Below are 57480 nucleotides of genomic sequence, written 5' to 3' on the forward strand. Positions count from 1 at the left end.
GGCCCACGGCACCAATGACCAGGTGCTCGCCGCGCCGGTACGGCCAGGTGTCGGGCGCTGCCGTCGCCGGCGCAAAGCGCTGCGTGTCGACGCCGTTGCAGATGCGCAGCACGCGTTCGCGGGCAAAGCCCACAGGTCCGGTCAGGTAGGTCTCGATGGCCTTGGACAAGGCCATGAAGCGGTGTGTGCCCACGCCGTAGACGCGGCGCAGACGCTGGTTGGTGACGCTGACGCCGCCCAGATCGTTCGTGTCCCAGCCATGCTCGCTGTGCACCCGCAGCGGCACGCGTGCGGCCCACGCGGGCAGCTGGAACTCCATCGCGCCCAGATTGCGCGTGTGCACGACGGCCGGGCACAGTTCACGCAGCAGCCTGTAGACGCGCGGGTAGAGCCAGAAGCCCTGCCCCGGCGGCTTGTTCAACGCAAAGAACTGCGTACCCGGCGCCTTCACGCGCTCCTTGAACGCGGTGATCTCCGTCACCGCCACCACGGCATGCCGGAAGTCCGGCAGGTGGTTGATGACGTTGACGACGCCGTTTTCCAGCCCGCCGGTGTCGAAGCGGTGCAGCAGATGCACGACCAGCGGTCGTGCATCGCCCGTCGGGTTCAGAGGCGCCAGACGCGGAAGCCCGCGTCCTGCAGCGAAGCCGCATTGAACGCCGCCTTCACGTCGATGAAGGCTCCTCCCTTGACGAGCTTCTTGCCGATGTCTGCGGCGCTCAGCCCCGCGTACTCGCGGTGCGACACGGCAGCCACGATGGCGTCGGCCTGCGGCAGGTCTTCGAACGGCATCAGGCGCACGCCGTACTCGTGCATGGCCTCTTCGGCCTCGGCCTGCGCATCGGTCACGAAGATCTCGACACCGTAGGTCTTCAGTTCGTTGATGATGTCGATGACCTTGGAGTTGCGCAGGTCGCCGCAGTTCTCCTTGAAGGTCAGACCCAGCACGTTGATGCGCGCGCCCTTGACGGGACTGCCGCTGGCGATCATCTGTTTGATGGTCTGCTCGGCGATGAACTTGCCCATGCCGTCGTTGATGCGGCGGCCCGCCAGGATGACCTGCGGGTGGTAGCCCAGCATGTCGGCCTTGTGCGTCAGGTAGTACGGGTCCACGCCGATGCAGTGGCCGCCCACGAGGCCCGGCTTGAACTTCAGGAAGTTCCACTTCGTGCCGGCCGCTTCCAGCACCTCGGAGGTGTCGATGCCGATCTTGTCGAAGATGATGGCCAGTTCGTTCATCAGCGCGATGTTCAGGTCGCGCTGCGTGTTCTCGATGACCTTGGCGGCTTCGGCGGCCTTGATGCTGGATGCGCGGTGCACGCCCGGGACGATGATCTTCTCGTAGACCTTGGCAACCGTGTCCAACGTCTCGGGCGTGTCGCCGGAGACGATCTTCAGGATCTTGGTCAGCGTGTGTTCCTTGTCGCCCGGGTTGATGCGCTCGGGGCTGTAGCCGACGAAGAAGTCCTGCTTCCACTTCAGGCCGGACTCCTTCTCCAGCACGGGGATGCAGACCTCTTCAGTGGCGCCGGGGTACACCGTGCTTTCATAGACGACGATGGCGCCCTTCTTCATGTGGCGGCCGACGCTTGTGCTGGAGCCGATCAGCGGGCGGAAGTCGGGGATGTGGGCCTCGTCCACCGGCGTGGGCACGGCGACGATGATGACGTCGGCCTCGGCCAGCATCTTGGGGTCGTCCGTGTAGACGGCATGGGTGGCGGCTTGCACCTCTTCATCGCTCAGCTCGCGGCTGGGGTCGGTGCCGCGCTGGCAGGCCTCGACCTTGTTCTTGGCGATGTCGAAACCGATGGTGCGGATCTGCTTGCCGAACTCCACCACCAGGGGCAGGCCCACGTAACCGAGGCCGATGACTGCGAGCGTGTTCATGGGTCGTTTCTCGTCGATGTGATTTTTAAAAAGCGCGTGATTGTCACTGCTGGCGCGCCGCATCGCGGTCGCGCACCCCACGCAAAGCGGTGTCCAGCGTGGCCCAGTTGGCGGTGAGGAATTCACGCAACCGCGCGTCGTCGGGGCCGGCTGACGCCTTGTCGGCATAGACCAGCACGACCGCGGCGTCGTCGCCGCGGCCCATCAAGGTCTGCGCGACGCCTGACAGCTTGGCCTGCCAGTCGCTGGTGTGGAGTTGCCCGTTGATCCAGTAGACCTGCCAGACACGCATGCGCGGCGCGTTGTCGCCGCCACCGGTCACCGCGGACAGCGCCTGCCCGCGCAACTCGGCCCGTCGCCAGCGCTGTTCACCCAACGCCGTCAGGTCATAGGCCGTGCGCGACCATGCCTCCCCGGTCGTCAGCTCATTGACCGACGTGACCAGCTGGCGACCGTAGCGCTGGTCGCGGTAGTAACCCACGTACAGGCCCACGGACTCGCCGCTGCCCGACTGGTAGTGGCCGTGCAGCACCGCAGCAGGGTTCTGGAAAACAGGCGCCCAGCTGCTGATGGGCTCGCTGTTCCACGTCCATCCCGGCAGCGCCGGCGCCGCCAGCTGCGGTTGCCCATGGGCACCGATGTTGGTCACATGCATGCGAACGCCGATGGGCAGGAAGGCCAGCAGCATGGCGACGACCAGCGCCGTCGTCAGGCGTCCAGCGGAAACCGCGGCACCCGCGACTTGCGGAGATGCCGGCTCGTGTTCAGGGTCGGGCTCGGACCAGCGCGCCCCGATCCAGAACATGGCCAGCATGATGATGCCGAAGAACACCCAGCCGTAGATGATGTGATCGACCCCGACGGCCAGCTTGTTGCCGGACAGATGGCCCAGCATGACGATCATGTAGGCGCGCAGCCAGTTGGCCACCAGCGGCGTCACGATGGCCACGCCCACGAAGGCCCAGCGCTTGGCGTACGAGCGGTAGTTCAGATACGCGAACAGCGCACCCACCATGACCGACGCCATCAGGTAACGGATGCCGCTGCAGGCCTGCACGACCGACCAGGAGCCGCTCGGGATGACGAACTCCAGCGCCTCGCGGAACACCGGAATGCCGGTCGCCCGCAGCGCGATGACGGTGAAATCGGCCGTGCGCTCCATCAGCCAGGGCGTCAGGAAGTCGCCGAAGGGCACGGCAAAGAACAGGAAGCCCAGCGGGAAGGCGATGCGGCGCGCCACCTCGGTGCCCAGCAATGCCGGCACGGCCAGCACGATCATGCCCACCAGGGCGAACTGCGTCGCGGCATTGGCCGAGCCCAGGTCGCCCAGCAGCCACAGCAGGCCCAGCGGCGGCATCAGCCACAACCAGCGCAGCGCGGGCCGCGGCGTCACGACCGCCAGGTCGGCGCGCAGGCGCCAGACCAGCCAGGCGGAGATGGGCGGCACCACCCAGGCGTGCGCAAAAGTCTCGGAGCGGTTCCAGATGACCACCATGGCCGCGCCGGTGTCGTAGTACAGCACCACGAGCAGCGCCCAGGCCAGCGCGAGGCCGACGAGGGGCAGCCGCCAGGGCTTGGGCAGATCGATCATGCAGCCTCCAGGTGGCGGTCCAAGCCGGCCAGATGGGCGTCCCAACTGTAGGCACCCAGCACAAACTCGCGCGCGGCGCGGCCCGCCGCGTTGGCGGCAGCGGCATCCGCCAGCAACGCCGTGATGCGGTCGACATAGCCGCTGGCATCGTCGGCAGCGATCAACCCGGGCTGGGTGTCGGTCGCGATGGCCCGCACACAAGTGCCGGCGGCCACGACCGGGCGTGCCATGGCCATCGCCTCCAGCACCTTGTTCTGGATGCCGCGCGCCAACCGCAGCGGCGCGACGACCGCGGCCGCATGCTGCAGGTAGGGACGCACGTCGGGCACGGTGCCGGTCACATTGACGAAATCGCCGGCCAGCGCCTGCACGGCCGGCGCCGGGCTGCGGCCGACGATGTGGAAGCGCAGCGCCGGGAAGCGCTCGCGCAGCGCCGGCAGCATGTCGTGCACGAACCAGGTCACGGCGTCGACATTGGGCCAGTAGTCCATCGCACCGGTGAAGACCAGCGGCAGTTCACCGGCCGCAAACGGGCTGGCGCGCACCGGGTCCGGTGCGAAGAATTCGGCATCGACGCCGTTGCCCAAAGCGGCCAGCCGCAGGTCGCGACCGGGGCTCAGTTCGCGGAACAAGGCCACCTCGTTGTCCGTCACGAAGAAGCTGCATTGCGCGCCGGCGGCCACGGCCTGTTCGAAGGCCAGCAGCTTGCTGAACTCGCGCCGGTACAGCCAGGACATGGGCCAGGCGTGCTCGGGCGCGTAGTCGCGCCACTTGGCGGAGTCGACGTCGACAAAATCCACCAGCTTGCGCAACGCGGGCGGCACGTACTGCGCCATGACGCCGCTGAAGACGACAACGGCGTCGAAGCCGCCACGCGCAGCACCCTCGTCCACCCAGGCCTGCAGGCTGGCGTCGCGGTAGTACGGCAGGCTCAGCGCCTCGCCGGTCAGCAGGCCGCGCAGGCTCAGCAACTTGGCGGTACGCGGGTTCAGCCGCGCGACATGCAGGTCGGTGCACAGCTCGCGAACGCGGGGCAGGTGCTGCTCGTCGTCAGGATCGTCGACGAAGGTGCCCAGGTGCACCTCGTGCCGCGCCGCCAGATGCTTCAGCAAGTGGTACGAGCGCACCTTGTCGCCCTTGTTGGGCGGGTAAGGCAGGCGGTGGACGAGGTAGAGGATCTTCAAGGGCCCCGCCTCAACCGAGGTTCTTCACGATGAACGGCCCCAACCAGTTCGCGACGCCGATCGGCAGCTTGCGCCACGTCTTGATCATCAGCTGGTACTTGGGGTTGTTCGGGTTGTTCTGCGGAATCGCGTCGCGCTTGAACAGGCGGTACTCGTAGCTCAGCGGCTGCGGCTCGAAGCCCCAGTTCTTCTTGAACGCGTAGGGGCCGGTGCCCTGCTTGCTGCGGCCGTAGTCGAACACCTTGAGCCCGCGCGCGCAGGCGCGGCGCATCAGCTCCCAGTACTTGAAGTCGTTGGCCGCGAGGTCGCGCGCGGCCTCGTCGTCGCCGGCGTAGTAGGGCAGGACCTCGTCGCGGAAGTAGAAGCTCAGCACCGAGGACAGCGGCTTGCCATCGGGCGCGATGACGGTCAGCACCTCGGCGTCGGCGCCGAACTCGTCCAGCAGCGCCTGGAAGTACTTCTTCGGCATGGCCGGCGTCCCGTGGCGCAGCACGTTGTCGGCATACAGGTCAAAGAAGCGATCGGCGTTGGCATCGATCTCGGCCTTCAACTCGTTCTTGATGCCCTTGCGCACCATCGCCCGCTGCTTGCGCGGGATGGCCAGCATGTTGGCCTCCTCGTCGGGCAGGATCTCCTTGCGGAAGGTGACGTAGAGGTCTTGCCGCGGCCAGTCGGCGTGGCGCGTCTCGCCGAGGTAGCGGTACTCCAGGTGCTCGGCGCCCTGCCCTCTGGCGATCTTCTCGGCCTCAGCCTCCAGCGCCGCCGCGGCCTCGTCGTTCAGCGCGGCGACGCCGCCATAGACGGCGAACGGCAGGCTGGCGACCGAGTGGCCGAACAGCCGGCTCTTGATCTCGGCCAGCGGCAGCACGCCCTCGATGGCGCCATCACGCTCGGCATAGAGGAAGAAGCAGCGATGGCCGAAGGCCGATTCGATGACGCGCAGCCAGCCGCTGCGGTGGAAGAACGTCGCCTGCGCGCAGGCCTGCACGAAGGCATCCCAACGCGCGGACAAGGCTGTGTCCTGCGCGGTCAGCCGCGCAATGCGTAGCGGCGAATTCATTCAGGCGGGGCTCAGCGCGGGCGCTGTCGCAGCGGCGGTCTCGCGGCCCAGGAAGATCTCGTCCATGCGGCCCCAGCGGAAGTCTTCCAGCAGGCGGGCGATGCGACCTTCGGTGCGCGTGATGTTGACGTAGTGACGGAAGCGCGACTTGGCATCGACGCCGGCCACGCGCGGCTGCTCGGGGTCGATCTCCCACGGGTGGAAGTAGAAGACGGCCGATTCACCATCGACCTCGTTGACGCGCCGGATCATCCAGCGCGACAGCGCATAGGGCAGCAGCCGGAAGTAGCCGCCGCCGCTACTGGGCAGGTTCTTGGACCCCATTCGCAGCGTGGTCACGGGGATCTCCAGCAGACCCTCGCGCACCGGGTAGGCGAAGCGTGGCGAATCGGGCATGCCGTAGTGGTCGTGGGCGATGGGGTAGACGCTGCTGGAGTAGCGGTAGCCCGCGTCGCGCAGCACGTCGAAAGCCCACAGGTTGCCCTTGCCGATGGAGAAGCTGGGCGCGCGGTAGCCGACGACCGGCACACCGCCCAGGTCTTCCAGCAGCTTCTTGGCACCGGCGATGTCTTCCAGGAAGGCCGCGGGGCTCAAGTCGCTGGCGCGCTCGTGGCCATAGCCGTGGCTGGCCAGCTCATGGCCGCCGGCCACGATGGCCTTGACGACCTGCGGATAGCGCTCGGCGATCCAGCCCAGCGTGAAGAAGGTGGCCTTGACGTCCTTCTCGGCCAGCAGCGCCAGGATGCGGGTGATGTTGCGCTCGACGCGGCACTCCAGCCCGTTCCAGTCTTCGCGACGGATGTAAGGCGCGAAGGCGGAGACCTGGAAGTAGTCTTCCACGTCGATGCTCATCGCATTGCGCGGGGCGGGGTGCTTGTTGGGCATCAGCATGGCAACCTCAATGCTGTTTGACCGCGTCGACGAGCTTCTGCAGAAGCGCCAGCGTCTGCAGGTTGATGCGCTCCAGGCGCATCATGCTGCGCTCCAGGCGCTGGAGACGGTCCGTGTGATGGTCGGCGCTGAGCGCAGCGATCTCGGTGGACAGGCCCTCCACCTCGGCCACGCTCATCTTCAGTTTGGTGACGTCCAGCGCGCCAGGGGCGCTGTCGAGAGCGCCGGGGCGGCTGTCCGGCAGCTTGGCGGGCACGCTGTCCAGCGGGCTCACGTCGCTGTGGCGGGGCGTCTCGCTTTCCTGTGCGATGTCGCGCAGCACTTCCTTCACGTCGGCCAACGTCAGGTGGCTGCGCCCCTGCATGAAGCCCAGCAGCAGCAGGCGGTCGCAGAGGCGGTTGATGCGGCGCGGGATGCCGTTGCTGGCCTTGTGGATGGCCGGGAAGGCGTCGTGGTCGAAGGTGGGTTTGCCGGTGGAACCCGCGCATTTCAGGCGGTGTTCCATGTAGCGCTGGGTCTCGTCTTCATCCAACGGACCGATGTGGCAGGTGGCCGCGACGCGCTGGCGGAACTGCTCCATCTCGGGCTTCTGCAGGATGCCGCGGAACTCGGGCTGGCCGACGAGGAAGGTCTGCAGCAACGACTGGTTGGCGAACTGGAAGTTGGACAGCATGCGCAGCTCTTCCACCGCGCGCGGCGTGAGGTTCTGCGCCTCGTCGACGATGAGCAGGCAGCGCTTGCCCTGCGTGACCTGGTTGACGAAGAAGGCCTCCAGCGTCATCAGCAGCTCGGACTTGGGCGCGTCCTTCACTCGCACGCCGAAGGCGGCGCCGACCATGCGCAGCGTGTCCTCGGCGTCGAGCTGGGTCGTCACGACGTTGCCGATGACGACGTTGCTGCGATTCAGGCTGTCCAGCAGGCCGCGCAGCAGCGTGGTCTTGCCGGCACCGATCTCGCCGGTGATGACGATGAAGCCGTCATTGCGCAGCACGCCGTAGTCCAGATAGGCCTTGGCCCGGCGGTGCTGCTTGCTGCCGTAATAGAAGTTCGGATCCGGGCTGAGCTGGAAAGGCTTGCTGCTCAGGCCGTAGAAGGCTTCGTACATGTCAGTGGCTCCCTGCCGCCCGCAGCCACTGGCACCCACCCATCGAGGGAGGCGAGCAGCGCGAGCGTGAGGGCTGTTTCATTGTCAGAACTGTTGGGTCAGGTTGCCGTAGACGGCATTCTCGGTGTACGGCATGAGACCCTGGAAGCGGCTATGGCGTGCACCCAGCTGAGCGCTGAGCCGCGGCCCCAAGCGCGCATTCCAGTTGGCCATCAGGCTGGTGAGAATCATGGCCTGGCTGCTTAAATCACCCGCGGAATCCTGCCTCGACAGCGTCAGGGAGATGCCTGACAGAGGGCTGAGTTGATGGCTGGCCGACATTGAGAAAGAGCGCTGCTCGATCTGCGATGAATTCGCCAAGTCGCCCTGATTCAGGTTGTCCCCAAGGCGCCTCGTGAGCGTGCGGCTGGCCAGCACTGTGACGCTGTTGCGCACACCTTGCAGCGTGACGGCCAGTTGTTGATTGCGCAGCCGGCTCGGTCCGGTCGACAGAAACCCATTGGCCACCGGCGCGTCCGGCGACAAGCCTTGCGACTGCAGATAGGCGCGCACCAGCACGTCTCGCTTGATGGGATCGGGCTCCTGCGAAGCGAACAGCAGGAAGAACATGTCGTAGTAGCTGCGTGCACCGCCGCTGGCGCCCGTGTTGCCCAGGGTGGTCGTCTGCGAGTCGGCCAGTCGCCAAACCATGCGCGCAAAGCGATGCTCGAAGCTCAGGCCATGGCTGTCGCCATATTCGTGACTCTGCCAATTGGCGCCGACGCGGGTGCGTGGCGTTGGCGTCCAATCAGCCGTCACGCCACCCGTGGCACCGTTGCGATTGCCCCCGCCCAGGTAGTCACTGCGTTCTTGCCCCACATTCGCAGAGAACGCCCAATCCGGATCGGGACGGTAGTTGACACCGACCCTCAGGCTGCTCGTGCCATTGGATGGCGCCGTCTTGGCCTTCACACGCTGCGTGTTTGCCTGCAGCCACCAGCCCAACAAGCCGGCATTCAGTTCGGTGACGTTCAGCGAGAGCCCTCCACCCCGACTATCACCCAGACTGGTGCCACGCGCCTCGGTGTACGTGATGTCGCCACGCAAGTCATAGGACGCAATGCCGCCCAGCACGCCGCGTAGCGACGGTGAGATCCCCAACGTACCCGTCTCATGCTGGTTCGTGTTGGCGAGATTGCTTACCCCCCCTTGCGAACCCAGGGTAGGCACCGTCTGCGCAGCAAAGGCCGAAGCGCTCTGCTGGCCGATGCTGGCCCGCATGTCCACGTAAAGCGTACGACTGATCAGCTCGGCCTGGCCGGCGGCGGACAGGGAGTTCTGCACGCGACCGGGCTGGTTGGACTTGATGTAGGCGATGCCATTCAGCGAATAGTCCAACGTGCCACGCAGCGTGCCACTGTTGCTGACGACGCTGACGCCAGGCGACAACGTCGTGATCAGCGCCGCATCCTTGTCCTGGGACAGGTTGAGGTTGTCCGTCCAGGTCTGCATCACCGTCAACCGCGGCCTGATGCTCATCCCCCCGGACGGGGCTGCCCCCTCCTGGGCATGCGCCGCGATTGCCCACGCGGCGAGTGCATAGGCAAGGCAGCGCGGCTCAGCTCTGCGCCGAGTCATTGCTGCCATATCCATAGCCGTAGCCGTATCCGTAACCGTAGCCATAGCCGTAGCCATAGCCACCCGCGGCATTGGGGCTGGCCTGGTTGAGCAGCATCATCTTGACCGGGCAGGTCTCGATGGTGGCCAGAGCTTGCTGGACAGCGCTCTGCGCCGTCTTCTCGGCGTGGACGACCACGATGATCTGACCCATGTGAGATGCCAGCACGCGGGACTCCGTCGTCAACAGCAGCGGCGGGGAGTCAAAAATGATGATGCGGTCCGGGTAGCGCTTGGCCATGTCGTCCAGCAACTGGCTCATCGCATCGCTGGCCAGCAACTCCGTAGCTCGCGGATGCGGCGTGCCGCTGGGCAGGATGGTCAGCTTCTCGACATTGGTCCGCAGTAGCACTTCGGACATGTCGACGCGCTCTTCCAGCACATCCAGCAGCCCCTGGCCCTGAGGCAGACCCAGCATGCGCAGCACCGACGGGCGCGCCACGTCCGCGTCCACCAGCATGACGGTGTTGTCCAGCTCAGCGGCAATGCTCAACGCCAAGTTGATGGAGGTGAAGCTCTTGCCCTCGCCCGCCAATGCACTGGTCACCATCAGCAGGTTGGCATGGTTGATGGTGGCGGCACCGCGCCCCATCGCGTTCTTGATCAGCGGCCGCTTGATGACCCGGTACTGGTCGCCGGTCTGCGAGCGCGGCATGTGCGGCATCAGGAACCCCTGGGCCGCCAGCGCCACTACGTCGAGTTCGACACGCTTGGATGCCGGATGGAAGCCGTTGTCCTGCAAGGAAATGCCCACCGCCGATGCCGCCGGCTCCGATGCGATCACCGGCACTGGTGCCATGGGAGCAGAAGCGGGCGCCGCTTCGCCAGCAGGTGCAGCCACCTGCTCGTCGCCCGGCAGCACCACGCCTGCCTGACGCAGTTGCTCCAGCCGCTGGGCGGCCTGTTCGATCAAGCTCGTCATGTCAAACCACCTGCCGGCTCAGTTGTACCGCCAACACCGTCAGCGCGACGGCAAACATCACCAACAAGCCACCGGCGCCAGCCGAGAAGCGGATGAGATCGATGCGGAAGCGAGCCCTATCCGCATCGGTCACCAGGCGCGTAACGACGCCCAGGATGGGTAGTTCGACCCGCGTACGCAGATCGTCTGCATCGTGGAAGACCGGGCGCAGTTGCGTGGCGGCAAAAGTCGTGAACAGGCCCAGCCCCAACGCGGCCACCATGGCGCCAGCGAGCAGCAGCAGGCGGTTGGGCGCCACCGGCTTGGGGTTCGCGCGCGGTGGGTCGATGACGCGGAAGTCTGCAACGCCGGATGCCACATCCAGTTCGCCCGACAGAGACGCCTGCTCGCGACGCTGCACCAGGTCCTCGTAATTCCTCTTCTGGATCGCATAGTCGCGATTCAATTGAGCGGCTTCGGCCTCGATCTGCGGCGCCGTCTTCAACGCCGCAACCGCCTGCGCGTAGCGTGAAGAGTACTCATCGACCCGGGCTCGCAGCGATGCAACCTGCACTTCAGTCATCGCAAGCAGGCGCACCATCTCCTGCATGGCCGGCGTTCCGCCGGCGGGGCCTGCCGATGGCACGCTCATGGCCGCCTTGCGCAGTTCCGCCATTTCACGCTTGCGCTGCTCCTCAAGATCCTTGATCAGCTTGCGCGTCGTGATGATGTCGGGATGCTGGTCCGTGTAACGCTGCAGCAATGCATCGAGATTGCGACGCAGGTCGGCAAGACGGGCATCGAGCTCGGGGGTACTGACGCTGACCGCAGACTCCTGCATCAGGCTTTGCATGGTGGTCTGCGCCCCTCCACGGGCCTTCTCCGCCTCAAGTTGCGCCTTCGCCGCATCACGAGCGTTCACCGCTTCCCGGTACTCGAGCCGGGCGCGCTCCAGTTGTCCGCTCAGCTCCGACATCGCGGCCGCTGAATCCTTGCCGTCCCCAGCGATGTTGGCAATGTTCTTCAGCCGGAATTCCTTCAGCCGTGTTTCAGCCTCTTCCAGCTTGGTTTCATAGGCCTTGATCTGCTCGTTGATGAACGTCGTCGCCGTCGACGTGTCCTTGCGGGTCGCCCCAAGGCTGGACTCGACGAAGATGGACACCAGCGACTGCACGACGCGCTTGGCGGTCTCGGGGTCGCTGTCCCGATAGCCGAGGATGTAGAGGTTGTCGCGACCGCTGCTCTGGATGGACAGATTGCTGGTCACCGTTTCAATCGTGGCTTCCTGCTGAGCCTTGGACTGGTTCTTCAAGTCGAGATCGGCCATGCGCACCAGCTTCTCGACATTGGGTCGGCTGATCAGCGTGCGGCTCAGCATCGTCACCTGCTGCTCAACGTTGGGCTGCACAGCAAGTCCAGCCATCAGCGGCTTCAGGATGGACTGCGTGTCGACATAGATGCGGGCGTTAGCCTCGTAGCGGTCAGGCAGGACAAACACGACGACAGCGCCAATAAGCCCCGTCACCCACGCCATGACCAATCCGAGCCAGCGGTATTTCCACATCCGCCGGACGATGATCAACAGCTGACCAATCAGCAATTCCATTGAAAACAGTCTCGGTTAAGTCGATCGGCGAAAGCGTTCAAATACAAAACCAGCTTCAGAACAGGCTTTGTGGAATGATCAAAATATCACCCGGCCGCATTTCCACATTTGCAGAAACATCGCCACGCTTGATCAAATCCTTCAACCGAACCGAATATTGCTTATTGCCATCACCGGTCCGCAAAATTGTTGCATCATTACCTGCGGCAAAATCGGTCAATCCACCCACGGCAATCATCACGTCGAGCAACGTCATCTTTTGCTTGAAAGGCAGGAACTGGGGCCTGGCCGCCTCGCCAACCACACGAATCTGTTCGCTGTACGGGCCAACAAACGACGTCACGATCACCGTCACCACGGGATCACGAACATACTTGCTCAACTGCTTTTCAACCTCGCGCGCCACCTGCACGGAAGTCATGCCCTGCACCAGAATCTCATCGACCAGCGGCGCAGCGATCTTGCCGTCAGGCCGCACCGGCACCGACATCGACAACTCGGGGTTGCGCCACACCATGATGTTCAGGCTGTCACCCGCACCGATGACATAGCTGTAATCGCTGACCCCAGCGGTGGCCGGGGCCGGCGGGACATCACGGGAAGACAGCGAAGCGCAGCCGGTCAACAGCAGTGTCGCCCCCAGCAGAAGCAGGCCGCGGCGCATCGAAGCATGAGCGGTGGACCAGGTTAGGGATTTCACAAGCGACTCCATAGTGCTCTTTCCGTTCTGACGACGACTTCGACCATACGCCGCTACACACCAGCGCTGCTCAACTGAGTCGAGCATGATGCCACAGGCATGCTTGGCGCCACGCCCCGCCCCCCTCGACTCAATGACAATGTTGACCCATACAACCAGCGCCATGCGCCCGACGGAGTTGGAGAACGACAGTTATGTCACCGAATCACCAGATTGCTGCTGATCAATGGCGCCTCCTGCTCGGAGCAGATCGCGTGCTGCAAGGCGACGCCATCCCGTCTCGCTATCGGCATGACACCCTCGCCAACGACGCCGATGTGCCGCTGGTACTGCGCATTGCCAGCGCCGACCAATTGCCGGACGTGATGCGCATAGCGCAGCAGCACGGCATCACAGTCCATCCGATCAGCACCGGCCACAACTGGGGTTACGGCACCACGCTTCCTGCAATCTCCGGCGTAGCACTTATCGACCTGGGTGACTTGCGCGCCATTCTGGATTTTGATCCGGAACTCGGAGTAGTGACCCTGGAGCCAGGCGTCACCCAGGGCATGCTGGCCGACTACCTGGACCAGCATGGCCATAACCATATGGTGCCGGTTACCGGCGCCGGCCCAAATTGCAGCCTCTTGGCCAACGCCCTGGAACGCGGGTTTGGCATCACGCCTCACGCTGACCATTTTGGCGCATTGACAGACCTTGAGGCCGTACTCGCCGACGGGAGTATTTACCAAAGCGCTCTGCGCGAGGCCGGCAGCGCCGAATTGGCCCGCCTATTCAAATGGGGAATTGGCCCCTACGTCAACGGACTCTTCTCGCAAAGCGGGTTTGGAATCATTACTCGCGCCAGCATTGCACTGGCACCACGCCCCGAGTGCGTCAAAGTATGCTTGTTCAATCTTGCAGACGACAACCTGCTCGAGGAGGCCGTGCATCGGGTTCAACAACTGCTGACTCAACTGCCCGGCGTTCTGGGTGGCGTCAACCTGATGAACCAGCATCGCGTACTCGCCATGACGGCCCCCTACCCTCCTGCGGAGGAGTTGGACGCCAACGGCTTGATGACCGCCGCGCAAGTCAAACAACTGGGCCGAACCTACCAAATCGCACCCTGGACAGGATTCGCCACTTTGTATGGCCGAAAACGCATGGTCCAGGCAGCCCAGAAAGAGATAAAGCTCGCCTTGAAGGGTGTTGCGAGCCGGCTGCTGTTCTTGTCGCCCACGCAAGCAGCGTGGCTGGCAGGCATCGCCGATCGGATCCCTGGCCCGATGGGCAAGAAACTGGGTAAAACAGCGGCGACCCTGAAGGCCTCATTGCAGCTGGTTCAAGGTCGCCCCAACGAAACGGCGCTGCCGCTGACCTACTGGCGAGGCCGCCTTCCGCAACCTGATCAAAACCGCGACCCGGCGCGCGATGGTTGCGGCCTTCTCTGGTACGCGCCGCTCATTCCCATGCGGCCCGCCGACGTCCGGCGCTTCGTTGATTTCGTGCATCGGGAACTGCCACCCAGGGGGCTCGAGCCCCTGATCACGCTGACCAGTCAGGGCGACCGCCTCTTCGACAGCACCGTTCCGCTGCTGTTCGACAAAAGTGTGCAGGCCAATTCCGATGCAGCGAGCGCCAGCCTTGAGCACTTGATCGAGGAGGGGCGCACACTGGGCTTCTACCCGTACCGACTCCACATCCAAAGCCAGGCAGCTCATCTGGCCCGCCAGTCTTCCAGTGCCCAACTGGTCGCCAGGCTCCGCCACGCCATCGATCCTCTCGACCTGCTGGCGCCGGGCCGCTACGCGCCCCATATCCATGAGCGGCAGGACCCTACAGCCCCACCGAGCTCCTTTTAGGATTTCAGCCGCGCCACATCAACGGCAGCACAAGGCGGCGGAAGAACAACCCGATACCGCCCCACATGGTCACAAACCAGGGCGGCACACCGCCCGGAATGTCGAGAGGGTAAGACCATTGGCCCGAATGCACGCCGACGTACTCGACACAGGCGCCTAGCAGCACCATGTGCCCGGCGTAGGCAAGGTCCAACCGGTCGTGAAAGAAAGCGAACGCCGCCAGCAAAACAACGACGGTGACCACAAAGAGTTGCGTTTGGTCGGTGATCACCGCAAAGGCCGCCGCGAACACCAACCCCAAGATCCACGCAGTCACGGTCTGTCGCCTGCCAGCCGGAGCAACGCCGCCCCAGAAGCGGTACACATGCAGCAGGTAAAAGCCCCACATGAAGAGCTCCCACACCGGCATCCCCAGCAGATCTGGCTCGCGGAACTGAAAAATTCCCTGCTTCAGGGCTGAAGCGTTCATACCCGTGAAGAACACGCAGACGGCCGCTGACATCAACCATTCGGCCCGACTCAGCGGCCAGAACAACAGGCCCCACAAACCCAGCAACACCAGCGTCTTCGTCAAAGTACCGGGCACCCAAGCGAGCACCACCAGCGTCACCCCCACCTGAAGCAGAGCTCGCTGCACACGTTCACTTGGCGCCGTGATGGCCTCCAGGGAGGAATGCGTATTCATGTCAAAGAATCGTAGGGCGCCGGCGTCGACTCAAAAAGACTTGCCAATGAAAAAAGCGACCTCGAAGAGGTCGCTTTCCACATCAGTGGGATCGAGATCAGGCCGACTTGCGACGACGGATCAGACCCAGGCCCAGCAGGGCGCCACCGACCAGAGCCAGGGAAGCCGGCTCAGGCAGCTTGACGGAGCCGACGACCGGATCGTCGATCTTCAGTTGCCAGCCACCCGAAGCCGGGGTGCCGCCAGCTTGCGCGAACGTGGCGCAAGCAGGGGTGCCAACCGTGCAGAACGTGTTGTTGGCGTTCAGGTCAGCGGTACCACCAATGAAGCCGTTGGTGTCGAAAATGTCGGCAGCGGAGCCACCGGTCACAGCCAGATAGCCTTGAGCAGAGCCGCGCAGCGGATTGGCAGCAGACAGCAGGCCAACGACGGTATTCACCAAGGGGTCGTCAGTGACGTCGGCACCAGGAACATAGTCGGCAGACAGCAGCAAACCACCAGCGCCGACGTCAGACACGCCGTGATAGCAGTTCTGGTTGAGCGCGCAACCGCCGCCGGCAGCTGCATAACCGCCAAGGCCCTGCGAGAAACCACCGGCCGCAACCAGGGAACCCACCGGGTTGATGAACAGATCAACAGATCCGCCCGTGGCATACAGGAAGCCGCCAGGGCCTGCGGCGTCAAAGTTGGCGACAGTGATGCCGCTGAATGCGCCGGTGATCTCAGCGCCGTTCTGGCCGTCAGCCCAGATCGTGACTTCACCAAAACCGATGGTCTGGATGGACGTGACCTTCAGAACGCCATAGTTTTGGCTGCCGTTGTTCAGGCCGTTCGAGAAATTCTCGAAGCCGGTCAGCTTGATACTGAAGGCGCCGTCCCAACCAGCGGGAACGTTGCTGAAGCTGAAGCTCGGGGCTGCTTGAGCCACGCAGGCTGCCAGACCGAGAGCGATAGCGAGAAGCTTGGTTTTCATGAAGCACTCCTTGCGAGGTATTGAATTGGCCTGCGGCTGCCTGCCAGTCGCAACAATCTAAGCAGGCACCGTGCCAGGTTCGGAAAAATATCGCAAGTCATTGATATGAAAAGAGATTTTTTTCGAAATCGCCGACGTTTCGAATGAGCGTATCGCGACTGTAAGGAATTCCGACACCGTCATTCGGTGGCCTCGGCGGCCAGGAGCGCAACCGCATCGCTCGCCTTGATGGCGTAGCTGATGCCGCTGGGGGCGGAAAGAGCAGCCTCACGAGTCCCCTTCACCAGAACCATGCTGACCACACCGACGACTTCACCGCTGGCCAGATCGAAAACCGGTCCCCCGCTGTTGCCGGGATAGGCCGTCGCATCGAGTTGCAGGACCTCGAAGCTGCCGCGGCGAAGCTGCTGCAACGCGCGCGGCTGAAGGGTTTGGGCATTCATGGCCTGCGGTGCGATGGCCGTCAGCGCCGCCACCATGCCGCGATGACTGACGTGAGAGAACCCGAGCGCACCGCCGAGGGGGAAGCCGATCAGCACGATGTCGCTGCCTTCCGAGACATCTTTCGCAGCCAGCTTGACTGCGGGCAGCGCAGGGCCGTCGATGGTCAACAAGGCCAGGTCGCGGGGTCCATCGGTTCGCTTGACGCTGGCACCTCGCATGACCCATCCCGATTCAGCCGTCCAATGCTGGATCGCCACGCGCCGATCAACGCGGCCAGGTGGCAACGGCGGCAGCACGTGCGCAGCGGTGATCACATGCCTTCCGTCTGAAACAACGAAACCCGTGCCGCTGAATCCGAAACGCGGGCTGTCGAGCAGCCCATAGCTGCCGACCAGCACGACCGAGGGCTTGACCCGGGCAATCAGCGCTGCCGCAGTCTCAGCCGCATTCGCAGCCGGGCCGACGACCAAGAGCAGGGTCAGCAATCCCAGGGTGCGACGGATCAAAGGTCGTCCCCGACGTGTCGGGTCTCAAGTGCCGCGACGCAGCGACGCCAAGCATCGTCCTCATCGCTGACTCGGAAGCCATAGAAGCTTGCGCCGTCAGCTTGATGCTCGCGCACCACCTCAACGCGCAGGCGGGATCGCTCGTCCACACCCAGTTCAACCAGCGCGTCCCCCTTGGCACCGATTTCCAGCGGCAGCTTGGAGCGCGCCTGAAAACCAGTCAGGGACAGTTCAATGATCGTCATCACCACGGTGTGCTCTCGGTCACCCGAGACCAATCTGACCTCCGCCGGGCAACGCATCGAGAAGCGCTGATGGCGCCGCATGGCTGCAAAGGAGACGTAGTCCTCCCGCAGCATCGGCAGCACCGGGCGGAACTCTGGTTGGTCGTAGATGGACCACAACAAAACACGGCGCCGGTCGTCGAGCTCCTCGAACACGGCAGTCTGGCGATTGAAGAAGTAGTCCAGCATCTCCGGCGTCAGGACCGGATCGTTGGTGAGGTGGTAGCGGCGACGCGGTAGCTTGATGTGGGGCAGGCGAAGCTCGACGAAATAGCGGTAGAGGTTTTTGCGCTGAGCCTTGCTCGAATAGGCCTTGCGAAACACCTCCCGCGCACGCACGAGATCGAGCGTTGCCCCCACTGCAGGCGCGCCATTGGCGAAGTCGTAGTGGTCCACCGTGTTCTCTTGCAGACGCTCGAAGAACAGCAGCGACTCGTACATCTCGATGCGGTCCGGATTGACCGCGATGACGAGGTGGCGCGTGTCGAAATACTGCGTGCAGTACTCGTACATGAACTTCATCAACGGGAACAGGATGGCTCCGCCCGTCTTGCGGAAGTCCGGGTGCACGGCCAATGCCGAGATCTCCGCGATCTGCCCTTCCTCAGCTCGCACAGGGCTGAGGTCGAAAGCGGCCTGCATCGGGAACCCGAACACTCCTTCGCGGATCATCGAGATCGTGCCGACGACGCGGCCATCGTACTTGGCGCAAAGGGTCGTCGTGGTCGGCAACGCGTGGTAGGGCGTCACGCGCATGCCAGAGGCCGCAGGCTTCATGAAGCCCGCGGCGACGTAGGCATCGTGCAGGATGCGGAAGCAAGCTTCCAGCTCCTCGCGGGTGTTGGCAACCTTCAGTTCAAGGCGAGCATCAGGGGCCGGATCACAGTCGATCATGCGCCGGTACAGCGCGAAACGAGTCTCCCGCGGCAGCCGAGCCAAAACCGCCCGCAGCCCGCGGTGCCAGGCTTTGCGGAAGGTGGCTTGCTTGATCAACATGCGGCCAACTCGGAAGTGTGGGTCAGGGGTGGATGACGAGCGCTCAGAGCTGACCCATCAACCGCTTGACTTCATCCTGCTTGGGGAACTTTGCACCCAACCCCGCCAGCACTTCAAGCTCCTTGCGTGCGGCAGGCAATTGCTTGTCTTTCAGCAGGTACTGCGCGAGGCGCAGGCGCATCATGGGTTGGTTGGGCGCAAGATCAGCCGCCTGCCGCTGCGCGGCGACTGCCTTGTCCAGACGTCCCGCGCGCGAGTGGATTTCCGCGAGCGTATCAAACGCCGGCGCCGACTTGGGCGCGGCGGACAGCGCCCGTTCAGCGGTCTCCAAGGCTTCGGGCTTGCCCTGCTGGGACAAGATCCAGGCGAGATTGTTCAAGCTGGCCGGATCCTTGGGCACGACCTTCAACACGGTGCGATATAGCTCTGCCGACGTATCGAGCTCGCCCAACGCAAGATAGCGGTCGCCAAGGTAGTAGTTGAAGACGGGGTCCTGCGGACGCTCGGTCCGCCATTCCTTCTCGAACTGCTGCGCTTCCTTGAGTCGCGCCGCATCCTCCAGCGCGCGATGGAGCTTCACCGCGCTGGCGCCCACACGGGCCTTCGCCAGCCCTTTGCGGTAGGCCGCCACAGCGCCGACGAAGTCACGCTTGCCGTTGAGGAGGTCACCCTCCAACATCCAGCCCGCCGGGCTGGCCGGCACTGCCGTCTGCGCCGTGCGCGCCTGAGCCAACGCACGGTCGTAGCGCCCCATCTTGGCAAGCAACGACACCATCTGGAAGTGCACTTCCACGTTGCCGGGCTGCAGCGTCAACGCCTTGGTCAGTTGTGCCAAAGCTCCGGTCGCGTCCTTGTTGGCCAAGTGCACCTGCGAGAGCCGGAGCAACGGTCCAGCATCCTTCGGTTGCAAGGCGGCCAGCTGCGAGAAGGTCTGGCGGGCCTGGTTGTGGTTGCCTGCGACCAACTCCACCAAACCAGCCGCATCCAGCGCTGCCGGGCTGGCAGGGAACGCGGTCTGGACCTCCTTGCCTACCACCTGGGCACGCTTGACATCACCGCCTTCCAACAATGCCCGGACCAAGGCCACGCGCGGGAACTCGCTGTCCGGGTACTTCTTGACCAGGGTCTCCAGATCGGCAGCGATCTTGGACGGCGGTTGGCCCTGAGCCTTGGCCAGCGAAATCACCGCCAGGTCGGCATTCAACGACCGCGGGTTCTTCTCGAGATAGGACTTGTACCGGGCCACGGCGGCCTCGGGCTTGCCGGCTCGCTGATCCAGCGCCGCCAGCGCGGCAACGGCGGAGAAGTCCTTGCTGTCCTTCTTGCTGGCCGCTTCGTACTGGCGCGTTGCTTCGCTCACATCGCCCTGCGCAAGCGCCAGCTCTCCACGCAGGTAAGGGCCGGCGGCGCTGTCGGGTCGCTTCTTCTCAAGATCGTCGATCGCCGCGCGCGCGCGTTCAAACTGACGGCTCTCGATGTAGGTGCTGGCCACCAGGATGTCAGCCTGCAGGTCGTTGGAGGTGCGCCCAACTTCCTTGAGCACACGGACGCCCTGGTCGATGCGCCCTTCCGAGATGTCGACAACGGCCAGCGCGCTGCGGGCGCGCTCGTTCTGCGGGTTGACGGTGAGAGCGCGCTGGTACAGCTGCTTGGCCACCTCGGGTTCGCCCAGGCGGACTTGCGCGTCCGCCGCCAGCGTGAACGCCTCGGCCGGCACACCGCTGCGTTCATTGATGAGCGGCTGCAAGGTACTCAGGGCCATCTTGTTGTCCCCTGCCCTCAGCAGCGAACGGGCCAGCAACAGTCGCACCTGGGTGGTCTGCGTCGTGCGTGGCAGGGCTTTGCCCAGATGCGCCGCAGCCTGAGCGTAGTTGCCGGCCTCGAAGGCGATGCGCCCAGCCAACTGCAGCCCCGCGACGTTGTCCGGCGCAAACTTCAGCATCAGCTGGATCGCCTCGACGGCAGCCGGCAGCTCTCGCCGCTCCAGCGCCAGCAATGCAATGAAGTACTGTGTCGGCGCGCCGCTGGGATAGACCTTGCGCAACTGATCCAGCTGCGCCTTGGCCGCCGCCTCGTCCTTCTGTGTCAACGCGAGGTGAATCAGCCCGGCGTGGGCCTGGATGCTCTTTGGGTCCAGCGCCAAGCCTTCGCGATAGGTCTGCGCGATGGCGGAGGCATCGAACCGCCCCTGCATCATCCCCATCAGCTCAGCCTTGAAGATCTTCGGGCGAGCAGACTTCGGATGCGTTCGCTCTGCATTTTCAACGTCGGCCATGGCCCCGGCCGGGTCGTCGCGCAGCGTCTTGATTTGCGCCATCACGAGCCGCCCATTGAGGCCTTCAGGATCGTCCTTCAGGGACGCTTCCGCGCTCGCCAGCGCGAGGTCGAACTTGCCTCGAATGCCATAGGCACTTGCCAACGTAGCGGCAAGAGCGGCTTGCGCCTTCGGCGTGCCGAGCTTCTTGCCGGCGAACTCCGCGATCACCTTGTCCAGTTCGCCATGCACCAGCATCACTTCAGCCAAACGCGGCTGAAGGCGGTCGGGGTCGAACCCTGATGTGTTCAGCTTGTTGAACTCCACCAAGGCCCCGGAGCTGTCACCGCTGTCCATCAGCGCAACGCCCAGCAGGAATCGCGCCTCGTCCGATGCCGGATCCCTCTGCAGGGCATTCTTGAACTCGATCACCGCGGCCCGGTAATCCTTCTTCTCAAGATGGTTGCGCCCGCTGGCGATCAACTCCGTTGCATCGTGCGACGAGCACGCGGCCAGCGTACTCAGAGCAATGGCGGCCAGCAGCGCGCCCTTGCGCTGCCATGGAGTCTTGAGGGAGTTGCTCATTGAATGTGCAATCGATTCATCAGATCGTAGAGGGTCGGACGGCTGATGCCGAGCAGCTCGGCGGCGCGAACGATATTGCCATCGGTGCGCGCCAGCGCCGTGATGACGGCCTGCCGCTCCGCGTTCTCACGCACAGTGCGCAGGTCTAGTATGACTTCGGCCTCCTCAGGCAGGGGCGCGGCACGTAGCCCCAGGTCCAGTGCGGTGATCCGGTCTTCCTCGGCCATGATGACGGCGCGCTTGAGCATGTTCTGCAGTTCGCGGACATTGCCGGGCCAGCGGTGTGTCTCCAGGGCCCGCACGGCATCGTCGGACAGGCTGGGCACCGGACGCCGCATCTCGGTCGCGAAACGTCGTGCAAACGCGTGAGAAAGCAGCACCGGATCGCCAACACGGTCGCGCAACGGCGGGATGTCCACGACGATCTCGGCCAGGCGGTAGTAGAGGTCTTCGCGGAAGCGTCCATCGGTGATGCGGGCACGCAGATCCTGGTGCGTCGCACCGACCACGCGCACATCGATCGGGATTTCCTGGCGCCCACCCACGCGTTCGATGACGCGCTCCTGCAGGAAGCGCAGCAGCTTGGCCTGCAACGGCATCGGCAGGTCGCCGATCTCGTCCAGCATCAGCGTGCCGCCGTTCGCCGTCTCGATCTTGCCGATGGTGGCCTTGTTGGCACCGGTGAACGCGCCCTTCTCGTAGCCAAAGAGTTCGCTTTCCAGCAGCGTCTCCGGGATGGCGGCGCAATTGATCGCGACAAAACGCCCCTTGCGCTTGGACGCATCGTGCAGGCCTTGCGCGAGCACCTCCTTGCCGGTGCCGCTCTCACCGAGCAGCAGCACGGTCGCATCGCTGCGCGCCACCTTCTCGATCATGCGACAGACCCGCTGCATGCCCGGGTCGCGGGTCACGAGCCCCGAGAACACGTCACTGCCCTGCTGCATCTGCAAGCGGCGGTTCTCCTGCTGCAATTCGTACAGGCGGTAGGCGCGCTCGACGGTGAGACTCAGCACATCGGGATCGACCGGCTTGGCCAGGAAGTCGTAGGCGCCCATGCGGATGGCGCGCAACGCGTTCTCCTGGTCGTTCTGACCTGTCAGCACGATGACCTTGACCGAAGGATCCAGCTCCAAAAGCTTCTCCAGACACTTGAAGCCCTCGGAGACCGAGTCACGGTCCGGTGGCAGGCCCAGGTCCATCGTGACGACCGCCGGGTTGTGTCGACGGAACTGCAGCACCGCACTGGCGACGTCGTCGGCCGTTGCCGACTCGAAGCGATCCAGCGACCACTTGAGCTGCTTTTGCAGCGCAAGGTCGTCCTCGACGATCAGCAGCGGCGCGTGGCGAGGGGTACTCATCGGACCTCGAGCGCGGCCAACGGCGCCTCTGCCTGGGCGTGGAACAAGGGCAGCAGCAGGGTCACCGTGGTGCCCTGGTTCAGTTCACTCTGCACGCTGATCTTGCCTCCCAGTTCCTGCACGTATTGATGACTCTCGTGAGCGCCTATGCCCATGCCACTGGCCTTGGTGGTCTGGAAGGGCTTGAAGAGGCGATTCTGAATGAATTCCTCGCTCATGCCGCAGCCGTTGTCGTCCACGCGAACGCGGGCCTGGCTACCTTCCGAATCCAGTGTCAGGCAAACCCGGCCAGTGAGCGGCGTGGCATCGAAGGCGTTCTGCACCACATGGCCCAGCACGCGCTCGACACGCTCCGGATGCCCGCGCGTGCTGACCCCGGGTTGCAGGTCCAACTCCAGCACCCTGCCCTTGCTGGATGCTGCCGCGGCGAGTCGCTTGGCAATCTGCTCCAGGTCGACGCCGCTGGTGACGCCATGCGGCTTGTCGCCTTCGCGCAGCTGCAGCATCAGCTGACGCATCTTCTCCAGTGAATTCTCGACCGTGTCCAGCATGTCCTGCTGGAACTCCGGGTTGTCGCGCAGGCGTTTGGCGTTCTTCATCATCAACGACAACTGCGTGACGATGTTCTTCAAGTCATGGACGACGAACGCCGACATGCGGTTGAAAGCGTCGAACTTGCGCGCCTCGAGCAGCGCCTCGGTGGCCTGCGCCTGGGCCAGGTAGCCCGAAGCCTGGCTGGCAGCGGTGCGCAGCAGATCACGCACCTCCCAGTTGAGCTCCACCTCGGCACGCGGGCGCCCCAGCACCGCAAAGCCGATCAGGGACTCACGCACCAACAATGGCACCACCAGCCAGCAGCGCGGCTCGTCCACCAGCCAGCCAGGCAGCTCCAGCCCAGGATAGGCCTCGCGATTCGCACGCCATTCATCCACATCGATGATCCATGCTCGCTCCTGCCAGAAGCGCCCCAGGGCCCCCTGGCGGGCCTCCACACCCGCCTGTTGCGGCAGGTTCCAGCGCGCCACCTGCAGGAAATCCGAATCGGTCGAACGCTGCATCCACAGCATGCCGCTGGGGCTCTCGACGAGATTGGCCAACGCGCGCACCACTGTCTCGCCGGTGTATTGCGGCTCCACACTGCTGGCGAGCAACTGCGTGAAGCGCAGCCACTCCTCGCGGTAGTCGTAGCGGTAGCTGAAGAAATTCTTGCTGATGTAGACGCGCAGGCGCGCCCGCATCGCCCCCGACGCCACCAGCAGCGCCAGACCGACCAGCGCCACGAAGACCAGCGCCACCGACAACGCACGCGCCCAGTGTCCGCCTGTGTAGCGAACGTAGTAGCCCACGGCCGCAACCATCAGCAGATAGCCCCCCACCAGCAGCAAGGCCGCCGAATGGAAGACCGCCGACCGCGAGACATGCAGCTTGCCCAACCAGTCGCCATGCCGACGCGACGCGACGTAGAGCAGCGGCACCGCAGCAGCATGCACCAGCGCACGCACACTGACCGCATCGCCATCGAAGCGCTGGAACAAGGCCGCCTGCGAGCCGATGAACAGATCGAAGACGAAGATGGCCCCCAGCCCCAGCGCCACCGGCTTGGCATTCCAGCGCGCATCAGCGCTGGCGTTGCGCAGCATCTGCTCCACCAGCACCAGTCCAAGCACCGCCAGCACCAGCGCCGCCAGCGCTTGTGGACGCGCGAACTCGCCGGGCGGCCGTGATTCGGCGGCCACGATCAATGCCATCTGCAACAGCACCGCAGCGGCGGCAAAGGGCCGCGCCCACCTCAGCCCCGCGCCACGGTGGCCGGATGGCATCAGCATCAACAGGAAGCTGAACCACAGACCGTAGCGCAGCAGGTCCAGCGTCGGCACCAGCCACACGGGCAGGCGATCGGACCAATGCCGCTGCATGTCCACCACGGCCACACCAGCCCAGATCGAACTGGCGGCCAATGCCGCCAGAAAGACGAGCGCCACGGCTGTCACCGGCAGGCGGCCGCGCAGCAGTCGCTGCGCGAAATAAAGGCTGAACACCCCGTACGCCGCGCAGCAGATCAGGCTGCTGACGCCGCTCATGGAGCCGAAGGCCGTCAAGACTTCGGCAACCGTCCCGGTGGTGGAGTCCAAGTCTGTCTGGGGCATGCGGGATTCAACCACGCCCCGATCGGCCACGGGATCGACGCCGAACGCCGGCGCGATCAGCGTGCGCCCTTGCCGGTCAGCACCACGGCCACCGTCTCCAGCATGATCAGCAGATCAAGGAACAGCGAATGGTTCTTGACGTAGTACAGGTCGTACTGCAGCTTCTCGACCGAGTCCTCGATCGTCGAACCGTACTCGTAGCGGACCTGCGCCCAGCCGGTCACGCCAGGCTTCACGCTGTGACGGACTGCGTAGTAGGGAATCTTGCTGATCAGCTCGTCGACGAAGAACTGACGCTCGGGGCGCGGACCCACCATGCTCATCTCGCCCACCAGCACATTGAACAGCTGCGGCAGTTCATCAATGCGGACCTTGCGGATGAATCGACCCACACGGGTGACGCGGTCATCGTTCTTGGTGGCCCAGCGCGGCTTGCCATCCTTCTCGGCGTCCGTGCGCATGCTGCGGAACTTGATGACCTTGAACGGCACGCCATTCAGGCCCACGCGCTCCTGGCGATACAGCACCGGGCCGCGCGACTCGGCGCGGATGACGATGGCGGTGATCAGCATCACCGGCCAGGACACGGCCAGGATCAGCGTCGCGAAGATCACGTCGCAGACCCGCTTGATGGCCGCGCGGAACATGCCCTGGCTAAAGCCATCGCCGAACACCAGCCAACCGGCGTTCACGTGCTTAATGTTGATCTGGGCCAGCGTCTTCTCGAAATGCGTGGCGATATCGACCACGCGCACGCCGGACAGCTTGCAGTCCAGCAACTGGCGCAGCGGCATGCTGCCGCCCCGGCGCTCGCTCAGCGCGACGACAATCTCGTCGACGTTGTGCTTCAGCGCCGCCTCGGTCAGGTTGGCGCCGTCATTGATGATTTCGGTGCGCGGCACTTCGTGCTGCTCTTCGTTCGGGCCAGCGTAATAGCCCACGATCTGCGCATGCGGATCGGAAGCGCGCAAGGTGTTGCCGACGGCACGCGCCGCGGGGCCGGTACCGAAGATCAGGATGCGGCTGCGCAGGCGGGCCTGCGTTCCCGAATGGGCCGCGTAGACGCGGTGGATCATGACGGCGGCCACGGCGGCCATCGCCACCAGGGTCAACAGGTCACGGCTGGTGTCTGAAGGCACCAGGCTGAAGATGGCATAGGCCAGCGGCAGACCGAAGAGCAGGCCGAACAGCGCCCGGGCACAGGATTCCGTGATCGAACGGTTGTGCACATGCTGATAGAAGCCCGTGGCCGAATTGATCACGAACATGCAGCCTGCCAACGACAGACCGTGGGAAGCCGCGAACGGGAGGACAGTCTGGGCGGACTCGCCCTGGCTCAGCACGACGGCGATGACCGCGAACACGATCAGCCCCAGGTCGAAGAAGACCTGCAGCAGCGTCTGGCGGTGCAGGTAGTGGTTGAATATTCGAATCATTCGCATCCCCGATCACTCTTGCGTGGCACCCTTTGCATCTGCATTTCGATCAACGAAATTCGAATCAATATCGATATTCCATTCATCCCGCAGCCAAAGCCGCCTTTTGCATCACCTGTCAACCGTCTGCCCTTCGAGCGGAGCAACTGTCGGAGACGGTTACAGATTCGGGGCGTTCCGGGCTTGACGCCGCGACGAACACCGGTCACCCGCCCTGGATCGCGCCGGCATCATGCCTCCGGCCCCAGGCGTTGAAAGCCCCCCGTTTAGAGGGTGCGTGCCCCTTGAATCTGCCTCTCACGACAGCGACGCCGCAGCGGTCGCGATGGTCGTATTCACAACGGGCGGCAGTAGACCCGAAAGCCGGCGACAGCACCATGACGACACCGGACCGCCGCAGGCAAAGCGTGCGAAACGGCACGGCCGTTCCTTTGAATTTCGACGAAGGCTGTTTTCAACACACAACCACCGTGCCGGACATGGCAAATTTTCCCGAACGGCAAATATTCCTTTCGGCATTCCATTCCGCAAACACAGTCGGGTAGGCGTTGAATAGATCACGCCCGGTTTGTCGCAACGCGGGCACTTTCATCGTCTAACTACTAACCATTTACCTGATTTGAATGCGCCAAAAGAAAAACGCCCACCAGCCGGTGGGCGTTTGCTTTCAGGTGCGAAGGATCAGCGCACGACGGAGATCTGCTCCTTCTTCTGTTCCTTCTTCGCGTCCGACTTGTAGGTGTACAGCGTCAGGGCGCCGTTCTTGATGTCACCCTTCTCGTCGAACGTGATGCTGCCGGTCACGCCCTTGTAGTCGGTCGTCTTGGCCAGCACCGGCAGGTACTTGGCCGGATCGGACGAACCGGCCTTGACCATGGCGGCGACCAGAACGTTGACCGCGTCGTACACGTACGGTGCATAGATCTGCACCTCGGTGTTGAACTTGGTCTTGAACTTGGCGCGGAAGTCATCCATGCCCTTCTTGGCCTGACCCTCAACGCCACCCGCCTCGGCGCACACCACCTGGCCGTCGGCCATGGTGCCGGCAGCCAGCTTGGGCAGTTCGCCCGTGCAGATGCCGTCGCCACCCAGGAACTTGGCGTTGATGCCCAGTTGCTTCATCTGGCGCAGCATCGGGCCGGCCACGGCGTCCATGCCGCCGAAGAACACGACGTCGGGCTTCTTGCCCTTCAGGGAGGTCAGGATGGCGGTGAAGTCCGTGGCCTTGTCGTTCGTGAACTCGCGGCCGATGACCTTGCCGCCAGCGCCCTTGACGCCCTTTTCGAACTCGTCGGCAACGCCCTGGCCGTAGGCCGTGCGGTCATCGATGACGGCGATGGACTGACCCTTCAGGTCCTTGGCGGCGTAGCGGCCCAGCGTGCCGCCCAGATGCACGTCGTCAGCAACGACGCGGAAGGTGGTCTTGTAGCCGTTGCGCGTGAACTTGGGGTTGGTGGCCGACGGCGAGATCTGCGGGATGCCCGCGTCGCTGTAGACCTTGGAGGCGGGGATGGAGGTGCCCGAGTTCAGGTGACCCACCACGCCATTGACCTTGGCGTCGACCAGCTTCTGCGCGGCGGCCGTGCCTTGCTTCGGGTCGCCGGCATCGTCTTCGGCCAGCAGTTCCAGCTTGACCTTCTTGCCGCCGATGGTGACGCCCTTGGCGTTCAGCTCTTCGATGGCCATGCGCGCGCCCATCTCATTGTCCTTGCCCAGGTGGGCAATCTGGCCGCTGGTCGGGCCGACGTGGCCGATCTTGACGACCTCCTGCGACATCGCCGTGCCACAGAGCAGAGCAGCCACTGCACCCACTACCACATTCAACTTGACTTGCATGGATGAACTCCGGTTTGGAAGAGAGGAAAGACAAAAAACCGTTGATGTTTTCAACCGGGTGAACATACCCCAATTCCGGGGGGCGGGCTCATTCGGGAAAGCGTGGACGAAACACTGTCAACCGCTGGCGGTGAAATGGTCCAGCGAGGCACCTGACTGCTTGTAGGCACGGTAGCGAACCCGGCCGGCCTGCACCTCATCGGGCGACTGCCCCACCACCTCCAGCACACGCTCGAACTCGAAGGCAGCCGCCGGCAGCGCTTCGCCCAGGTTCAACAGCAGCCCCCGGTGGGGCAGCTGCGCCGCGTCCTGCACCAGCAAGACCTCGCCCGGCAACGGCGGCGCGACGCCGTCCCAGCGCCGATGCGGGATGAACTCGCTGGCGTCAAAGCCCCACAGCAAAGCGTCCAGCGCTGCCGCCTGTCCGGGCGGCACGCAGATGCCCAGCGGCTTGCCGGACGCCAGCGCGCGGCGCACCAGCCGGCAGGCGAAACGCAGCGGCTCAGCCGCCTCGCTGTAGAAGCTGACCTGCTGAGGCACCGAGTTACTTCGCGTGGCTCAGCACGAAGTGCGTCAGCAGGCCCACGGGCCGGCCGGTCGCGCCCTTGGCGGCGCCGCCCTTCCAGGCGGTGCCGGCGATGTCCAGGTGTCCCCAGCGGTACTTCGTGGCGAAACGCTGCAGGAACTTGGCCGCCGTGATGGAGCCGCCCGCGCGGCCGGCGATGTTGGGCACGTCGGCGAAGTTGCTCTTCAGGCCCTCGGCGTACTCGTCGTCCAGCGGCATGCGCCAGCACGGGTCCAGCGCGGCGTCGCCCGCAGCCGTCAACGCCGCGGCCAGCTCGTCGTCGCTGGCATACATGCCGCTGCGCACGCCGCCGAGCGCGATGACGCAGGCGCCGGTCAGCGTGGCCACGTCCACCACCACGGCCGGCTTGAAGCGTTCGGCGTAGGTCAGCGCGTCGCACAGGATCAGGCGGCCTTCCGCGTCGGTGTTCAGGATCTCGATGGTCTGGCCCGACATGGAGGTGACCACGTCGCCCGGCTTGACCGCACGGCCGCTGGGCATGTTTTCGCAGGCGGCGACGATCATGACGAGGTTCAGCTTGGGCTTGAGCTCGGCCACCGCGCGCAGCGCGCCGATGACGCTGGCCGCGCCGCCCATGTCGAACTTCATCTCGTCCATCTCGGCGCCCGGCTTCAGCGAGATGCCGCCGGTGTCGAACGTGATGCCCTTGCCGACCAGCACCACCGGCGCCACCGTCTTGGCCGCACCGTCGTAACGGGCCACGATGAAGCGCAGCGGCTCGTCGGAACCCTGGGCCACCGACAGGAAGCTACCCATGCCCAGCTTCTCGACGGCCTTCTTGTCCATGACCTCGACCTTCAGGCCATGGGTCTTGCCGATCTGCTGCACGACCTGGCCCAGATAGGTGGGCGTCGCGTAGTTGGCCGGGCGGTTGGCGCATTCGCGCGCCAGCTCGATGCCAGCTGCGATGGCCTCGCCTCGCACCAGACCCGCCTTGGCGGCCTTCAGGTCGGCCTTGGTCGTCAGCAGCGCCAGCTTGGCCAGCTTGGAAGCGGCCGGCGCACTGGGTTTGGTGTGGCGGTACACGTAGACCGCATCGGTCGCGGCCACGGCCGTCTGCTCGGCCAGCGCCTCGGCCAGGCCGGCATCGAAGCCCACGAACGCCACCGCAGCGCTCGCCACGCCGCGCGACTTGATCTGCGCCAGTCCGGCGCCCAGTGCCGCACGTGCGGCGGCCAGCGTCGTCTTGCCGCTGGCGACCAGCACCAGTCGCGCCGCCTTGATGTCTTCGGCCTGCGTCAGCGTGACGGCCTGGCCGGCCTTGATCGCGAAGTCACCCAGCTTGATCGCGGCCTGCGCATGTTTGGCGACGGCAGCATCCAGCCCCTGAGGCAGCGAGTCGCCGCCAAGCACCACGATGAGAGCGTCGGCACCCACGGTAGCGAGTGCGTTCACCTCGGTGGCTTGAACCTTGAAGTCCATAATGACTGAAAGTAGATAGAAGTGCGTTTGATGTTATTCGATTCATCCACGCGATCCGAGTTGGCCAAGAGCTTCGGCGTCACGCTGGTGGTCATCCTGACCATCGTGCTCACCTCCACGTTGATCCGCACGCTGGGGCAGGCCGCCGGCGGCAATGTCTCGCCGCAGGACGTGGTGCTGCTGATGGGCTACGCAACCATCGCCTACCTCGCACCCATGCTGACGCTGTCGCTGTTCGTGGCCGTCGTCATTACGCTGGGCCGCCTGTACCGCGAGTCGGAGATGACGATCTGGTTCGCCAGCGGCATCCCGCTGTCGCGCTTCGTGCGCCCGGTGCTGCGCACGGCCTGGCCGGTGCTGCTGGCCATCGTCGTGCTGCAACTGGTGGTCTGGCCCTGGAGCAACCAGAACAGCGCCGAGCTGAAGGACCGCTACCAGAAGCGCAGCGACCTGTCGCGCGTCACGCCGGGCCAGTTCCAGAGCTCGCGCGACGGCAGCCGCGTGTTCTTCATCGAGCGCGACGGCGACGACCCCGCCACGGGCCGCAACGTCTTCATCCTGGGCAGCGAGCATGAGCGCGAGTCGGTGACGACCGCGTCGCGCGGCCGGCTGCAGATGGAAGGCGATGACCGCTTCCTGGTGCTGGACCACGGCCAACGCAACGAGACCGACAGCAGCAGCGGCGAGAAGAGCCTGGCGCGCTTCGAGCAGTACAAGGTGATGACCGACACGCAGGTGTTGTCCAGCGCCAACCAGTTGCCGCCCAAGGCGCTGCCCACGCTGGACCTGCTGCGCACGCCCACGCCCAAGAACCACGGGGAGCTGGCCTGGCGCTTCGGCATGATCCTGGGCGGCATCAACATGGCCATCCTGGGCATCGGCCTGTCGGCCTCCAACCCGCGCCGCGCGAACAACTGGAACCTGCTGTTCGCGCTGCTGGCCTTCATCGTCTATTTCAACCTGATCAACCTGTCGCAGTCCTGGGTCGGCAATGGCCGCGTCGCCCTGCCCCGGGCGCTGGTCACGCTGCATGGCAGCGCGCTGCTGCTGTCGCTGGCCGTCATCTGGCTGCGCGACAACGGCAACCGCTTCTGCCTGCGTCGCCGGGCGTCGGGAGCCGCTGCATGAGGACGGTCCGCAGCCTGCTCTACAAGGACATCGTCGGCTCCGTGCTGCTGGTGGCCGCGGCCTTCCTGGCACTGTTCTTCTTCTTCGACTTCGTCGATGAACTGGAGCGCATGAACCGCATCGGCGCCGGCTCGGGCAAGGCGGCGCTGCTGGCGCTGATGGAGCTGCCGGGCCACTTCTACGAGCTGTTCCCCATCGCCGTGCTGATCGGCTCCATCCTGGCGCTGGCCCGGCTGGCGCAGAGCAGCGAGTTCACCATCCTGCGCACCGGGGGCCTGGGGCCGGCGCGCGCCCTCGGCCTGCTGGCCGGGCTGGCCACCGTGTTCGCGGTGCTGACCTTCGTCATCGGCGACTACGTGGCCCCGCGCTTCGAGAAGGAGCGCGACTCGCTGAGCGCGAGCTTCGGCCGCGACCCTGGAGCGGGCAAGCGCGGCGCGTGGCTGAAGGACCATCTCAAGGTCGACGGCGAAGACCGCAGCTACTCGGTCAAGGTCGGCCGCGTCGGCACCGGTGGCGAGCTGGAAGACGTGCACATCTACGAGTTCGATGCGCAGGGCCGGCTGATGTCGCGCACACAGGCCGACAGGGCGGATGTCGACGGCCAGGGCGTGTGGCATCTGCAGCAGCTCAAGCGCACCGTCTGGAGCCCCGGCGCCGCCAGCGGCGGCGTGGGCGACGTGGTCATCAGCGAGCAGCAGATCGACAAGCTGGACTGGCAAAGCTCGCTGCATGCCGGCGTCATTGCGGCAGCGGTGCTGCCGGCCATGTCCATGTCGACGCTAGAGCTGTACCGCTACACCGAGCACCTGTCCGCGCAGGAACAATCGGCACAGGCGCACAACATCCAGTTCTGGCGCAAGGCCTTCTACCCGTTCGCCTGCTTCGTCATGGTGGCGCTGGCCCTGCCCTTCGCCTACCTGCACGGCCGCTCCGGCGGCATCAGCATCAAGGTGTTCGGCGGCATCATGCTGGGCATCAGCTTCGTGCTGCTGAACAACGTCGCCGGCCACCTCGGCCTGCTGAAGAACTGGACGCCCTGGGCCGTGGCAGCCACGCCCAGCCTGATCTACATGGGCTTGTCGATGGCTGCCTTCACCTGGCTGGTCAGGTATCGCTGATGGACGGCCTGCTGCTCTTCGCCCACGGTGCGCGCGACCCCGCCTGGGCGCGGCCGTTCGAGATCGTCACCGAGCGCCTGCGCGCCGCGCGGCCCGGCACGCCGCTCGTCATGGCCTATCTCGAGTTCATGGCGCCCGACATCGAGGCCGCCGCCCGCCAGCTGGCCGACGCCGGCTGCACCCGGGTGCACGTGCTGCCGCTGTTCCTGGGCACCGGCGGCCATGTGCGGCGCGACGTGCCGCTGCTGCTGGATCGCCTACGTCAGCAGCATGGCGACACCATCGAATGGCTGCTGCACGCACCGCTGGGCGAGCAAGACGCCGTGCTCCAAGCGATCAGCCAGGCCTGCTTGGCCGTTCTTGAATGAACCTCCATCAATTCCGCTTCGTCCAGGAAGCCGCCCGCCGCAACCTCAACCTGACCGAGACGGCCAAGGCGCTGTTCACGTCGCAGCCGGGCGTGTCCAAGGCCATCCTGGAGCTGGAGGAGGAGCTGGGCATCGACATCTTCTCGCGCCACGGCAAGCGGCTGCGCAGCATCACCGAGCCCGGCCAGCAGGTGCTGGCCTGCATCGAGATCATCATGCGCGAGGTGGGCAACCTGAAGCGCATCGGCGAGGAGTACTCGCGCCAGGACAGCGGCACCTTCTCCATCGCCACCACCCACACGCAGGCGCGCTACGTGCTGCCCACGCCGGTGGCCCTGCTGCGCAAGCAGCTGCCCAACCTGCGCATCAGCCTGCACCAGGGCAGCCCCGACCAGGTCGCCCGCATGCTCATCGACGAAACCGCCGATCTGGGCCTGGCCACCGAGTCGCTGGCACAGTACCCCGAGCTGGTCACCCTGCCCTGCTACGAATGGCAGCACGTGATGGTGGTGCCGCGCGACCACCCGCTGGCGGCCAGCGAGCGCATCCACCTGGAGCAGCTCGCCACCGAGCCGCTGGTGTCCTACCACCCCAGCTTCACGGGCCGCACGCGCATCGACAAGGCCTTCGCGTCGCGCCACCTGACGCCCAACATCGTGCTGGAGGCCATCGACTCCGACGTCATCAAAACCTACGTACGCCTGGGCATGGGCGTGGGCATCGTGGCCGAGATGGCCATGCGCGAGGAGCCGCCGGGCAGCGATTTGGTCGCCCGCCCGCTGGGCAACCTGCTGGGCAGCAACGTCACACGCGTGGCCTTCAAGCGGGGCGCCTACCTGCGCAACTACGTATACAGCTTCGCCGAACTGCTGTCCGAGCGCCTGCCGCGCAAGCTCATCGAGAAGGCCATGAACGGCGAGGCCGACGACTTCGGCTTGTAGCCCGCGGGCCGAGCGCCGGGCCGCCCCAAGCTGGCCCGTCTGGCGATGTGCGTGCGGCTCAACGCCGCATGCATCGCCGTCCCGTCGGGGACCGGCCAGACGTGCCCGCGTTCAGCGCGGCCTCGTCTGGACGAGGGGCTTCAGGTTGCGTCAAACTGCGAGTCCAACGGCAGCATGAAGTCCACACCCTCGCTGCGCTGGCCGGCCTCGAACAGATCGCGCGCCACGCTGTAGAGCAGCAGCAGGTCACCATAAGCCGGCAGCTCGAACTGCTGCACGCCGGGGCCGCCGCCACGCGCGAGCAGGTCCTGCAGCATCTGCATGGCCGCCGGCGGCTCGCTCCACACCACCTGCAGGTGGGCGACGACGCTGGCACAGCTGTCCAGGCCGCGGCCGCGTGCCAGGCTCTGCGCCCATTGCGGCGCGATCGCGCCGGTCTGCTGTTCGAACTGGCGAGCCAGTTGCGTGAAGGCCTCGGGCTCGCCACGCTGCTGGCACATCTCCATCAACATCAGCAGCGGCATGGCGCTGGCCAGGCCGCTGCTCAGGCGCACAGACAGCAGGTCGGCAGCAGCATCGTGCTGACCCAGCAACTGCAGGAAATCCGCCTGCTGGCGCAGGTCCAGCAGTTCGTCGGCGATGGTCAGCTCTTGGGACAACGCGGGCGCCAGGGCCTGCACCGGCATGGGCTGCGTGGCCAGCATGGAGTCGGTGGCGACGGCGTGCACCGGCGGCGCGACAGGCGGCGGTTCGGGCCGCGTCAGGATGGGTGGCGGCGCCCAGGACATCGGCCGCGGCTGTGGCCGCGTCACCGTGTGCTGTCCTTCGTCGGGCAGCGAGGCCGCATCGGCCAGCACCTGCGGCGCCATGCCCGGCGGCGGCACGGCCTTCGCAGCCGCGCGGCCCGCTCCGCCGCCCTCGGCTGCCTGCATCGCGCGCCAATAGGCCAGCTCACGGCTGCGGCGCTCGTCGCGCCAACGGCTCAACTGGTAGGCGCCCACGCCGGCCAGCAGGCCCAGACCCAGCGTCAACGCCCAGGTCAGCGGATCGCGCTGATACGACGCACGCACGGGCACAGGCGCTGCGGGTGCCGGCGCGGAAGCCACGACAACCGGCGGCGCCGAAGCCGCAGCGGCCGCGGCTTCGGCCTGGAAGCGCGCCTCCAGGTCCGCGCGCAACTGGGCCACGGTCTGCTCCAGCTGCGTGATCTGCGCCTCCAGCTCCGGCGTCATCTCCATGGCCGGCGCGCTGGCCGCGGCTTGCACGGTCGGTGCCTGCACCAGCACCTCGGGCCGCTCCAGCACCAGCCGCGGACCGCTGGGTCGCGGCTTGGGGCGGGCGCGGGGCTTGGCCGCGGGCCGTGGCGGCGGTGCATCGGCCTGCGCCACGGTCACTGGCGGCGCCGGTGCAACGACGGCCGGCGCGGCCACCAGGACGGGTGCGGGCACCGGAGCGGGCACCTGGGCCGCTCCGGCCGGGGGATCGACGAAGGCATTGAACTCGCGCGTCAGCCGCAGCGGGCAACCCAGCGCCAGCGTGATGCGCAAGGCCGGTTCCTCGATGCGCACCAAGCTCTGCAGATGTATGCGCTGCTGCCCGAGCTCGCCCTCGATGCGGATCTGCAACAGCCCGGCCGGCACCCGTGCATCGCCGGCGGACACCTCGGCGCGGGTACAGGCTTCGGTGAGTTGCTCGCCGTCGGCGAGGCTCAGCGGGACGCTGACATCCAGCGGGCGGCCCAGCGCGGAGTGGACCTGCGGCCGACCCAGGCCCAGCGCCTCGGCGCCCTGCGGCACCAGCCCCAGCAGCAAGGCCAGGGCGGGCGTCATGGCAGTCAGCAATGTCGGGCGCGGGGCCTTGAGGGGCATTGGCTGCTGGCGGCTTGGGATGCGGTTGAACGATGAGACGAAAACTGCTTGGTTCACTCTAGCATGGGCATTTCGCCGGCAGCCCCTGCGGCCGGCACAATGTTCCACAGCATGAACGCACTCAGCCTCACCCCCGAAGAACGCCAGCAAATCGACCAGGGCCCCTGGTTCTCCAAGCTCTCCGAGCCCCTGCGCAACGACATCCTGCAACGCGCCTTCGTACGCCGCCTGGCCGACGAGACCATGCTGTCGCACCGTGGCGAGCCGGCGGAGGAATGGTCGGCCGTCGCCAAGGGCGCCGTGCGCGTCAGCTCCGTGTCGCTGGCCGGCAAGCAGATCTCGCTGACCTACGTGGAGCCCGGCACCTGGTTCGGCGACATCGCGCTGTTCGACGGCCTGCCGCGCACGCACGACGCCTACGCCCACGGCGAGACCACGCTGCTGTGCGTGCGCAAGGCCGACTTCCGCGCGCTGCTGGCCGCGCACAGCGAGCTGTACGACGCGCTGCTGCGCCTGAACTGCCGCCGGCTGCGGCTGATGTTCGACATGATCGAGGATCTCAACACCCGCCCGCTGGCCGCCCGGCTGGCCAAGCAGGTGCTGCTGCTGGCGCGCTCCTACGGCGTGCAGGAGGGCGACGAGATCCGCATCGGCCTGCAACTGGCCCAGGAAGACCTGGCGCAGCTGCTGGGCGCGTCGCGCCAGCGCGTGAACCAGGAGCTGAAGGCCTTCGAGCGTGAGGGCGCCGTGCGCGTGGAGCCCACGCGCCTGGTCGTGCTGAGCCGCGACAAACTCTTGGCCGCCGCGTCGCGCTGAGGACACCCGGGTCGGCGCGCTGCTCGCAGAATGGAAAGTTCATCCTCGCAGAACGATTTCCATGGAAGCATTCACCGGCACCCGCCCCCTCGCCAAGCCGCTTGACACCACGGCGCTTGAAGCCTGGCTGGGCGCGCATGTCGGCAGCTTTGCCGGGCCGCTGTCCATCGAGCAGTTCAAGGGCGGCCAGTCCAACCCCACCTACCTGCTGACGACGCCCGGCGCGAAGTACGTGATGCGCAGCAAGCCCGGGCCGGTGGCCAAGCTGCTGCCGTCGGCACATGCGATCGAGCGCGAGTTCCAGGTCATGCGCGCGCTGGCCGGCACCGACGTGCCGGTGCCCGCGATGCTGGCGCTGTGCGAGGACGAGGCCGTCATCGGCCGCGCCTTCTACCTCATGGAGTTCATGCCCGGCCGCGTGCTGTGGGACCAGAGCCTGCCGGGCATGGCCAATGCCGAGCGCGCCGCCCACTACGACGAGATGAACCGCGTCATCGCGGCACTGCACCAGGTCGATTTCAAGGCGCGCGGCCTGGAGGCCTACGGCAAGCCGGGCAACTACTTCGAGCGGCAGATCGGCCGCTGGAGCAAGCAATACCTGGCCTCGGTCACCGAGCCCAATCCGGCGATGGACGCGCTGCTGGCCTGGTTGCCGGCCCACATCCCGGCCTCTGCCCGTGACGAAAGCGAAGTCAGCATCGTGCACGGCGACTACCGCATGGACAACGTCGTGTTCCACCCCACCGAGCCGCGCGTCATCGCGGTACTGGACTGGGAGCTGTCCACGCTGGGCCATCCGCTGGCCGACTTCAGCTACCACTGCATGAGCTGGCACATCCAGACCTCCGGCGCCGCGCGCGGGCTGGGTGGCGTGAACCTGGCCGAGCTGGGCATTCCGGCCGAGCGCGACTACGTGCAGCGCTACTGCGGGCGCACCGGCCGCGCCGATGCGGGCGCCGTCATGGCGGACTGGAACTTCTACATGGCCTACAACATGTTCCGCATCGCGGCCATCGTGCAGGGCATCGCCAAGCGCGTGGAAGACGGCACCGCCTCCAGCGCACAGGCCCGAGAAACCGCCAAGAGCGCCCGGCCGCTGGCCGAGCTGGCCTGGAGCTTCGCGCAGAAGGCCTGAGTACTCGCGGGCCGAGCGCCGGGCCGCTCCCAAGCCGGCCCGTTCTGGCGATGTGCATGCGGCTCAATGCCGCATGCATCCCCGTCCCCTCGGGGGACCGGCCAAGGTACTCCTTGGACGAGGGGCTTCAGGTCAGCTGGCGTCAGGGCGTACCGAAGGCGTCCAGGCGATGGACGTCGTGGTAGGCCAGGCGCCCCCGTCCGACATCTTGTTGGCCGCCCGGTGCGCCTCGCGCGCCGCGGTCTCCAGCAGTCGCACAAAGGCCTGCACCTTGGGCAGGTCGGGCTCGTCCATCTGCGTGCGCAGGTAGAGGTTGCCGCGCATGCTCATCAGCACGAAGGGGTGTCCCTCGGGCAGCAGGTCCTGGCTGGCCTGGGCCAGCGCGGTGCTGAGCTCCCCGTCCAGCCAGTCGTGTGCCAGATCCTTGGTGACACCCACGACGCCATAGCGCTGGCGCACCAGCTGCGACGCCATGCTGGTCAGCTTGGGGAACATCACCAGCCAGCGCATCTCCTCGGGCGTGTCGGTGTCCACACGGGTCTTCAGCGTGTCCGTGTAGGCCTCGAAGACGGCGCGCTCCAGCTCCTCCATCAGCGTGCGGCACAACACCATCAGCTGCAGGTCGGAATGCAGCCGCATCTCGCAACGCATGCGCAGCTCCGCGCCGGGCATGTAGCTGCGCTGCGGCTCGCCCCATTCGATGCGCAGCGGGCCGGGCAAGGCCTTGGGCTGTTCGATCAGAAAGCCCTGGCCGTCACGCACCTGCGAGAAGTCGGCACCGCGTGCCTCCGCCCATTCCTGGATGGGACGCCAGCGCGCCGCGTTCGCCCGTGTGACGAGCCAATGCTTGACTTGCTTTACGACCATGAGTCGACAGAATCGGGCTGATTACGAAAGGCCCACCGGAAGGAGGCAGCGAATGATCGAAGTGTATTCATGGCCCACACCCAACGGGCACAAGGTGCACATCATGCTGGAGGAGTGCGGCCTCGCGTACCGGGTGCATCCCGTGGACATCGGCGCGGGCGACCAGTTCGCGCCGGCTTTCCTGTCCATCAGCCCCAACAACAAGATCCCCGCCATCACCGACCCCGCCGGCCCCGACGGGCAGCCGATGTCGATGTTCGAGAGCGGTGCCATCCTGCTGTATCTGGCCGGCAAGACCGGCAAGCTGCTGCCCACCGACGTGCGCGGCAAATACGAGGTGCTGCAGTGGCTGATGTTCCAGATGGGCGGCGTGGGGCCCATGCTGGGCCAGGCCCACCACTTCCGCATCTACGCGCCCGAGAAGCTGCCCTATGCCATCGACCGCTACACGAACGAAGCGAAGCGGCTGTATTCGGTCATCAACAAGCGGCTGGCGCACACGACCTACCTGGGTGGCGCGGCCTACTCCATCGCCGACATCGCCGTCTTCCCGTGGCTGCGCTCGTGGAAGAACCAGGGCGTGGACATGGCCGACTACCCTCACCTGAAGGGCTGGTTCGACGAGATCGCCAAGCGCCCGGCCGTGCAGCGCGGGTTGGAGGTGCTGGCCGGTGCACGCAAGCCGCTGACGGACGACAAGGCGCGCGAGGTGTTGTTCGGGCAGCGGCAACTGCAGCAGCGCTAGGGGCGCACACCGGGCGGCTGCATCGCCATGCCGGCACTGCGGCGCGCGAGATAGGTCTCCAGCGCCAGCAGCTCGGCGCTGTCCCAGTCCGGCATGCGGGCGCGCACGCCGCTGAAGCAACCGCGCAGCCGGCGCTGCAGGCTACCCAGCGACTGCCATTCCAGCCGGAAGGCAGGGTAGTCGTCCACATGCCCTTGCGGGATGACGCTGCCGCCCAGGCGCAGGCCCGCACGCTCGTCGTGGCATTGCGCGCAGGACAGATTCAGCGCGCCCAGGCGCGTCATGTACAGGCGCTCGCCTTGCGCGGCCGCGGTGTCCAGCTCGGTACCGCGCGGCGGGCTCAACGGCAGGCCTCGCGACTGTTGCGCGACCAGCGCCGTCAACGCCAGCAGCGGCTCGGCCTCGGGCGCCCAGTCGGGTTGCTGCTGGTGCCGCGTGCGGCAGCGCTGGATGCGGCCCGGCAGGTTCACGAGGCCCTGGTCAAACGCCGGGTAGCGCGTGGCCGCACCGCGCAGCTTCTCGGGTTCGCCATGGCAGCTGGCGCAGGACTTGGCACCCTGCCCCCACAGGTCGCGGCCCAGCGCCAGCGCCAGCTGCGCGGGATGCTGGCCATCGTCGGCCTGCAGCACGCGCAGCGCCGGGCTCATCGTGTCGCGGCCGGAGCGGCGGGGGTCGTCAGCCTGGGCCACGAAGGCGAACGCCAACAGCAGCAGCCAGGCGGCCTTCATGCGACGTTCAAGGCGCGGGTCTCGCGGTGCACGAATCCGCGGTCACCGCGCCACAGGAACTGCAGCTCGCCGGGTTTGTCCACCTTCAACCAGAAGCTCAACCACGGGTTGGCCGCGATGGCCGCGTACAGGTCGGCCGAAAACACCACATCGCCATCCAGCCGGCACTCGAAGCGCCGCACCAGATCGCGCGGCAGGCGCGCGCCGTCGTCACCGGCGCGGTAGCCGGTCTCCATCGCGTGGGCCACGGTGGCGCGCACCTCGAAGGCTTCGCCGGCCTTGATGGCGGCCGGCAAGGTGATGACAGCGCGGGTGATCATGATCAAGGCTCCACGCAGGCCGCCAGGGTCACGACGACCTCCACACCCGCCTGCCAGCAACGCCCGTCGGCCGCCTTGGCGACGGCGACGATGCGCTGGCTGCGGGCCAGCCGCATGCGGGTGCTGAACTCAGGTCGGGCGACCGCTGCGCCGAAGGCGACGTGCACGACCTCAGGCTCGGGGTTCTGCGGCGTGAACAGCGCCAGGCCGACGACCGGCTCGCTGGCCGCCACACGCACCGGTACGGCGTTGCCGTTCTCCACCAGCTCGGCGATCTCGATCTTCAGCACGCCCGGCGCGGGGTCGCGGCCGGCCCACGCGCGGATGGCGGCCTGCATCGCGTCGTCGCTGGCTTGTGCCTGCGGCAACGCGGCGAATGCTGCAGCGGCCATGAACAACTCGCGCCGCTTCATTTCGCCAACGTCCCGAGGTAGACCACGATGTCTTCCAGCTGCCGCTCGGTCAGCGCCGCGCGGCCTTGCCACGCGGGCGCCACGTCACGCAGGCCGTCGGTGGCGCGGAACGGCGGCATCACGGTGGCCGGGTTGAAGCGGCGCATGTCGGCGATGCGCTCGCGCAGCTCCGCAGGCTTGAGCCGCGCCGCGGCGTCCAGCGGCGGCGCGAGATTGCCCTGGTTGGCATCACCCGCGGCGGTCAGCGAATGGCACAGCAGACACAGGCTGGTCGTGCGGTCGGCCACCAGCGCACGGCCTCGCTCCACGTCGCTGGCATGTGCGCCGGCAATCAGGAGCAGGGCCGCGAGAGCGCGCATCAGACCAGCTTGTGCTTGGACAGCGGCAAATCGCGGATGCGCTTGCCCGTCGCCGCGAAGATTGCGTTCAGCACGGCCGGTGCCGCCACCGCGATGGTGGGTTCGCCCACGCCGCCCCAGAAGCCGCCCGACGGCATGACGATGGTCTCCACCGCCGGCATGTGCTCCATCTTCAGCATCGGGTAGGTGTCGAAGTTGTGCTGCTCCACGCGGCCGTCCTTGATCGTGATCTCGCCGAACAGCGCCGCCGACAAGCCGTAGACGAAGCTGCCCTCCACCTGCGCCGCGATCTGCTGCGGGTTGACCGCATGGCCGGGGTCGGTGGCCGCGACGATGCGGTGGATCTTCAGGTCGCCGCGCTTAGAAACCGACACCTCCGCACACGCCGCCACATAGCTGCCGAAGCCCATGATCTGCGCCAGCCCCAGATGCCGCCCCTTCGTGCGCGGCTTGCCCCAGCCCGCCTTGGCGGCCACCGCGTTCAGCACGGCCAGGTGCCTGGGCGAGTTGGCCAGCAGTTCGCGGCGCATTTCCAGCGGATCGCGCTTGGCGGCATGAGCCACTTCGTCGAGGAAGCACTCCAGGTAGATCGCGTTCTGGTTCAGGTTCACGCCGCGCCAGAAGCCCGGTGGCACCGGCGGGTTGCGCATCGCATGGTCGATGAGCAGGTTGGGCACGGCATAGCCCAGCGCCCCCTCGGTGCCACCGTCGCTCAAGCCCTGGAAGACGACCGGATCACGGCCATCGCGGATGTTCTGCGGGAACATGCCCGCCACGATGCTCTGGCCCGACAGCCGCATGTGCAGCGCGGTCAGCTTGCCGGCGGCATCCAGCCCGGCCGTCAGCTTGCACTGCGTGACCGGGTGGTAGCGGCCCTGCACCATGTCCTCCTCGCGGCTCCAGATCAGCTTGATGGGCGTGCCGGGCATCTCCTTGGCGATGGCCACGGCCTGGCGCACCCAGTCCTGCGTGCCGCCGCGCCGGCCGAAGCCGCCGCCCAGGTGCAGCTTGTGCACCTCGCACTGCGCCGGGGGCAGACCGGCGGACTCGGCCGTGGCGGCCAGCGCGGCCTCGCCGTTCTGCGTGGGCGTCCAGACCTCGCAGCGCTCCGCAGTCCACTTGGCCGTCGCGTTCATGACCTCCATGCACGCGTGGTTCTGGTGCGGGTAGCTGTAGACCGCCTCGACCTTGCGCGCTGCGGCGGCCAGCCCGGCCGCCACGTCGCCACCACGGCTGCCCAGAGCGGCCTCGGGCGCGTCCAGCCCGGCCTTCAGCGTGGCGGCCACGTCGGCGCTGCTGAGCTTGGCGTTGGGGCCCTCGTCCCAGACGATGGTCAGCGCATCCAGCGCGGTCTTGGCCCGCCACCAGGTGTCGGCAATGACGGCCACGGCCGTCTCGCCCACCTTGACGACCTTCTTCACGCCGGGGCGCTTCTCCACCTCGGCCGCGTCGAAGCTCTTGACCTTGCCGCCGAACACCGGGCTGTCCTTGATGGCCGCGTTCAGCATGCCCGGCAGCTGCAGGTCCATGCCGTAGATCTGCGAGCCGTCCAGCTTGGCTTTGGTGTCCAGCCGCTTCATCGGCTTGCCGGCCAGCGTCCAGTCCTTCGCCGGCTTGAGCTGGATGTCCGCCGGTGCGGCCAGCTTGGCGGCCTCGGCGGCCAGCTGGCCATAGCTCAGCTTCTTGCCGGCATGCAGCACCCAGCCGGCCTTGGTCGTGCACTCCACGACGCCCACACTCCACTGGTTGGCCGCGGCCTGGATCAACAGCGCCCGCGCCAGCGCACCGCCCTTGCGCACGTACTCGTGCGACTCGCGCACGCCGCGGCTGCCGCCGGTGCTCATGCTGCCCCAGGCACGCTTGCGCGCGAGGTTCTGGCCCGGCGTGGGGTACTCGGTCTTCACCTTGGCCCAGTCGCACTCCAGCTCCTCGGCCACCAGCTGCGCGAGGCCGGTCAAGGTGCCCTGGCCCATTTCAGAGCGGGCAATGCGGATGACCGTGGTCTCGTCCGGCAGGATCTGCACCCAGACATTCAGCTCGGGCACGGCCTCGCCTTCGGCGAGACCCGGCACGTGGAAGCCCACCATCAAGCCGCCGGCGACGGCCGACGTGGTGTGCAGGAACGCGCGGCGAGAAAGGACGGCGCTCATGCCTGGCCTCCCTCGATGACGATGGGGATCTGCTTGCGCTGCACCTGGCCCGCGGCCAGGTGGATGGCCGCGCGCACACGGTTGTAGGTGCCGCAGCGACAGATGTTGGTCATGGCCGCGTCGATGTCGGCGTCGGTCGGCTTGGGTTTGCTCTTCAGCAGCGCCGCCGCGGCCATCAGCATGCCGCTCTGGCAGAAACCGCATTGCGGCACGTCCAGCGCGTCCCAGGCCTTCTGCAGCGGGTGCGAGGCGTTGGGCGACAGCCCTTCGATGGTGGTGATCTTCTGCGCCGGCGTCAGCGCCGACGCCGGCATCACGCAGCTGCGCATCGGCGCGCCGTCGATGTGCACCGTGCAGGCGCCGCATTGGGCGACGCCGCAGCCGTACTTGGTGCCCGTGAGGCTCAGCTGCTCGCGCAGCACCCACAGCAGCGGCGTGTCGGCCTCCGCCTCGTACTGCATCCGCTTGCCATTGACCGTCAATTCCGCCATGCCTGCTGCTCCCGAACGCCAACGTTGGCGGCCGGCAGACTAGCAGGGTCGGCGCCGTGCTGTCACGGGGTCAGCGGCCGACCGAGCGCCGCGCTGGGTTGAAGCCCGCCACTCAGGCCGGCTCCCGCCAGCCCCGCGCCCTCATGCATTGCTGCTGCGCGCGCAGCGCCTCCGCCTGCATGCGCATGCGTTCGCTGTCGGCCGCGGCCGTGCAGGCCGGACCCGAGATGCAGTTGCGGCCCGCGCTCTGGTTGGTCAGCTGGTTGAGCCGTCCCACGCGCTCCGCGTCCCGCTCGCAGGCGGCCGTGTCGGCCTGCAGGTCCGCACCCGGGTTCTGCGGGTTGACCCAGCGGGGCGACGCGCAGCCGCCCAGCACGGCGGCTATCAACAGCAACGAAAGTCTCATGCGGCGCATCCTAGCGCCGCTGCTGCACCGCTTTCTCCACCGCCGCCCAAGGCACCAGCTTGAAGTTCTGCGGCCCCTGCGGCAAGCGCTTGTGGCCGTCCTGCACGACCAGCAGGCCGTCGGCATACAGCCCGCCCAGGTTGGCCGGCGCCAGGTCCAGGCCGTCCGTCTCCGATACCGCGTCTATGCCCAGCGCCGCGTTCGTGCCGATGGCGAAAGTGCCACGCTGCGCGAACGGCGGCTTGATGTCGTAGACGGCAAAGGAGTCGCTGCCCTGCGAAGACACGACCAGCCAGCCGCGCTGCGGATGGATGGCCAGGCCTTCGACATCGGGCGTCAGGCCCGGCCCCGCGGCGATGACCAGCTGCGGCTCGCTGCCCGGAACGGCGAGGCCCAGGCGCCAGATGCCACGCTTCTCCTCACCGACGAACAGCGCCTGGTGGGCCTCGTCGACGACGCAGCCTTCCGGCTGGCTCGCCAGGCGGAACTCGCCCACGACGTCGGCCTGCCAGGTCTTGCCAGAGAGCTTCAGGCGCAGCCGCTGCACGCGGCCGTCCTTGTCGTTGGGGAACACGTCCAACCCGCCCTCGGCGTTGCGGCCCACGCAGACGCCGTAGATGTCGTCCAGCGTGGTCTTCAGCCTCGCCAGCTCGCTGACCCGGCCGGCCGGCGAGATGCCCAACAGCACCAGCGCCGCCTCGTCGCGCTGCGTGGCGACGGCCAGATCCAGCATGCGACCGCCATAGGCCAGGCCTTGCCGCAGGTCGACGTTGTTGATGCGGCCCACCGGCAGGAACTGGCGCTCGCGGCCGTCCAGCCCGTAGACGGCCAGGCCGCGCTTCTTGTCGGTGGCGAGGATCAGGCTCTGCGCGCCGCGCGTCGGGTGCACCCAGATGGCGGGGTCGTCGGCGGCGTCGCCCGCCTCGCGCATGGGTTGCGTCTGGCCGGTGGGCAGCACGATGGGAGGCCGCGCCGCAGGCGCCGCTGCCGGATGCTCGGCCAGCCACGCATCCAGCTTCGCGTTCAAGGCCTTCTCGCCCAGCTGCGCCTCGGCCAGCAGCAGGCGCCGCCCCGGCCGCTCGGCATCGGCCGACAGCGCCCACAGCCCCACGCCCGGTTCGGCGACGTAAAGCTGCGCCTCGGCATCACGCACGCGGCAGGCGCTGGGCTGGGGTGGCGTGGCCAGGCGCTGCACCGGCAGCGCACGCCGCTCGTGAATCAGCCACTGCTCCGACAAGCCTTCGGCGCCCAGCAGGAACAGCTGAAGCAAGCCCTGCGGGTCGCGGTACAGGCACAGCTGCTCCACCTCCAGCGCCGGCGCGGGCCAGGCGGCGTCGCGCTTCAGCTGCTGGCCGTCGGCCCGCCACAGTTCGATGCGGCCGCTGTCGGCGTCCTGCAGCACGGCGAAGCGACCGTCGTCGCTGCGCTGGTCCATGCGCTTCACGCGCGTCGCGTGGCGCGCCAGCGTGCGGCCGGCGTCGTCGTGCAGCTCCAGCGCCGTCTTGGCCAGCACGAAGCGCTGCGCCTGCACGCCGCCGGCACAGGTCATCAGGGCCAGGGTCAACAACAGGCGGCGCATCAGAACAGGCTCCACTTCAGGCCCAGCTTGAAGCTGCGGCCATAACGCTCGTACTGCGCATTCTGGGCCGGCGTCGCCTGGTAGACGTAGTAGGCCTGGTTGGTCAGGTTGGCGGCTTCGAAGCTGACGTCGAGCTGCTTGCTGACCGCGTACTTCAGCGACAAGTCCAGCCGCTTCTGGCCGTCCACGCGCAAGTCCTTGGCCGGGTCGAACACGTCGCCCACCTCCAGCAGGTAGGACGACTGACGGTGCAACGCCAGACGCGCCGACACGCCCCGCCCTTCCCAGCCCAGGCTCAGGTTGAAGCTGCGGTCCGACTGGCTGGGCAGGCTGATCTCGCGGCTCTTCCACTCGCCGTCGTCATAGCCGCCCACGCGCGCCTTCGAGCGCACGAAGCTGGCGTTGGCGCCGACGATGAGCCCGTTGCACGGCGCCGGCAGGCTGCGCAGCGCCTGCGCATAGGCCAGCTCCACGCCGTGCAGCTTCGCGCTGGCACCGTTGGCGAAGGTGGTGACCTGGTCGAAGCCCTGCCAGCCCGGGCTGCCGGCCAGGTCGGTCTGGAACACAAAGTCGCGGATGCGCTTCGTGAACACATAGGCCGACAGCGTGCCGTCGCGCCCCAGCCCCTGCTCCACGCCGAAGTCCAGGTTGCGCGAGCGCAGCGGCTTCAGCTGCGGGTTGCCCAGCTCGGCCTCGTCGCCGTCCACCACGCGGCCTGGCGACAGCTGCTCGAAGCTGGGCCGCACCAGCGAGTTCGTCAACGCGGCGCGCAGCAGCAGCTGGCCGCCCAGCTCCTGGCGCAACAGCAGAGCCGGCATCCAGTGGGTGCTGCGCGTGTCCACGCTGACCGGCGCCGCATCACCGTCCACCAACGCCGCGCCGCGCGCCTTGAAGCTGATGCGCTCCATGCGCAGCCCGCCCAACAGTTGAAAGCCGCCGCGCTCCCAGGTGGCCTGGGCGTAGGCGGCGTCGACGTCTTCCTTGATGTCGAAGGAGCCGACCAGCGAGTCTTCGTCGTCGCGGTGGTCGGCCAGCTTCACGCCGCGCCACAGCGCGCGCAGCTTGGCCGCGTCCGCGGCAGGGCCCAGCGTGCCGCCCCAGGGATAGCTCACAGGGCCGCCTCCCGCGATATCGGTAAGTCCCACACCACCCAGCACGTCGCTGTCCAGCGCATAGCTGTCCTGCTGGTTGTCCTTGTGGCGGCGCGTGGCCTTGGCGCCGGCCTTGAACTCCAGGCTCGCGCCGCCGGCCAGCTCGATGCCGCGCTTGAGGTCCAGCTTCAGATGGCGCACGCGGTCGCGGGCGCTGCTGTCCTCGATCTCCACCTCATCCAGCTCGTAGCCGGCCGCCTGGCGCAACGCCGCCGGGCCTTGCAGCAGGGGCCGGCGGCTGTCGGTGAAGCCCAGCTGGTCAAAGTCGGCTTCAAGGGCGGAGCCGGCCAGCCCCATGGGCGTGCGCTCCTGGGCGCGGCCCAGGCCTGTTTCGGCGGTCAGCTGCCAGCCCGCCATATCGAGACTGCCCCCCAATGCCAAGGACGCGGTGCGCGCCGTCTCCTTGCGGGCCTTCAAGCCGCGCACGGCTGTGCCCTCGCCCAGCTCGCCGGCCGCCTGCGCATCCTCGAACTCCACGGCCAGCGACTGGCGCTGCTCGTCGTCGTTGAAGCGACTGGCAAAGCCACGCAGGTAGAGCTGCTGGCCGTCCGCGGGCCGCCAGTCCAGGCTGAACGCGGCGCCGGTGCGCGAGCGCAGGATGGTGTAGCGGCGCAGTTCCAGCTCTTCCAGTTTGCCCTCGTCCCAGGCGCCGCCGGTCTCGACGTTGTCGCTGGCAAAGCGGCGCTCGTCGCGCGAGACGGCCAGCGCCACGCCCAGCTTGCCGTCGGCGAAGCGGTCGGCAAACGTCAGGCCCAGGCGCGGCCTGGTGGCGCCAAGGTTGCTGTCGTGGTTGGCGCCCAGGTCCACGCTGAGCAGCCGGCCCTTCACGTCGAAGGCGGTCAACGTGTTGACGCCCACGCTGCCGCCCAGGCTGCTGGCGTCCATGTCGGGCGTCAGCGTCTTGTGCACCTCCAGCGAGCGGATCAGGCCGGCCGGCACCACGTCCAGCCCCGGCGCGCGGCGGCCGGCTTCCGACGCCGGCACCGTGGCACCGTTGATGCTGATGGTGTTGTAGTCCGAACCCAGGCCGCGCACGCGCACGAAGCGGCCCTCGCCCTGGTCGCGCTCCAGCGTCACGCCCGGCAGCCGGGCCAGCGCCTCGGCGGCGTTGTCGTCGGGCAGTTGGCCGATGCCGTCGGCATGCACGACGCTGAGCACGCCTTGCGCGGCGCGCTGCTTGTCCAGCGCCGACTGCAGGCTGGCGCGCTGGCCGGTGACGACGATGGTGTCGAGCTGCTGCGTCTGCGCGTGGGCGCCCAATGCGACGCCCAGCGACAGGACCAGCGGAAGTTTCTTGTAGTGCATGGCGGGCGCCAAAAGTAGCGAAGTGGGTGTTGGCCGCGATGCTCGCCAGCGGCCGTGGCGCCCGTTTGAAAGACCCGTCACAAACGCCGACCAGCGCAGCTGCCGCCCCACAGATGAGCCGTTGCGACTCCCCCGCCGGCGCTTCGCGACGCTGTCACACGCCGTTCATACGATGGCCTGATGACCCGCCTGACGCTGCCCTTCCCCTTCGCTGGCCGGCCCTTGAGCCTGCTGGCGCGCGAGCCGTTCTATCCGCTGCTGGCCCTGCTGCTGGCCGCGCTGGTGCTGGCCTTCGCGACGCTAGGCGTGCTGAAGCCGCTGGCCGAATGGCATTGGGTAGACCTGCTCAGCGAAGGCGGCATGGCCGTCATGGTGGGCGTGTGGCTGGTCTATGTGCGCGGCTCCCGCCCGGCCGGGCGCGTGACGACCTGGCTGGTGCTGGGCCTGGCGGCCATGCTGGTGGGCGAGTGGGTGGACGCACTGGACGAGATCTGGCGCCTGCCCAAGGCCGCGCTGTGGGACAACGCGCTGGAAGCGCTGACGCCGCTGGGCATGGTGCTGCTGACCGTGGGCCTGCACCACTGGAGCCAGGAGCAGCGCGTGCTGAGCCGCCAGCTGGCGCAGCGCGAGCGCTTCGTGCGAGACCACCGCGCGGTGGACCGCGTCACGCAGCTGGCCGACGCCGGCTACATGGCGCAGCAGATCCAGCTGGAGCGCGACCTGGGCCGCGACGGCTGCGTGGCGATGCTGGGCCTGACGGGCTTCGACGGCTTCGTGCGCGAGCATGGCATCCGCGCCGCCGACCGGGCACTGGAGGCGGCCGGCCTGACACTGCTGCTGAACCTGCGCGAGGGCGACCTGCTGTGCCGCTACGCCGGCGACCGCTTCGTCGCGCTGCTGCCCGGTTGCAGCGCGGCCGAGGGCGAGCGCCTCGTCGGCGATCTGCAGGCCGCGCTGGCCACGCTGAACCTGCGGCCGGGCCTGCGCCTGCCCGTGCGCGCCGCGCTGCACGCGACCGCCGGCACGCAGTCCCCTGAGCAGCTGCTGCTGGATCTCCTGCAAAAGCCATGACCGCGCTGCTGGCCCCGCTGGACATGCTGCGCGGCGAGCCGGCGGACATGCCGCCCTACGAGATCGACACCGCCTGCCTGCCGGCCACCGACCACGCGGCGCTGCTGGCCGAGTTCGCCCACCACCGCGGCATCGCGCTGCCGTGGCCGCAACAGCCGCTGATCTCGCCGCGCGAGCTGCTGGCGCTGACCGAGCCGCTGCGCGACGCTGGCGCCGACAGCGCCTTCGCACTGGGCCAGCTGCTGCTGCCCGGCCACTACGGCCTGGCCAGCCAGGCGCTGATGCAGGCCGGCGAGCTGGTGGACCTGCTGCGCCTGCTGTGCCGGTACGCGGGGCGGCTGACGCCGCTGCTCACACCGCGACTACTGGTGGACGAGCAGGAGCTGATCCTCGTCTGGACCGATGCCTGCGGGCTGCCCGCCGGCCTGCGCGGTTTCGTCGTGGACCTGCACATGAGCGCGGTCGTCAGCCTGTGCGCCTGGCGTGCGGGCCGGCGGCTGCCCTGGCGCTTCAGCTTCGACCGCACCGCGCCGCGCGACCACGCCCAGCACGCGGTGCACCTGGGCACGGCGCTGCATTTCGGCTGCCAGGTGGACGCGATGCGGCTGCCGCTGGCGCAGGCCGACGTCAGCTGGCCGGCCACGCCGGGCCTGGCAGCCACCGCGCTGGCCCGTCAGGCCGACCCGCAGGCGTTGCGCCGCGGGCTGCTGGCCGCGTTGGGCGACCGGCTGATGGCGCAGATTGCCGAAGCCCCCGGCCTGGAAGCGCTGGCCCTTGAAGCCGGCATGAGCCCGGCCACGTACAAGCGCCGCCTGGCGCGCCACGGCACTCACTACCAGGCCGAGGTGGACCGCGTGCGCACGCAGGTCGCGCTGTACCTGCTGGGGCCGCGCGGCCAGGGCCGCGATGCAGTGGCGCGGGCGCTGGGCTACTTCGACGGCGCCAACTTCCGGCGTTCGTTCAAGCGCTGGACGGGCCTGACACCCGGCCACTGGGCGCCCGGTTGACGAGCACAAAAAAAAGAAACCCCGGCCGCATGGCCGGGGTCAAGGACCGTCTTCCGCTGTCACGGTAGACGCCTGCTCAGGGAGGAACAGCAGGGGGCTGGAAGCCCGAAGCCAATGTAGGCGCGAAATCACGTGGAGCGTGTAGGACGGGACGCCGATTCAGTGCGGCGGCGCCAGCGGCAGCTCCAGCAGGAACACCACCTCGCCGGCCTCGTACGCGTAGCGGATGGAGCCGCCATGCGCGGCGGCCACCTGATCCACGATGTAAAGGCCCAGGCCCATGCTGCCGGGGTTGCGCGGGTTGCTGATGGACTGGCGCTTGAAGGGATCGAACAAGCCGTCCACCAGCTCGGGCGCAATGGGTTCGGCCGGGTTGCTGACTCGCAGCCGCGCATGGCCGCCCTCCCCGGTCAGCTGCACCGCGATGCGGCCGCGGCCGTGGTGGCGAGCGTTGCTCAACAGGTTGGCCGACATCTGCAGCAGCCGCATCGGGTCCAGCCGCGCCGCCAGCGTCGTGGGCAGGCTCACGTCCAGCGGCGTGTCGGGATAGGTCGCGCGCTGGTCCTCCAGTTGCTGGACCAGCAGCGCGGCGACGTCGGTGTCTTCCAGCTCCAGCGCCAGGCCCAGGCCGTTCTGCAGCCGCGTGATGTCCTGCAGGTCGCGCAGCAGCCGCTGCATGCGGTTGGTGGAGTTGCGGATGACGGTGGTGATGCGGTCGGTGGCGTTCTGCCGGTCCAGCACGATGGAGGCGACGCTGAGCGTGTGCAGAGGGTCGCGCAGGTCGTGGCCCAGTACGGCCCACAGCTGCGATCGCAGCCGGTCGAGCTCCAGCACGCGGTCGGCGTGCGCGCGGCTGACCATATCCAACAGCAGCGTGGCGCTTTCCAGTGCGACGTCGGACCACGGCACCGCCGTGCCGCGCACCGTCTCACGCCATTCGTCGAACGAGCCGCGCGGCGTCAGCCGCGGACCCAGCGGGCCGTGCGTCATCTCCTTCTCGGGCTTGCCGCCCCAGCGAATGGTCTCGACCTGCTCGCGCCGCAGCGCCACCAGCCAGCCCTGGCGCGGCGCGTCGAAGCGCAGCCCCAACACGCCGCAGTAGCGCTCGCCGCCGCCGGCCTCGGGCAGTTCGTCGCAGCGGTCCACCTGCACCAGTGCACGCTCGCGGGCCTGCAGCCACGTCACCAGCTGCGCGGCCCAGGCCTCGTCCACCGCACCGTGCACGCGCACGCGGCCGTTCAGGCTGACGAACAGCGCATCGCAATCCAGGCTCTCGCACAGGGCCGGCGCCTCGTCGGCCAGCACGTCCTGGGCCTCGTGGCCTTGCGCGATCTGCGCGGCGATGTCGGTGCGCAGCAGCGCGGCCCGCGCCATGGCGGCCTCGCGTTCGCGCGCGGTCAGCGACTGCACCGACGCCGCGATCAGCTGCGCGATGACGTCCGCCGCCATGCGTATCGCATACGGCACCGGCAGCGGCGCCATGTGGTGGCAGGCCAGCATGCCCCACAGCCGGCCGGCCACGACGATGGACACGCTCATCGACGCGGCCACGCCCATGTTGTTCAGGTACTCGACGTGGATGGGCGACACGCTGCGCAGCACGCTGTGGCTCAGGTCCAGCGGCTCGGCATGGCCGGCATCGGCCAGCAGCGGCACCGGCTCATAGCGCACGTCGGGGATCAGACGCAGCGTGTTCAGCACATAGAGCCGGCGCGCCTGCGCGGGGATGTCGCTGGCCGGGTAGCGCCGCCCCAGATAGGCCTCCAGGTCGTCGCGGCGCGCCTCGGCAACGATGTCGCCGCTGTCGTCATGTCGAAAGCGGTAGGCCATCACGCGGTCGAAGCCGGTCATCGCGCGCACCTCGGCCACGGCCACTTCCAGCAGCTTGTCGATGCCGGGCTGGCGCTTGAGCTTCTCCATCGAGCGGTAGGCCATCTGCGCGAAGCTGCTGAGCCGGTCGGCGCCGGCGTCGCGCAGCTCGAACTCGCACAGGCACAGGCCCTCATGCGCGTGCAGCAGGAGGTCGAAGCTGTGGCCGTTGAGTGCCACCTCGCGCGAATCGGGCATGGAGTCGCCGCTGCCCAGGGTGGCGATGGCCTGCTGCACGGCGCCGTAGATCTCGGCGTCGCCGCCCAGGTCGGCCATGCGGGGGGCGCGGCCCAGCTTCAGGTCCTGGCCCAGCAGCGCGGGCGCGTTCGCGCTCATCACCTGCAGCCGCCCCAGCCGGTCGAAGGCCAGCAGCGCGCCGTGCGGCTGGATCGAGCCCGGGATGTGGATGGGTTCGCGCTCGCAGTTGTCCAGCGTGACGAGGTCGGCCTGCACGGGGTTCGGGTTCATGTGTCGTTGTTCTGGGGCAGGACCGGGGTTCGCAGGGCGTCGAGTATGGCGCCGGCCAGCACGCGCATGTCGATGGGCTTGGCAACATAGCGCTGGAAGCCTGCGGCCAGCCCGGCCTGGCGGTCGGGCAGCATCGCGAACGCGGTCAGCGCCACGGCGGGCAGCGCGGCCGTGGCGGGCTGGGCGCGCACGCGGCGCACCAGTGACAGCCCGTCCATCTCGGGCATGCCGATGTCGGACACCAGCACGTCGAAGCGCTGGTGCGCCAGCAGCGCCAGGGCCTCGGCGGCGCTGCCTGCCGCGGTGACATCGGCCCCCAGCTCGCGCAGCGCGGCCTGGCCCACGTCGCGGGCATCCTGCTCGTCGTCCACCAACAGCACGCGCAGGCCGGCCAGCGACGGCAGGTTGGCTTCGGTCGAGGGCAGCGCCGGAGACGTGGGCCGGCTGGCCGGCGGGGGCGCCACGGGCAGGCGCACCTCGAAGCGCGAGCCCTGGTCCGCCCCTTCGCTGTGGGCCGAGATGCGCCCACCATGCAGTTCCACGATGGCGCGCGCGATGGCCAGCCCCAGCCCCAGGCCGCCGGCCTTGCGGGTGCTGGAGCTGTCCTCCTGGCGCAGCCGGTCGAACACATGCGGCAGGAACTCGGGCGAGATGCCGCGGCCGTTGTCCTGCACGCACAGCACCACCATGTCGCCGTCCAGCCGCGTCGACACATCGACACGGCCGCCATCCAGGCTGAACTTCAGCGCGTTGCCCACCAGGTTGGCGATGACCTGGGCCAGCCGCTGCGCATCGCCCGACACCCACAGCACGCCGCCGCCGGCGCAGTCCAGCGCGATGCGGCGCCCCTGCGCCGCATGCACATGCGACAGCAGCGCCTCGGCCATCAGCGCGCTGAGGTCCAGCACCTGCTGCTGCAGCTGCAGCTTGCCGGCCTGCACGGCGCTCATGTCCAGCAGGTCGTTGATCATGCGGGTCTGCAGCTGGGCGTTGCGGCGTATCACCAGCGCGGCCTTGGCCAGCAGTTCGTCCCCGCCGCCGCGCTTCTCCAGCACGTCGGCCCAACCGGTGATGGCACTCAGCGGCGAGCGCAGCTCATGCGACAGCACAGCCAGGAACTGGTCCTTCAGCTCGTTGCTGCGCTCGGCCTCTTCTTTGGCCTGGCGCAGCTGCAGCGAGGCGTTGTAAGTGGCGGTCCCGTCGCGCACGATCTTGGAGAAGCCGTTGTGCTCACCGGTCGCGCTGTACAGCGGCGTCAGCACGCCCTCGGCGCGCAGCCGGCTGCCGTCCTGCCGCATCAGCCAGCGGTCGTCGCGCGCCGAGCCGGCGGCCAGAGCGGTGGCCATCTCGCGCGCCAGCGCGCCTGCCACGCGGTCCTCGGGCGTGAACAACATCTCGGCCGACTGGCCACGCACCTCGTCCAGCGAGTGGCCGAAGATGCCGGCGGCTGCGCGGTTCCAGTCGCGGATCAGGCCGTCGCGGTCCAGCAGGATGACGGCGTAGTCCTGCAGCGAGTCGACGACGCGCGCGTACAGCGCGTCGGCCTCCCGCAACTGCGCCTGGGCCTGCTTCTGAGCCTCGCGCTGCGCCACCTCGCGCAACGCGCGCTCGATGACCAGCGGCAGCCGCGTGAGGCGCCCCTTCATCACGTAGTCGGTGGCGCCTCGCTTGAGCAGCTCGACGAGGTTCTCCTCGCCGATGACGCCCGACACGAAGATGAACGGCGTCAGCGGCGCAACGGCGCGGGCGTGATCCAGCGCCTCCGCGCCATTGAAGTCGGGCAGCTGGTAATCGGACAGGATGAGGTCGAAGCGCTCGCGCGCCAGCGCCTGCGTGAAGTCGGCCTCGTCCTGCACCCAGGTACAGCGCACCTGCGGATAGGCGATCTCCAGCGACGCGCGCAGCAGCTCGGCGTCGAACGCCGAGTCCTCCAGCAGCAGCAGGCTCAGGGCGTCGTCATCACTCATAGCGGCGCCCGGCGCGCAGCGAGCCGGGCGGCGGCTCGTTGAGAACCGCCCAGAACATGCCCAGGTCGGCAATGGCCGTGACGAACTGCTTGAACTCCACCGGCTTCACGACGTACGCGTTGACGCCCAGCGCGTAGCTCTGCACGACGTCCGACTCGGCCTGCGACGAGGTCAGCATGACCACGGGGATGCTCTTCAGAGTCTCGGTGGCGCGCACGGTGCGCAGCACTTCCAGGCCGTTGACCTTGGGCAGCTTCAGGTCCAGCAGCACGACCGCCGGGTTACCCTCGCTGCGGCCCGCATGGACGCCTTCGCGGTTCAGGTAGTCCAGCGCCTCGGCGCCGTCGCGCACGATGATGACTTCATTGGCCAGCTGGCTGCGCTCCAGCGCGACCAGCGTCAGTTCGAGATCGCGGGCATCGTCCTCAACGAGCAGTATGGGTTTGAGCATGGTGTTGTTATGCATGATGGGTTTCAGGTCGCGGCAGCACGAAGCTGAAGCGCGCCCCTCGGTCGGGGGCACCGTAGGCTTCGATGCTGCCGCCATGACGTTCGACGATGCGCCGCACGCTGGCCAGGCCGATACCCGTTCCCTCGAAGGCCTCGGCGCGGTGCAGGCGCTGGAACACGCCGAACAGCTTGTCGACATACTTCATCTGGAAACCCACGCCGTTGTCGGTGATGGCGAGGCCCACGCCGCGCTCGTCGTCGATGACGCTGATATCGATGCGGGCGGGATTGCGCGTTCGGCTGTACTTGACGGCATTGCTGATCAGGTTGCGCAGCGCCACCTGGATCAGCACCGGGTCGGCCCACAGCCGGGGCAGCGGCTGCTGCACGGTCCATTCGATGCGCCCGCCCGGCACGCGGCCGCCGTGCTCCTCGATCAGGTCATCCACCAGCAGTTGCGTGTCCAGCCAGCCGGACTTCAGCGCGGCGCGGCCCATACGCGAGAAGTCCAGCAGCGCGTCCACCAGCATGCCCGCATGCGCCGAGGCCTCCTTCACATGCGTCAGGTAGCGGCGCGCGCGGTCGCTGAGGCTGTTGCCGTCCAGCTCCAGCACGAGGTCCACGAAGCCGGCGATATGGCGCATGGGCGCGCGCAGGTCGTGCGACACGGTGTACGAGAAGGCCTCCAGCTCCTTGTTGACGCGGCCCAGCTCGCCTGCCACCTCGGCCATCTCCTCGGCGCGCCGCAGCACGATGCCGATCAGCGCGTGGCGCAGCTCCAGGGCCGCGTGCACCTCGGCCGCACGCCACGGTGCTGAGCGGCCGCGCACATGCTCCACCCAGCTCGCGAAGCTGCGGCGCGGGTGCAGGCGGCCGTCGGCCGCCGCGGGCTTGGCCGGCTCGCCGGCCCAGGTGATGCTCTGCACGATCTCGGGCCGGAACCACACCACGTAGTGGCGGTGCAGCCGGGAGATGGAGATGGCCAGCACGCCGGCGGCCGTCATGCCCTGGCTGGCGAAAGCCGGCGCGTCGTGCGCCAGGCGGTCGGAACTGCTGACCTCGTCGATGCGATTGGCCAGCCAGCGGCCCAGCCGCAGCACGGTGTCGGCATCCGGCGTCTCGCCGACGCGCCAGCATTGGTCGTTCAGGATGACCGCCGCACCGGCCGCCCGCACCAGCCGCAAAAGCGGGCCGGGCTCATCCACCAGGCGCTGCAGCGTGGCGTCGCTGTCCGCCATATGGGCCACGATGGACAACGTCAACTGGCGCAGTCGCGCCTGCTCGCTGACCTGCTCGTTCTCCTCCTTGGCCTCGACCTGCAGCGACAGCAACTGCCCCAGGTGCTCGCAGGCCATGCGGGTGGCGTAGGACAGCTGGCGCGGTTCATGGTTGTGGCAGGACACCAGGCCCCACAGCTCGCCGCGCACGATGATGGAGACCGACATCGACGCCAGCGTGCCCATGTTGCGCATGTACTCCAGGTGCACCGGCGACACGCTGCGCAGCTGCGCCTGCGACAGATCCAGCGACAGCGCCGCGCTGCGGCCATCGGCCAGCTGGACAGGCACCGGCTGGTAGTTGGCGTCGGGGATCAGGCGCAGATGGTTGAGCCGGTACAGCGCCCGTGCCTGTGCGGGAATGTCGGAGGCCGGAAAGTGGTGGCCCTGGTAGCTGGCATAGCCGTCATCCAGCGCCTCGGACAGGACCTCGCCATGGCCATCGCCGTCGAACCGGTAGACCAGGCAGCGCCCGAACCCGGTCAGCCGCTTCATCTCGACCGCGACGATGCGACAGACCTCGTCCACCGACGTCGCGCGCTGCATCAACGGCACGACGTGGCGGGCCAGACTGTAGATGGGCGCGCGGGCGCCTGCGTCCGCTGCCGACTCCTCCAGCTCCAGGTGCACCAGTTCGCCCAGCCGGTGGGCGGACAGATGCAGCGCCCGCCCGCCCAGCTCGCAGCCACCCAGCGACATGGCCCCCTCGCCGTCCACCAGCCGGGCCCAGTCGCCCCGCCGCGCGGCGGCAAACGCGGCCAGCGGCGCCGCCAGCTCGTCACCCAGCAGCTCGGGCCAGTTCTTGCTCCACGCGACCACGTCGCCGCCATCGGCCGCGACGCTGAGCAGCCAGCCATGCGGCTGAATCGCCCCCGGCACGCGGATGGGCTCGCTGGCGCAGCTGTCGAGGTCGGTCGCTGGCACGGCGCTCATGAGACCAGCGGCTCGAAGTGGCGGATCAGCGTCTCAAAGGTCCGTTCGGCGGCGCGGCAGGCCGCACGGCGGCGCCCGTCGTCGTCGCCCACCTCGGCCACGGCGCGCTGGCGGAAGTCCCGCCACATCGCCCCCGTGCGCTCGCCATGGCCGTGGAAGTAGCTGGCGCCGCGCCCGGGCTCCAGCCCCAGGTCGCGCTTGAGCCAGGGCGTGATGACCTGCCCGCCCAGCGCCGAACCCTCGATGACGTACAGCGACCCGAAAGCAGCGGGCAGGCTGGCTTCCGGCAGGCAGTTCGGCACCTCGTCGCCCGCCTTCTCCGGCGCCCCAAGGAAGGCGAGGTCGGCGGCCGCGAACGCGGCGCGGCCGCGAGCGTCCAGCCAGCCGTGCAGGCGCTCGGGCATCGCGCGCCGCACCTCGGGCTCCCAGGCGGCCAGAAAGCCGTGGAAGCCGCCGATGATGGCGCCGTAGCGCTCCAGCGCCATCGGCCCGTCCAGCCCCAGCAGGCGCTCGATGCGCTCGTGATGCGGCCGCGTCGCGGCGCGCAAGTCGCCCAGCAATCTGTCCCCCGGCATCCCTGCCGCCTCCGTGTTGCCCATTCGATGCTGCC

General features: G+C 67.4%; 48 protein-coding genes (1 of these 48 cut by a window edge). 10 read left to right on the forward strand and 38 right to left on the reverse strand.

The genetic code is table 11. The features are described 5' to 3' along the window. The 11 genes from J2X21_RS16590 to J2X21_RS16640 all read right to left on the reverse strand — a co-directional run. Positions 1-577 carry the 5' portion of a TIGR03088 family PEP-CTERM/XrtA system glycosyltransferase gene (locus tag J2X21_RS16590; RefSeq protein ID WP_310330454.1) on the reverse strand. 521 nt of this gene lie to the left of the window's left edge, so 577 of the gene's 1098 nt are visible here — the first part of the coding sequence; its start codon is at positions 575-577; its stop codon lies off the left edge, out of view. Positions 578-606: 29 nt separating this feature from the next. Then, the gene (locus J2X21_RS16595; RefSeq protein ID WP_310330455.1) at positions 607-1887 is read right to left on the reverse strand and encodes a nucleotide sugar dehydrogenase; all 1281 of its coding nucleotides are present in this window, start codon (positions 1885-1887) and stop codon (positions 607-609) included. 43 nt (positions 1888-1930) lie between these two features. Further along, on the reverse strand, positions 1931-3478 hold the full coding sequence (gene xrtA, locus J2X21_RS16600; RefSeq protein ID WP_310330456.1) for an exosortase A: 1548 nt from the start codon (positions 3476-3478) through the stop codon (positions 1931-1933). Beyond that, positions 3475-4662 (reverse strand): TIGR03087 family PEP-CTERM/XrtA system glycosyltransferase, encoded by a 1188-nt coding sequence (locus J2X21_RS16605; protein ID WP_310330457.1) that lies wholly within the window; start codon positions 4660-4662, stop codon positions 3475-3477. Before J2X21_RS16605 ends, xrtA begins: the two co-directional genes overlap by 4 nt. Positions 4663-4672: 10 nt before the next feature. After that, positions 4673-5722 (reverse strand): FemAB family XrtA/PEP-CTERM system-associated protein, encoded by a 1050-nt coding sequence (locus J2X21_RS16610; protein WP_310330458.1) that lies wholly within the window; start codon positions 5720-5722, stop codon positions 4673-4675. After that, positions 5723-6613 (reverse strand): XrtA system polysaccharide deacetylase, encoded by an 891-nt coding sequence (locus J2X21_RS16615; protein WP_310330460.1) that lies wholly within the window; start codon positions 6611-6613, stop codon positions 5723-5725. Between the two features lie 7 nt (positions 6614-6620). After that, on the reverse strand, positions 6621-7718 hold the full coding sequence (locus J2X21_RS16620; RefSeq protein WP_310330462.1) for an XrtA/PEP-CTERM system-associated ATPase: 1098 nt from the start codon (positions 7716-7718) through the stop codon (positions 6621-6623). Positions 7719-7802: 84 nt separating this feature from the next. After that, entirely contained in the window at positions 7803-9407 is a 1605-nt protein-coding gene (locus J2X21_RS16625; protein ID WP_310330464.1) for a TIGR03016 family PEP-CTERM system-associated outer membrane protein, read from the reverse strand. Then, positions 9316-10296 carry an XrtA-associated tyrosine autokinase gene (locus J2X21_RS16630; RefSeq protein WP_310330466.1) on the reverse strand — a complete coding sequence of 327 codons (981 nt, stop codon included), beginning with the start codon at positions 10294-10296 and terminating at the stop codon, positions 9316-9318. The genes J2X21_RS16625 and J2X21_RS16630 overlap by 92 nt, the downstream gene beginning before the upstream one ends. A 1-nt stretch (position 10297) precedes the next feature. Beyond that, complete coding sequence (locus J2X21_RS16635) at positions 10298-11881, reverse strand: XrtA system polysaccharide chain length determinant (RefSeq protein ID WP_310330467.1); 1584 nt, start codon at positions 11879-11881, stop codon at positions 10298-10300. A 55-nt stretch (positions 11882-11936) separates the two neighbouring features. Next, positions 11937-12545, reverse strand: a complete 609-nt coding sequence (locus J2X21_RS16640; RefSeq protein WP_310330632.1) for an XrtA/PEP-CTERM system exopolysaccharide export protein — start codon at positions 12543-12545, stop codon at positions 11937-11939. Between the two features lie 230 nt (positions 12546-12775). On the opposite strand from J2X21_RS16640, the gene J2X21_RS16645 reads away from it, so the two are divergent. Further along, on the forward strand, positions 12776-14428 hold the full coding sequence (locus J2X21_RS16645) for an FAD-binding oxidoreductase (protein ID WP_310330469.1): 1653 nt from the start codon (positions 12776-12778) through the stop codon (positions 14426-14428). Positions 14429-14432: 4 nt separating this feature from the next. Here the strand turns inward: J2X21_RS16645 and J2X21_RS16650 are convergent, their stop codons facing one another. The 11 genes from J2X21_RS16650 to J2X21_RS16700 all read right to left on the reverse strand — a co-directional run bounded on the left by J2X21_RS16650 (position 14433) and on the right by J2X21_RS16700 (position 29940). Then, entirely contained in the window at positions 14433-15113 is a 681-nt protein-coding gene (locus J2X21_RS16650) for a hypothetical protein (RefSeq protein WP_310330471.1), read from the reverse strand. Between the two features lie 97 nt (positions 15114-15210). Next, positions 15211-16086, reverse strand: a complete 876-nt coding sequence (locus J2X21_RS16655; protein WP_310330473.1) for a PEP-CTERM sorting domain-containing protein — start codon at positions 16084-16086, stop codon at positions 15211-15213. Positions 16087-16265: 179 nt separating this feature from the next. Continuing rightward, positions 16266-17036 (reverse strand): S1 family peptidase, encoded by a 771-nt coding sequence (locus J2X21_RS16660; protein ID WP_310330474.1) that lies wholly within the window; start codon positions 17034-17036, stop codon positions 16266-16268. Beyond that, positions 17033-18316: a GNAT family N-acetyltransferase gene (locus tag J2X21_RS16665; RefSeq protein WP_310330476.1), complete on the reverse strand. Its 1284-nt coding sequence runs from the start codon at positions 18314-18316 to the stop codon at positions 17033-17035. The genes J2X21_RS16660 and J2X21_RS16665 overlap by 4 nt, the downstream gene beginning before the upstream one ends. A 43-nt stretch (positions 18317-18359) precedes the next feature. Beyond that, complete coding sequence (prsT, locus tag J2X21_RS16670; RefSeq protein ID WP_310330477.1) at positions 18360-21155, reverse strand: XrtA/PEP-CTERM system TPR-repeat protein PrsT; 2796 nt, start codon at positions 21153-21155, stop codon at positions 18360-18362. Continuing rightward, positions 21152-22513, reverse strand: a complete 1362-nt coding sequence (gene prsR, locus J2X21_RS16675; protein ID WP_310330478.1) for a PEP-CTERM-box response regulator transcription factor — start codon at positions 22511-22513, stop codon at positions 21152-21154. Before prsR ends, prsT begins: the two co-directional genes overlap by 4 nt. Then, positions 22510-24660, reverse strand: a complete 2151-nt coding sequence (prsK, locus tag J2X21_RS16680) for an XrtA/PEP-CTERM system histidine kinase PrsK (protein ID WP_310330479.1) — start codon at positions 24658-24660, stop codon at positions 22510-22512. Before prsK ends, prsR begins: the two co-directional genes overlap by 4 nt. Positions 24661-24716: 56 nt before the next feature. Beyond that, entirely contained in the window at positions 24717-26096 is a 1380-nt protein-coding gene (locus J2X21_RS16685) for a TIGR03013 family XrtA/PEP-CTERM system glycosyltransferase (protein ID WP_310330480.1), read from the reverse strand. A 681-nt stretch (positions 26097-26777) separates the two neighbouring features. Continuing rightward, on the reverse strand, positions 26778-27932 hold the full coding sequence (locus J2X21_RS16690) for a branched-chain amino acid ABC transporter substrate-binding protein (RefSeq protein ID WP_310330481.1): 1155 nt from the start codon (positions 27930-27932) through the stop codon (positions 26778-26780). A 117-nt stretch (positions 27933-28049) separates the two neighbouring features. Further along, positions 28050-28472 (reverse strand): DNA polymerase III subunit chi, encoded by a 423-nt coding sequence (locus tag J2X21_RS16695; RefSeq protein WP_310330482.1) that lies wholly within the window; start codon positions 28470-28472, stop codon positions 28050-28052. 4 nt (positions 28473-28476) lie between these two features. Then, entirely contained in the window at positions 28477-29940 is a 1464-nt protein-coding gene (locus J2X21_RS16700; RefSeq protein ID WP_310330483.1) for a leucyl aminopeptidase, read from the reverse strand. A 30-nt stretch (positions 29941-29970) separates the two neighbouring features. On the opposite strand from J2X21_RS16700, the gene lptF reads away from it, so the two are divergent. Genes lptF through J2X21_RS16720 form a run of 4 tightly spaced genes read left to right on the forward strand, consistent with a single transcriptional unit; the run spans position 29971 to position 33495 of the window. Next, positions 29971-31068, forward strand: coding sequence for an LPS export ABC transporter permease LptF (lptF, locus tag J2X21_RS16705; RefSeq protein WP_310330484.1), 1098 nt, complete (start codon positions 29971-29973; stop codon positions 31066-31068). Next, positions 31065-32186 (forward strand): LPS export ABC transporter permease LptG, encoded by a 1122-nt coding sequence (gene lptG, locus J2X21_RS16710; RefSeq protein ID WP_310330485.1) that lies wholly within the window; start codon positions 31065-31067, stop codon positions 32184-32186. Before lptF ends, lptG begins: the two co-directional genes overlap by 4 nt. Next, positions 32186-32554, forward strand: coding sequence for a sirohydrochlorin chelatase (locus tag J2X21_RS16715; RefSeq protein ID WP_310330486.1), 369 nt, complete (start codon positions 32186-32188; stop codon positions 32552-32554). The genes lptG and J2X21_RS16715 overlap by 1 nt, the downstream gene beginning before the upstream one ends. Continuing rightward, positions 32551-33495: a CysB family HTH-type transcriptional regulator gene (locus J2X21_RS16720; RefSeq protein ID WP_310330487.1), complete on the forward strand. Its 945-nt coding sequence runs from the start codon at positions 32551-32553 to the stop codon at positions 33493-33495. The genes J2X21_RS16715 and J2X21_RS16720 overlap by 4 nt, the downstream gene beginning before the upstream one ends. A 140-nt stretch (positions 33496-33635) precedes the next feature. Here J2X21_RS16720 and J2X21_RS16725 read toward each other — a convergent pair whose 3' ends face one another. Beyond that, complete coding sequence (locus J2X21_RS16725) at positions 33636-35324, reverse strand: type IV pilus assembly protein FimV (protein WP_310330490.1); 1689 nt, start codon at positions 35322-35324, stop codon at positions 33636-33638. Positions 35325-35474: 150 nt separating this feature from the next. Between J2X21_RS16725 and J2X21_RS16730 the strand changes: the two genes are divergently transcribed. Together J2X21_RS16730 and J2X21_RS16735 are read left to right on the forward strand one after the other, a co-directional pair. Further along, a complete protein-coding gene (locus J2X21_RS16730; protein WP_310330492.1) occupies positions 35475-36179 on the forward strand; it encodes a Crp/Fnr family transcriptional regulator in 705 nt (234 codons plus the stop codon). Between the two features lie 61 nt (positions 36180-36240). Beyond that, a complete protein-coding gene (locus J2X21_RS16735) occupies positions 36241-37314 on the forward strand; it encodes a phosphotransferase (protein ID WP_310330494.1) in 1074 nt (357 codons plus the stop codon). Positions 37315-37446: 132 nt separating this feature from the next. Here the strand turns inward: J2X21_RS16735 and J2X21_RS16740 are convergent, their stop codons facing one another. Further along, entirely contained in the window at positions 37447-38181 is a 735-nt protein-coding gene (locus J2X21_RS16740) for a hypothetical protein (protein WP_310330495.1), read from the reverse strand. Between the two features lie 52 nt (positions 38182-38233). Between J2X21_RS16740 and J2X21_RS16745 the strand changes: the two genes are divergently transcribed. Continuing rightward, entirely contained in the window at positions 38234-38926 is a 693-nt protein-coding gene (locus tag J2X21_RS16745) for a glutathione binding-like protein (protein WP_310330497.1), read from the forward strand. Here J2X21_RS16745 and soxA read toward each other — a convergent pair. The 9 genes from soxA to J2X21_RS16790 all read right to left on the reverse strand — a co-directional run bounded on the left by soxA (position 38923) and on the right by J2X21_RS16790 (position 47828). Continuing rightward, positions 38923-39654, reverse strand: a complete 732-nt coding sequence (gene soxA, locus J2X21_RS16750) for a sulfur oxidation c-type cytochrome SoxA (protein WP_310330498.1) — start codon at positions 39652-39654, stop codon at positions 38923-38925. The genes J2X21_RS16745 and soxA overlap by 4 nt on opposite strands. After that, positions 39651-39974, reverse strand: a complete 324-nt coding sequence (locus J2X21_RS16755) for a thiosulfate oxidation carrier complex protein SoxZ (RefSeq protein WP_310330499.1) — start codon at positions 39972-39974, stop codon at positions 39651-39653. Before J2X21_RS16755 ends, soxA begins: the two co-directional genes overlap by 4 nt. Before the next feature lie 2 nt (positions 39975-39976). Continuing rightward, positions 39977-40366 (reverse strand): thiosulfate oxidation carrier protein SoxY, encoded by a 390-nt coding sequence (locus J2X21_RS16760; RefSeq protein WP_310330501.1) that lies wholly within the window; start codon positions 40364-40366, stop codon positions 39977-39979. Positions 40367-40383: 17 nt separating this feature from the next. Then, on the reverse strand, positions 40384-40746 hold the full coding sequence (soxX, locus tag J2X21_RS16765; protein ID WP_310330503.1) for a sulfur oxidation c-type cytochrome SoxX: 363 nt from the start codon (positions 40744-40746) through the stop codon (positions 40384-40386). Continuing rightward, the gene (locus J2X21_RS16770) at positions 40746-42896 is read right to left on the reverse strand and encodes a xanthine dehydrogenase family protein molybdopterin-binding subunit (RefSeq protein ID WP_310330504.1); all 2151 of its coding nucleotides are present in this window, start codon (positions 42894-42896) and stop codon (positions 40746-40748) included. Before J2X21_RS16770 ends, soxX begins: the two co-directional genes overlap by 1 nt. Beyond that, a complete protein-coding gene (locus J2X21_RS16775) occupies positions 42893-43387 on the reverse strand; it encodes a (2Fe-2S)-binding protein (protein WP_310330506.1) in 495 nt (164 codons plus the stop codon). Before J2X21_RS16775 ends, J2X21_RS16770 begins: the two co-directional genes overlap by 4 nt. A gap of 112 nt (positions 43388-43499) precedes the next feature. Beyond that, complete coding sequence (locus tag J2X21_RS16780) at positions 43500-43793, reverse strand: hypothetical protein (protein ID WP_310330508.1); 294 nt, start codon at positions 43791-43793, stop codon at positions 43500-43502. A 10-nt stretch (positions 43794-43803) separates the two neighbouring features. Continuing rightward, complete coding sequence (locus tag J2X21_RS16785; RefSeq protein WP_310330509.1) at positions 43804-45372, reverse strand: phytase; 1569 nt, start codon at positions 45370-45372, stop codon at positions 43804-43806. Further along, positions 45372-47828, reverse strand: coding sequence for a TonB-dependent receptor (locus J2X21_RS16790; RefSeq protein ID WP_310330510.1), 2457 nt, complete (start codon positions 47826-47828; stop codon positions 45372-45374). Before J2X21_RS16790 ends, J2X21_RS16785 begins: the two co-directional genes overlap by 1 nt. Positions 47829-48008: 180 nt before the next feature. On the opposite strand from J2X21_RS16790, the gene J2X21_RS16795 reads away from it, so the two are divergent. Continuing rightward, positions 48009-48899: a GGDEF domain-containing protein gene (locus J2X21_RS16795; protein WP_310330511.1), complete on the forward strand. Its 891-nt coding sequence runs from the start codon at positions 48009-48011 to the stop codon at positions 48897-48899. Beyond that, positions 48896-49906, forward strand: coding sequence for an AraC family transcriptional regulator (locus J2X21_RS16800; protein ID WP_310330512.1), 1011 nt, complete (start codon positions 48896-48898; stop codon positions 49904-49906). Before J2X21_RS16795 ends, J2X21_RS16800 begins: the two co-directional genes overlap by 4 nt. A gap of 159 nt (positions 49907-50065) precedes the next feature. Here J2X21_RS16800 and J2X21_RS16805 read toward each other — a convergent pair whose 3' ends face one another. The 5 genes from J2X21_RS16805 to J2X21_RS16825 are packed head-to-tail and all read right to left on the reverse strand — an operon-like array spanning position 50066 to position 57445. Further along, complete coding sequence (locus J2X21_RS16805; protein WP_310330514.1) at positions 50066-52243, reverse strand: ATP-binding protein; 2178 nt, start codon at positions 52241-52243, stop codon at positions 50066-50068. Then, the gene (locus J2X21_RS16810; RefSeq protein ID WP_310330515.1) at positions 52240-54210 is read right to left on the reverse strand and encodes a hybrid sensor histidine kinase/response regulator; all 1971 of its coding nucleotides are present in this window, start codon (positions 54208-54210) and stop codon (positions 52240-52242) included. Before J2X21_RS16810 ends, J2X21_RS16805 begins: the two co-directional genes overlap by 4 nt. Next, positions 54203-54661 (reverse strand): response regulator, encoded by a 459-nt coding sequence (locus tag J2X21_RS16815; protein ID WP_310330517.1) that lies wholly within the window; start codon positions 54659-54661, stop codon positions 54203-54205. Before J2X21_RS16815 ends, J2X21_RS16810 begins: the two co-directional genes overlap by 8 nt. A gap of 7 nt (positions 54662-54668) precedes the next feature. Next, positions 54669-56870 (reverse strand): ATP-binding protein, encoded by a 2202-nt coding sequence (locus J2X21_RS16820; protein ID WP_310330518.1) that lies wholly within the window; start codon positions 56868-56870, stop codon positions 54669-54671. Then, positions 56867-57445, reverse strand: coding sequence for a biliverdin-producing heme oxygenase (locus tag J2X21_RS16825; RefSeq protein WP_310330519.1), 579 nt, complete (start codon positions 57443-57445; stop codon positions 56867-56869). The genes J2X21_RS16820 and J2X21_RS16825 overlap by 4 nt, the downstream gene beginning before the upstream one ends. Positions 57446-57480 lie beyond the last annotated feature (35 nt).

The sequence above is a fragment of the Roseateles asaccharophilus genome (assembly GCF_031458115.1).
GTDB classification, from domain to species: Bacteria; Pseudomonadota; Gammaproteobacteria; order Burkholderiales; family Burkholderiaceae_C; genus Pelomonas; species Pelomonas asaccharophilus_A.

Bases quoted from the DNA above. Each gene is read 5' to 3' on its own strand.
- J2X21_RS16595 (WP_310330455.1), bottom strand. From the start codon at position 1,887: ATGAACACGCTCGCAGTCATCGGCCTCGGTTACGTGGGCCTGCCCCTG.
- xrtA (WP_310330456.1), bottom strand. From the start codon at position 3,478: ATGATCGATCTGCCCAAGCCCTGGCGGCTGCCCCTCGTCGGCCTCGCG.
- J2X21_RS16610 (WP_310330458.1), bottom strand. From the start codon at position 5,722: ATGAATTCGCCGCTACGCATTGCGCGGCTGACCGCGCAGGACACAGCC.
- J2X21_RS16615 (WP_310330460.1), bottom strand. From the start codon at position 6,613: ATGCTGATGCCCAACAAGCACCCCGCCCCGCGCAATGCGATGAGCATC.
- J2X21_RS16620 (WP_310330462.1), bottom strand. From the start codon at position 7,718: ATGTACGAAGCCTTCTACGGCCTGAGCAGCAAGCCTTTCCAGCTCAGC.
- J2X21_RS16625 (WP_310330464.1), bottom strand. From the start codon at position 9,407: ATGCCGCGGGTGGCTATGGCTACGGCTATGGCTACGGTTACGGATACG.
- J2X21_RS16630 (WP_310330466.1), bottom strand. From the start codon at position 10,296: ATGACGAGCTTGATCGAACAGGCCGCCCAGCGGCTGGAGCAACTGCGT.
- J2X21_RS16635 (WP_310330467.1), bottom strand. From the start codon at position 11,881: ATGGAATTGCTGATTGGTCAGCTGTTGATCATCGTCCGGCGGATGTGG.
- J2X21_RS16640 (WP_310330632.1), bottom strand. From the start codon at position 12,545: ATGCGCCGCGGCCTGCTTCTGCTGGGGGCGACACTGCTGTTGACCGGC.
- J2X21_RS16645 (WP_310330469.1), top strand. From the start codon at position 12,776: ATGTCACCGAATCACCAGATTGCTGCTGATCAATGGCGCCTCCTGCTC.
- J2X21_RS16650 (WP_310330471.1), bottom strand. From the start codon at position 15,113: ATGAATACGCATTCCTCCCTGGAGGCCATCACGGCGCCAAGTGAACGT.
- J2X21_RS16655 (WP_310330473.1), bottom strand. From the start codon at position 16,086: ATGAAAACCAAGCTTCTCGCTATCGCTCTCGGTCTGGCAGCCTGCGTG.
- J2X21_RS16665 (WP_310330476.1), bottom strand. From the start codon at position 18,316: ATGTTGATCAAGCAAGCCACCTTCCGCAAAGCCTGGCACCGCGGGCTG.
- prsT (WP_310330477.1), bottom strand. From the start codon at position 21,155: ATGAGCAACTCCCTCAAGACTCCATGGCAGCGCAAGGGCGCGCTGCTG.
- prsR (WP_310330478.1), bottom strand. From the start codon at position 22,513: ATGAGTACCCCTCGCCACGCGCCGCTGCTGATCGTCGAGGACGACCTT.
- prsK (WP_310330479.1), bottom strand. From the start codon at position 24,660: ATGCCCCAGACAGACTTGGACTCCACCACCGGGACGGTTGCCGAAGTC.
- J2X21_RS16685 (WP_310330480.1), bottom strand. From the start codon at position 26,096: ATGATTCGAATATTCAACCACTACCTGCACCGCCAGACGCTGCTGCAG.
- J2X21_RS16690 (WP_310330481.1), bottom strand. From the start codon at position 27,932: ATGCAAGTCAAGTTGAATGTGGTAGTGGGTGCAGTGGCTGCTCTGCTC.
- J2X21_RS16700 (WP_310330483.1), bottom strand. From the start codon at position 29,940: ATGGACTTCAAGGTTCAAGCCACCGAGGTGAACGCACTCGCTACCGTG.
- lptF (WP_310330484.1), top strand. From the start codon at position 29,971: ATGTTATTCGATTCATCCACGCGATCCGAGTTGGCCAAGAGCTTCGGC.
- lptG (WP_310330485.1), top strand. From the start codon at position 31,065: ATGAGGACGGTCCGCAGCCTGCTCTACAAGGACATCGTCGGCTCCGTG.
- J2X21_RS16715 (WP_310330486.1), top strand. From the start codon at position 32,186: ATGGACGGCCTGCTGCTCTTCGCCCACGGTGCGCGCGACCCCGCCTGG.
- J2X21_RS16720 (WP_310330487.1), top strand. From the start codon at position 32,551: ATGAACCTCCATCAATTCCGCTTCGTCCAGGAAGCCGCCCGCCGCAAC.
- J2X21_RS16725 (WP_310330490.1), bottom strand. From the start codon at position 35,324: ATGACGCCCGCCCTGGCCTTGCTGCTGGGGCTGGTGCCGCAGGGCGCC.
- J2X21_RS16730 (WP_310330492.1), top strand. From the start codon at position 35,475: ATGAACGCACTCAGCCTCACCCCCGAAGAACGCCAGCAAATCGACCAG.
- J2X21_RS16735 (WP_310330494.1), top strand. From the start codon at position 36,241: ATGGAAGCATTCACCGGCACCCGCCCCCTCGCCAAGCCGCTTGACACC.
- J2X21_RS16740 (WP_310330495.1), bottom strand. From the start codon at position 38,181: ATGGTCGTAAAGCAAGTCAAGCATTGGCTCGTCACACGGGCGAACGCG.
- J2X21_RS16745 (WP_310330497.1), top strand. From the start codon at position 38,234: ATGATCGAAGTGTATTCATGGCCCACACCCAACGGGCACAAGGTGCAC.
- soxA (WP_310330498.1), bottom strand. From the start codon at position 39,654: ATGAAGGCCGCCTGGCTGCTGCTGTTGGCGTTCGCCTTCGTGGCCCAG.
- J2X21_RS16755 (WP_310330499.1), bottom strand. From the start codon at position 39,974: ATGATCACCCGCGCTGTCATCACCTTGCCGGCCGCCATCAAGGCCGGC.
- J2X21_RS16760 (WP_310330501.1), bottom strand. From the start codon at position 40,366: ATGGCCGCTGCAGCATTCGCCGCGTTGCCGCAGGCACAAGCCAGCGAC.
- soxX (WP_310330503.1), bottom strand. From the start codon at position 40,746: ATGCGCGCTCTCGCGGCCCTGCTCCTGATTGCCGGCGCACATGCCAGC.
- J2X21_RS16770 (WP_310330504.1), bottom strand. From the start codon at position 42,896: ATGAGCGCCGTCCTTTCTCGCCGCGCGTTCCTGCACACCACGTCGGCC.
- J2X21_RS16775 (WP_310330506.1), bottom strand. From the start codon at position 43,387: ATGGCGGAATTGACGGTCAATGGCAAGCGGATGCAGTACGAGGCGGAG.
- J2X21_RS16780 (WP_310330508.1), bottom strand. From the start codon at position 43,793: ATGAGACTTTCGTTGCTGTTGATAGCCGCCGTGCTGGGCGGCTGCGCG.
- J2X21_RS16785 (WP_310330509.1), bottom strand. From the start codon at position 45,372: ATGCGCCGCCTGTTGTTGACCCTGGCCCTGATGACCTGTGCCGGCGGC.
- J2X21_RS16790 (WP_310330510.1), bottom strand. From the start codon at position 47,828: ATGCACTACAAGAAACTTCCGCTGGTCCTGTCGCTGGGCGTCGCATTG.
- J2X21_RS16795 (WP_310330511.1), top strand. From the start codon at position 48,009: ATGACCCGCCTGACGCTGCCCTTCCCCTTCGCTGGCCGGCCCTTGAGC.
- J2X21_RS16800 (WP_310330512.1), top strand. From the start codon at position 48,896: ATGACCGCGCTGCTGGCCCCGCTGGACATGCTGCGCGGCGAGCCGGCG.
- J2X21_RS16805 (WP_310330514.1), bottom strand. From the start codon at position 52,243: ATGAACCCGAACCCCGTGCAGGCCGACCTCGTCACGCTGGACAACTGC.
- J2X21_RS16810 (WP_310330515.1), bottom strand. From the start codon at position 54,210: ATGAGTGATGACGACGCCCTGAGCCTGCTGCTGCTGGAGGACTCGGCG.
- J2X21_RS16815 (WP_310330517.1), bottom strand. From the start codon at position 54,661: ATGCTCAAACCCATACTGCTCGTTGAGGACGATGCCCGCGATCTCGAA.
- J2X21_RS16820 (WP_310330518.1), bottom strand. From the start codon at position 56,870: ATGAGCGCCGTGCCAGCGACCGACCTCGACAGCTGCGCCAGCGAGCCC.
- J2X21_RS16825 (WP_310330519.1), bottom strand. From the start codon at position 57,445: ATGCCGGGGGACAGATTGCTGGGCGACTTGCGCGCCGCGACGCGGCCG.